The 57,671-nt window shown below is 70.5% G+C and carries 46 protein-coding genes (1 of these 46 running past the window's edge); 25 read left to right on the top strand and 21 right to left on the bottom strand.

What is annotated here, in order from left to right:
• Window positions 1–1,620, top strand: the 3' portion of a protein-coding gene (gene yicI, locus AB0I52_RS28210) for an alpha-xylosidase (RefSeq protein ID WP_363077260.1). It extends 636 nt beyond the left edge of the window; the window shows 1,620 of its 2,256 coding nt (coding positions 637–2,256); the start codon falls outside the window, past its left edge; it ends in the stop codon at window positions 1,618–1,620.
• Window positions 1,621–1,834: 214 nt separating this feature from the next.
• Complete coding sequence (locus tag AB0I52_RS28205) at window positions 1,835–2,479, top strand: histidine phosphatase family protein (RefSeq protein ID WP_363077258.1); 645 nt, start codon at window positions 1,835–1,837, stop codon at window positions 2,477–2,479.
• A gap of 123 nt (window positions 2,480–2,602) precedes the next feature.
• On the opposite strand, the gene AB0I52_RS28200 is transcribed toward AB0I52_RS28205, so the two are convergent.
• Window positions 2,603–2,812, bottom strand: coding sequence for a DUF397 domain-containing protein (locus AB0I52_RS28200; RefSeq protein WP_363077256.1), 210 nt, complete (start codon window positions 2,810–2,812; stop codon window positions 2,603–2,605).
• Window positions 2,809–3,642, bottom strand: coding sequence for a helix-turn-helix transcriptional regulator (locus AB0I52_RS28195; RefSeq protein WP_363077254.1), 834 nt, complete (start codon window positions 3,640–3,642; stop codon window positions 2,809–2,811). Before AB0I52_RS28195 ends, AB0I52_RS28200 begins: the two co-directional genes overlap by 4 nt.
• 172 nt (window positions 3,643–3,814) lie before the next feature.
• On the opposite strand from AB0I52_RS28195, the gene AB0I52_RS28190 reads away from it, so the two are divergent.
• Window positions 3,815–4,879: a lytic polysaccharide monooxygenase gene (locus AB0I52_RS28190; protein WP_363077252.1), complete on the top strand. Its 1,065-nt coding sequence runs from the start codon at window positions 3,815–3,817 to the stop codon at window positions 4,877–4,879.
• A 133-nt stretch (window positions 4,880–5,012) separates the two neighbouring features.
• Here the strand turns inward: AB0I52_RS28190 and AB0I52_RS28185 are convergent, their stop codons facing one another.
• The gene (locus tag AB0I52_RS28185; RefSeq protein ID WP_363077250.1) at window positions 5,013–5,681 is read right to left on the bottom strand and encodes a hypothetical protein; all 669 of its coding nucleotides are present in this window, start codon (window positions 5,679–5,681) and stop codon (window positions 5,013–5,015) included.
• Between the two features lie 215 nt (window positions 5,682–5,896).
• Here AB0I52_RS28185 and AB0I52_RS28180 point away from each other — a divergent pair, with 215 nt between their 5' ends.
• The 3 genes from AB0I52_RS28180 (at window position 5,897) to AB0I52_RS28170 (ending at window position 10,365) form a co-directional block, all read left to right on the top strand.
• Entirely contained in the window at window positions 5,897–7,108 is a 1,212-nt protein-coding gene (locus tag AB0I52_RS28180; protein WP_363077248.1) for a HupE/UreJ family protein, read from the top strand.
• A 138-nt stretch (window positions 7,109–7,246) separates the two neighbouring features.
• Window positions 7,247–9,223: a metallophosphoesterase family protein gene (locus AB0I52_RS28175; protein ID WP_363077246.1), complete on the top strand. Its 1,977-nt coding sequence runs from the start codon at window positions 7,247–7,249 to the stop codon at window positions 9,221–9,223.
• Between the two features lie 74 nt (window positions 9,224–9,297).
• Window positions 9,298–10,365: a DUF916 domain-containing protein gene (locus tag AB0I52_RS28170; RefSeq protein ID WP_363077244.1), complete on the top strand. Its 1,068-nt coding sequence runs from the start codon at window positions 9,298–9,300 to the stop codon at window positions 10,363–10,365.
• Between the two features lie 88 nt (window positions 10,366–10,453).
• On the opposite strand, the gene AB0I52_RS28165 is transcribed toward AB0I52_RS28170, so the two are convergent.
• Complete coding sequence (locus AB0I52_RS28165) at window positions 10,454–14,299, bottom strand: GH92 family glycosyl hydrolase (RefSeq protein WP_363077242.1); 3,846 nt, start codon at window positions 14,297–14,299, stop codon at window positions 10,454–10,456.
• A gap of 504 nt (window positions 14,300–14,803) precedes the next feature.
• Between AB0I52_RS28165 and ngcE the strand changes: the two genes are divergently transcribed.
• The 9 genes from ngcE to AB0I52_RS28120 all read left to right on the top strand — a co-directional run bounded on the left by ngcE (window position 14,804) and on the right by AB0I52_RS28120 (window position 26,982).
• Window positions 14,804–16,246 (top strand): N-acetylglucosamine/diacetylchitobiose ABC transporter substrate-binding protein, encoded by a 1,443-nt coding sequence (gene ngcE / locus AB0I52_RS28160; protein ID WP_363077240.1) that lies wholly within the window; start codon window positions 14,804–14,806, stop codon window positions 16,244–16,246.
• 50 nt (window positions 16,247–16,296) lie between these two features.
• Window positions 16,297–17,220 (top strand): sugar ABC transporter permease, encoded by a 924-nt coding sequence (locus AB0I52_RS28155; protein ID WP_363077238.1) that lies wholly within the window; start codon window positions 16,297–16,299, stop codon window positions 17,218–17,220.
• Between the two features lie 145 nt (window positions 17,221–17,365).
• Window positions 17,366–18,232, top strand: a complete 867-nt coding sequence (locus tag AB0I52_RS28150; protein ID WP_363077274.1) for a carbohydrate ABC transporter permease — start codon at window positions 17,366–17,368, stop codon at window positions 18,230–18,232.
• A 214-nt stretch (window positions 18,233–18,446) separates the two neighbouring features.
• A complete protein-coding gene (locus AB0I52_RS28145; RefSeq protein ID WP_363077272.1) occupies window positions 18,447–19,646 on the top strand; it encodes an ROK family transcriptional regulator in 1,200 nt (399 codons plus the stop codon).
• A 122-nt stretch (window positions 19,647–19,768) separates the two neighbouring features.
• On the top strand, window positions 19,769–20,836 hold the full coding sequence (locus AB0I52_RS28140) for a substrate-binding domain-containing protein (protein WP_363077236.1): 1,068 nt from the start codon (window positions 19,769–19,771) through the stop codon (window positions 20,834–20,836).
• Between the two features lie 232 nt (window positions 20,837–21,068).
• Window positions 21,069–21,857, top strand: coding sequence for an ATP-binding cassette domain-containing protein (locus tag AB0I52_RS28135; protein ID WP_363077234.1), 789 nt, complete (start codon window positions 21,069–21,071; stop codon window positions 21,855–21,857).
• Window positions 21,854–23,152 carry a sugar ABC transporter permease gene (locus tag AB0I52_RS28130; RefSeq protein ID WP_363077232.1) on the top strand — a complete coding sequence of 433 codons (1,299 nt, stop codon included), beginning with the start codon at window positions 21,854–21,856 and terminating at the stop codon, window positions 23,150–23,152. The genes AB0I52_RS28135 and AB0I52_RS28130 overlap by 4 nt, the downstream gene beginning before the upstream one ends.
• Before the next feature lie 253 nt (window positions 23,153–23,405).
• Window positions 23,406–25,328 (top strand): 1-deoxy-D-xylulose-5-phosphate synthase, encoded by a 1,923-nt coding sequence (gene dxs / locus AB0I52_RS28125; RefSeq protein ID WP_363077270.1) that lies wholly within the window; start codon window positions 23,406–23,408, stop codon window positions 25,326–25,328.
• A gap of 148 nt (window positions 25,329–25,476) precedes the next feature.
• Window positions 25,477–26,982: an amino acid permease gene (locus tag AB0I52_RS28120; protein WP_363077230.1), complete on the top strand. Its 1,506-nt coding sequence runs from the start codon at window positions 25,477–25,479 to the stop codon at window positions 26,980–26,982.
• A 44-nt stretch (window positions 26,983–27,026) separates the two neighbouring features.
• Here the strand turns inward: AB0I52_RS28120 and AB0I52_RS28115 are convergent, their stop codons facing one another.
• Window positions 27,027–28,121 carry an LCP family protein gene (locus AB0I52_RS28115; protein ID WP_363077228.1) on the bottom strand — a complete coding sequence of 365 codons (1,095 nt, stop codon included), beginning with the start codon at window positions 28,119–28,121 and terminating at the stop codon, window positions 27,027–27,029.
• A gap of 303 nt (window positions 28,122–28,424) precedes the next feature.
• Here AB0I52_RS28115 and AB0I52_RS28110 point away from each other — a divergent pair, with 303 nt between their 5' ends.
• Complete coding sequence (locus tag AB0I52_RS28110; protein ID WP_363077226.1) at window positions 28,425–29,507, top strand: hypothetical protein; 1,083 nt, start codon at window positions 28,425–28,427, stop codon at window positions 29,505–29,507.
• A 149-nt stretch (window positions 29,508–29,656) separates the two neighbouring features.
• Here AB0I52_RS28110 and AB0I52_RS28105 read toward each other — a convergent pair whose 3' ends face one another.
• From AB0I52_RS28105 to AB0I52_RS28085, 5 genes are all read right to left on the bottom strand, one after another.
• Entirely contained in the window at window positions 29,657–31,786 is a 2,130-nt protein-coding gene (locus AB0I52_RS28105; RefSeq protein WP_363077225.1) for a 3-hydroxyacyl-CoA dehydrogenase NAD-binding domain-containing protein, read from the bottom strand.
• A complete protein-coding gene (locus AB0I52_RS28100) occupies window positions 31,783–33,009 on the bottom strand; it encodes an acetyl-CoA C-acyltransferase (protein ID WP_363077223.1) in 1,227 nt (408 codons plus the stop codon). The genes AB0I52_RS28105 and AB0I52_RS28100 overlap by 4 nt, the downstream gene beginning before the upstream one ends.
• Window positions 33,010–33,248: 239 nt before the next feature.
• On the bottom strand, window positions 33,249–34,523 hold the full coding sequence (locus AB0I52_RS28095; RefSeq protein WP_363077221.1) for a ribonuclease D: 1,275 nt from the start codon (window positions 34,521–34,523) through the stop codon (window positions 33,249–33,251).
• 115 nt (window positions 34,524–34,638) lie between these two features.
• Window positions 34,639–35,301: a response regulator transcription factor gene (locus tag AB0I52_RS28090; protein ID WP_363077219.1), complete on the bottom strand. Its 663-nt coding sequence runs from the start codon at window positions 35,299–35,301 to the stop codon at window positions 34,639–34,641.
• 237 nt (window positions 35,302–35,538) lie between these two features.
• Window positions 35,539–36,198, bottom strand: coding sequence for a DUF3000 domain-containing protein (locus AB0I52_RS28085; RefSeq protein ID WP_363077217.1), 660 nt, complete (start codon window positions 36,196–36,198; stop codon window positions 35,539–35,541).
• A gap of 91 nt (window positions 36,199–36,289) precedes the next feature.
• Here AB0I52_RS28085 and hemE point away from each other — a divergent pair, with 91 nt between their 5' ends.
• A complete protein-coding gene (gene hemE / locus AB0I52_RS28080; RefSeq protein ID WP_363077215.1) occupies window positions 36,290–37,363 on the top strand; it encodes a uroporphyrinogen decarboxylase in 1,074 nt (357 codons plus the stop codon).
• Window positions 37,364–37,385: 22 nt separating this feature from the next.
• On the opposite strand, the gene AB0I52_RS28075 is transcribed toward hemE, so the two are convergent.
• Both AB0I52_RS28075 and AB0I52_RS28070 read right to left on the bottom strand, forming a co-directional pair.
• Window positions 37,386–38,768: an FAD-dependent oxidoreductase gene (locus AB0I52_RS28075; RefSeq protein ID WP_363077213.1), complete on the bottom strand. Its 1,383-nt coding sequence runs from the start codon at window positions 38,766–38,768 to the stop codon at window positions 37,386–37,388.
• 83 nt (window positions 38,769–38,851) lie between these two features.
• Entirely contained in the window at window positions 38,852–39,802 is a 951-nt protein-coding gene (locus tag AB0I52_RS28070) for a DUF4349 domain-containing protein (protein WP_363077211.1), read from the bottom strand.
• A 127-nt stretch (window positions 39,803–39,929) separates the two neighbouring features.
• Here AB0I52_RS28070 and hemG point away from each other — a divergent pair, with 127 nt between their 5' ends.
• Window positions 39,930–41,459: a protoporphyrinogen oxidase gene (gene hemG / locus AB0I52_RS28065; RefSeq protein WP_363077209.1), complete on the top strand. Its 1,530-nt coding sequence runs from the start codon at window positions 39,930–39,932 to the stop codon at window positions 41,457–41,459.
• Window positions 41,460–41,463: 4 nt separating this feature from the next.
• Window positions 41,464–42,198 carry a hydrogen peroxide-dependent heme synthase gene (hemQ, locus tag AB0I52_RS28060; protein ID WP_363077207.1) on the top strand — a complete coding sequence of 245 codons (735 nt, stop codon included), beginning with the start codon at window positions 41,464–41,466 and terminating at the stop codon, window positions 42,196–42,198.
• 154 nt (window positions 42,199–42,352) lie between these two features.
• Here the strand turns inward: hemQ and AB0I52_RS28055 are convergent, their stop codons facing one another.
• The 4 genes from AB0I52_RS28055 to AB0I52_RS28040 all read right to left on the bottom strand — a co-directional run bounded on the left by AB0I52_RS28055 (window position 42,353) and on the right by AB0I52_RS28040 (window position 46,971).
• On the bottom strand, window positions 42,353–43,396 hold the full coding sequence (locus tag AB0I52_RS28055) for a TIGR04222 domain-containing membrane protein (RefSeq protein ID WP_363077205.1): 1,044 nt from the start codon (window positions 43,394–43,396) through the stop codon (window positions 42,353–42,355).
• A 5-nt stretch (window positions 43,397–43,401) separates the two neighbouring features.
• Window positions 43,402–44,721 carry a DUF692 domain-containing protein gene (locus tag AB0I52_RS28050; protein WP_363077203.1) on the bottom strand — a complete coding sequence of 440 codons (1,320 nt, stop codon included), beginning with the start codon at window positions 44,719–44,721 and terminating at the stop codon, window positions 43,402–43,404.
• Window positions 44,722–44,841: 120 nt separating this feature from the next.
• On the bottom strand, window positions 44,842–45,933 hold the full coding sequence (locus tag AB0I52_RS28045) for a serine hydrolase domain-containing protein (RefSeq protein WP_363077268.1): 1,092 nt from the start codon (window positions 45,931–45,933) through the stop codon (window positions 44,842–44,844).
• Between the two features lie 270 nt (window positions 45,934–46,203).
• Window positions 46,204–46,971 (bottom strand): peptidyl-tRNA hydrolase, encoded by a 768-nt coding sequence (locus AB0I52_RS28040; RefSeq protein ID WP_363077202.1) that lies wholly within the window; start codon window positions 46,969–46,971, stop codon window positions 46,204–46,206.
• 71 nt (window positions 46,972–47,042) lie between these two features.
• Here AB0I52_RS28040 and AB0I52_RS28035 point away from each other — a divergent pair, with 71 nt between their 5' ends.
• Window positions 47,043–47,720, top strand: coding sequence for an AIM24 family protein (locus AB0I52_RS28035; RefSeq protein ID WP_363077200.1), 678 nt, complete (start codon window positions 47,043–47,045; stop codon window positions 47,718–47,720).
• Between the two features lie 184 nt (window positions 47,721–47,904).
• Window positions 47,905–48,114, top strand: coding sequence for a hypothetical protein (locus AB0I52_RS28030; RefSeq protein ID WP_363077198.1), 210 nt, complete (start codon window positions 47,905–47,907; stop codon window positions 48,112–48,114).
• Between the two features lie 21 nt (window positions 48,115–48,135).
• On the opposite strand, the gene AB0I52_RS28025 is transcribed toward AB0I52_RS28030, so the two are convergent.
• From AB0I52_RS28025 to zapE, 3 genes are all read right to left on the bottom strand, one after another.
• Window positions 48,136–49,005 (bottom strand): polysaccharide deacetylase family protein, encoded by an 870-nt coding sequence (locus AB0I52_RS28025; RefSeq protein WP_363077266.1) that lies wholly within the window; start codon window positions 49,003–49,005, stop codon window positions 48,136–48,138.
• 136 nt (window positions 49,006–49,141) lie between these two features.
• Window positions 49,142–49,567, bottom strand: coding sequence for an OsmC family protein (locus AB0I52_RS28020; protein WP_124285482.1), 426 nt, complete (start codon window positions 49,565–49,567; stop codon window positions 49,142–49,144).
• 84 nt (window positions 49,568–49,651) lie between these two features.
• Window positions 49,652–50,743, bottom strand: a complete 1,092-nt coding sequence (zapE, locus tag AB0I52_RS28015) for a cell division protein ZapE (RefSeq protein ID WP_363077196.1) — start codon at window positions 50,741–50,743, stop codon at window positions 49,652–49,654.
• Between the two features lie 35 nt (window positions 50,744–50,778).
• Between zapE and AB0I52_RS28010 the strand changes: the two genes are divergently transcribed.
• From AB0I52_RS28010 to msrB, 4 genes are all read left to right on the top strand, one after another.
• On the top strand, window positions 50,779–51,543 hold the full coding sequence (locus tag AB0I52_RS28010) for a pyrimidine reductase family protein (protein WP_363077194.1): 765 nt from the start codon (window positions 50,779–50,781) through the stop codon (window positions 51,541–51,543).
• 147 nt (window positions 51,544–51,690) lie between these two features.
• Entirely contained in the window at window positions 51,691–52,143 is a 453-nt protein-coding gene (locus AB0I52_RS28005) for an indole-3-glycerol phosphate synthase (protein ID WP_363077192.1), read from the top strand.
• A gap of 41 nt (window positions 52,144–52,184) precedes the next feature.
• Entirely contained in the window at window positions 52,185–53,579 is a 1,395-nt protein-coding gene (gene murC / locus AB0I52_RS28000) for a UDP-N-acetylmuramate--L-alanine ligase (RefSeq protein ID WP_363077190.1), read from the top strand.
• 10 nt (window positions 53,580–53,589) lie between these two features.
• Window positions 53,590–53,994, top strand: a complete 405-nt coding sequence (gene msrB / locus AB0I52_RS27995; protein WP_362954854.1) for a peptide-methionine (R)-S-oxide reductase MsrB — start codon at window positions 53,590–53,592, stop codon at window positions 53,992–53,994.
• A 38-nt stretch (window positions 53,995–54,032) separates the two neighbouring features.
• Here msrB and AB0I52_RS27990 read toward each other — a convergent pair whose 3' ends face one another.
• Both AB0I52_RS27990 and AB0I52_RS27985 read right to left on the bottom strand, forming a co-directional pair.
• Window positions 54,033–54,494, bottom strand: coding sequence for a hypothetical protein (locus AB0I52_RS27990; protein WP_363077188.1), 462 nt, complete (start codon window positions 54,492–54,494; stop codon window positions 54,033–54,035).
• Window positions 54,495–54,617: 123 nt separating this feature from the next.
• Entirely contained in the window at window positions 54,618–57,071 is a 2,454-nt protein-coding gene (locus AB0I52_RS27985; RefSeq protein ID WP_363077186.1) for a GTPase-associated protein 1-related protein, read from the bottom strand.
• Between the last annotated feature and the right edge of the window lie 600 nt (window positions 57,072–57,671).

Here is a 57,671-nt window from a genome sequence, read left to right as displayed (position 1 = left end):
CACCCCGGCAAGGTCTCCTTCGAGGTCGGCTCCGAGGCCGTCGGCCAGGTGCAGTTCAGCGTCGAGGACCAGGTCCTGGAGTACTTCGTCGTCGCGGGCCCCACGCCCAAGGACGTCCTCACCCGCTACACCGCGCTCACCGGCCGTCCGGCCCTGCCCCCGGCCTGGTCGTTCGGCCTCTGGCTGACCACCTCGTTCACCACCGACTACGACGAGGCGACCGTCACCTCCTTCGTGGACGGCATGTCCGAGCGCGGCATCCCGCTCTCGGTGTTCCACTTCGACTGCTTCTGGATGCGCGAGTACCAGTGGTGCGACTTCGAATGGGACCCGGACACCTTCCCCGACCCGGTCGGCATGCTCACCCGGCTCAAGGAGAAGGGGCTGAAGATCTGTGTCTGGATCAACCCGTACATCGCGCAGAAGAGCGCCCTGTACGCGGAGGGCGCCGACAAGGGCTACTTCGTCCTCACCCCCGAGGGCGACATCTGGCAGTGGGACAAGTGGCAGGCCGGCATGGCGCTGGTCGACTTCACCGACCCCGAGGCCACCGCCTGGTTCCAGAGCAAGCTGAAGACCCTCCTCGACCAGGGCGTCGACGGCTTCAAGACGGACTTCGGCGAGCGCATCCCCACCGATGTCGTCTGGCACGACGGCTCAGACCCGGAGCGGATGCACAACTACTACACGCACCTGTACAACAAGGCCGTCTTCGAACTCCTGGAGAAGGAGCGCGGCCAGGGCGAGGCGGTCCTGTTCGCCCGCTCCGCCACCGCCGGCGGCCAGCAGTTCCCCGTCCACTGGGGCGGCGACTGCTGGTCCTCGTTCGGCGCGATGGCCGAGTCCCTGCGCGGCGGCCTCTCGCTGAGCCTGTCCGGCTTCGGCTTCTGGAGCCACGACATCGGCGGCTTCGAGGGCACCCCCGACCCGGCGGTCTTCAAGCGCTGGCTCGCCTTCGGCCTGCTCTCCTCGCACAGCCGTCTGCACGGCTCCTCGTCCTACCGGGTGCCGTGGGAGTTCGGCGACGAGGCGGTCGCGGTCGCCAGGCAGTTCACCGAACTGAAGCACCGGCTGATGCCGTACCTGTACGGCGCGGCCGTCGAGGCCCACCGCACCGGCATCCCCACCATGCGGCCGATGCTGCTGGAGTTCCCCGACGACCCGGCCACCCGCACGGTGGACCGCCAGTACCTGCTCGGCCCCGACCTCCTGGTCGCGCCGGTCTTCAGCGAGGACGGGCAGGTCGAGTACTACGTCCCCGAGGGCACCTGGACCCACTTCCTGACCGGCGAGACGGTCACCGGGCCCGGCTGGCACCACGGCACCCACGGCTTCGACAGCCTCCCGCTCCTGGTCCGCCCCGGCGCGGTCCTCCCGCTGGGCGCGGACGTCTCCCGCCCCGACGGCGACTGGACGCAGAACCTGGAGCTGCGCGTGTACGCCCCCGAGGGCCTGGGCGACTTCACCCGCACGGTCATCGTCCCCGGCCTCACCGGCGCCCCCGCCGCCACGTACCACCTGGTCCGCGAGGGCGGCACGCTCCGCGTCACCGCGGACACGGACCGGCCGTACGAGGTCGTGGTCGTCGGCGAGACCGCGTCGGACGTCACCAAGGGCTGAGCGAGCCGGACCGGACCGCCCTGCCCGGTCCGACAGGACCGACCGGGCAGGGCGCGGCGGGATCCGGGTGTCTCCGGGCGCGCCGCCGCCCTCGCCACGGCCGGAATGCGATCGTGGATCAGCGGGTTCGAACCGTTGACAGCGTGTGAAGCCGCCCGGTCCCGCCGGGCGGCTTCGGTGAGCGGAAACGGCACAGAGAGCGGATGGCCTCCACATGGGCGAGTTGATCCTGATCCGGCACGGCGAGACCGAGTGGTCCCGCAACGGACAGCACACGAGCCACACCGACCTGCCCCTGACGCCCCTCGGGGAACGCCAGGCCCGCGCCCTCGCGCAGCTGCTCGCGGACCGCGACATCGCCCTCACCCTGGTCAGCCCCTCCGTACGCGCCCGGCGCACCGCCGAACTCGCCGGACTCGCCGCGCCCCGGATCACCCCCGAGCTGCGCGAGTGGGACTACGGCGGCTACGAGGGCATCACCACCCACGACATCCGGCTCACCCGCCCCGGCTGGAACCTCTGGACCGACGGCGTCACCGCAGGCCCCGAGGCACACCCCGGGGAGACCCCCGCGGAGGTGGGGGAGCGGGCCGACCGGGTGCTGGCGGAGGTCCGGAAGGCGGCCGAACGGGCCGGTGACGAGGACATCGTGCTCGTCGCCCACTCCCACTTCCTGCGCGTCCTGACCGCCCGCTACCTCGGCCTGACCCCGGCCGAGGGCACGCTCTTCCAGCTCGCCACCGGGGCGGTGTCCCGGCTCGGCCGGGAGCACGGCCAGCCGGTCATCACGGCGTGGAACGTGACCCTGCCGGAGAGCCTGTTCCCCACGGCCGTTCCGGAGACACCGGAGCGGGCCTGAGGCCGAACGGGCGGGTCGCTGTCGGTTGCGGCGGGGAGTGGCACGGGCCCGGTCGTTGTGCTCCGGGCCCGTGCCACGTAGCGGAGTCCTGACCGGACCGAGTCGCGTTCAGACGAGGCGCGTTCAGATCGAGCCGTCCCCGAGCGCCGCGACGAACGGTGTCCAACTCGCCGCCGCGAACGTGAGCGCGGGCCCACCGGGGACCGCCTTGCTGTCCCTTACGGGGACGCTGCCGGGGATGTTGTCGGCTATCTCGACGCACTCGCCGCCGTCCCCGTTGCTGTACGACGACTTGCGCCAGGCAGCGATGCGCAGATCAGGTGTGGTGCTCATGGCGTCGCGAACTCCTTCGCCGCCGAGACGATCCGGTCAAGGGATGCCTCCGGCGACAGCGCGGCAGCCCTGGCCAGATCGTATGCGGAGCTGTACTGCTCCACCAGCAGCGGTTCTTCCACGAGTTGGCCGCTGTAGGCACCCTCCGTGTACACGGCGGCGGGAGCTTCGTCGAACTGCATGAGCGTCATCGACCCGTGCAGAAACGGGTGTGCCCCGGCCGAGAACGGAAGCACCTGCGTGATGAGACGTGGACGGGCGGCGGTCTGCTCGGCGAGGTGGTCGAGCTGCTCGGACATCACGGCGTTCCCGCCCACCGGCAGCAGCAGCGCTGCCTCGTGAAGCACCACCCAGAGCACCGGCGCGGTGGGGGAGTCGAGGAGACCCGTGCGTTCCATGCGGGTGCGGACGTGCCCCTCGACGACGTCCGCGGTGGAGAAGGGATGGGCGGCCCGGGTGAGAGCTCGTGCGTAGGACTCGGTCTGCAGAAGCCCCAGGACGAGCATCGACGTGTAGCTGCCGATGAACGAGGCCTGGAGCTGAAGTTCGGCCGCATCCGCGAAATACCCCGCCACCTTCGACGTCTGGGCCAGCCTGCACAGCCGCTGAAGATGCTCGCCGCTCCCCAGTAGCTCGTCCAGCCCCCGCGACAGCTCCAACTGCGGTCGCCGTTCCCCCGCTTCGAACAGCCCGATGTACGTACCGGAGCAGAAGACCCGGGCGCCCAGCTCGCTCTGGGACAGTCCGGCGGACTCGCGCAGCCGGCGCAACTCGGCGCCGTAGAAGGCGCGCGGGTCGGTGTACGGGTCCAGGTCCTTCGGCTGCGGCATGCCACGGAATGTAACGGGAGCCGGCCCCGTCCCACCGGCGAACGACCATGAGCCACCCGCAAGGGTGGCCGCCCGAACCAGGGCCGGGGCCGTTTACAGTCCCGCTCCGCCGCGCTAGCCTCCCCGGGCAGTGGGAGCGCTCCCAAGCCATCGCAGCGAAGGGACGTACATCGTGATCGACCGATTACTGGCCTCCACCCGGCCCAGAGCACTGCTTCTGACCCTGCTCGCCCTCCTCACGGCCCTGCCCGCCCTCGGGCTGGTCGTCGTCACCTCCGGCGGCCGGGCCGAGGCCCACGGCACGCCGATGAAGCCCGCCAGCCGAACCTTCCTGTGCTGGCAGGACGCGCTCACCGACACCGGGGAGATCAAACCCGTCAACCCCGCTTGCCGGGCCGCCGCGCAGGAGAGCGGGACCACGCCGTTCTACAACTGGTTCTCCGTGCTCCGCTCCGACGGCGCGGGCCGCACCCGCGGCTTCGTGCCGGACGGCGAGCTGTGCAGCGGCGGGAACCCCAACTTCACCGGCTTCAACACGCCCAGCGCCGACTGGCCGCTGACCCATCTGACCTCGGGCGCGACCGTCGACTTCGCGTACAACGCCTGGGCGGCGCACCCCGGTTCGTTCCACGTCTACGTCACCAAGGACGGCTACGACCCGACACAGCCGCTGGCCTGGGACGACATGGAGGAGACGCCCTTCCTTGACGTCGATCACCCGCCGCTGAACGGGACTCCGGGGACGGTGGAGGCCAACTACTCCTGGTCCGGGACGCTTCCGGCCGGCAAGGACGGCCGCAACATCATCTACATGGTGTGGGAGCGCTCCGACAGCCAGGAGACGTTCTACTCCTGCTCCGACGTGGTCTTCGACGGGGGCAACGGTGAGGTGACCGGAGTCAAGGACCCGACGATCCCGACCGAACCGCCGCCCGGCCTGTGCGCCGCGACGCTCGCCACCACCGGCAGCTGGAGCGGCGGTTACCAGTCCGAGGTGACCGTCACCAACACCGGTGACGTCCCGATGCTCGGCTGGATGGTCGGCTGGACCCAGCCGGACGGGCAGAGCGTGGACAGCCTCTGGAACGGTGCGATGACGGTCCAGGGCCAGGACGTGATGGTCCACAACGTGGACTGGAACGGATCGCTCGACCCGGGGCAATCCGCGACCTTCGGGTACGTCTCCACCGGCGGTAACCCCGATCCCGCCACCGAACTCGCCTGCACGGTGGGGTGAGGACGCGGACGGCCGGCATCTCGTGGGGAGATACCGGCCGTCCGTGCGCGATCCCTCGGTGAGGAGACCGGCCCCAGGTCGGGTCCGCGAAGTCCCGTCCGGCCCGCGGCAGGCGGCAGTTTGACGACACGACCTAGAACTCGTCCAGCCACACCACGATCCCGGTGTGCCCCGTCAGTACCGCGGCGGCGCCGGCTCGGACGGCGGCCGCGCAGCGGGCGTCGGTGAACGAGGCGGGGTCGTACGTCGAGGACATGCCGAGTCCCTCCCCGCGGAACGAGGCCCCCGACCAGTCGACCGCCGTCACGTTCTCGGTGGGTTCGGCGAGTTCCGCACCCACGACCAGGAACTGCTGGGCGAGATGGCTCGGGCTGACCGTGGTCAGGGGGTCGATGAGGTCGTTGCCCGCGCTGACGACGAGGTCCGGGTGCAGCTCCAGCGCCCGTTCGACGGCGGGCAGGAGGTCGGCGGCGCCGGACGCGGTCACGGTGCGCAGGTCCACGTCCGCGTCCTTCGCCCACGCCTTCACCGCCTTCGCCAGGGTCTTCGCCGGGCGGTCGCCGCCCGCGCTGAGCAGGACGACCCGGGTGCCGGGCGCGGGCCTGACCCCGGACCACGAACCGGGGCCCGGCGTGATCGTCGACTCCGGTGCGGGTGACTTGCCCGGACCGGTGAAGCCCGCGCCCAGTGCCCCGACGGCGGAGGGGCTGGGGCGCTGCTGCGACCAGTCGTCGCCCGGAGCGCATCCGGTGAGCAGTGCGGCGGCCACCGCCAGTACGGCGGCAAGGGGCGGGTGGTGCAAGACGATCGTCCTCCGGGAGGGAGCGTGGCGGCGGCCCGGCGGGGAGCTGGACGGAGCCGGGTGCGGAGCGGCTTTTCCCACATCCTGCGCGTCCGTTCCACACGATCTCCATCGTTCCGACCGCTTTCGAACGTTTGTTTTCTCATGGTTCGCTGACCGGTCGTCGTCGGTTCATCCGCGACCAGCACGGTGCACGGGTAACCCCAAGGAGAATCATGTCGCACCGTGTCCGCCGCCTGCTGCTCGTCCTCGCCGCGGCGGTCTTCCTCTTCCTCGGCCTCGTCAGGCCCGCCGCCGCCCATGGCTTCACCTCCGTCGTGTACGCGCACGTCACCGCCGACGGTGACGGCCCGCTCCGGACCGAACTGAAGCTGGAGTACGACCTGCTGGTCGTCTCGGCCGCCGACGCGGGCTCCGACGACCCCCTCTTCCGCGCCGGAACCGACGCGTTCGAGGACGGGGACGCCCGCGCCCGCGCCGCGGCCCTCGACTCCCACCGCGAGACCGTCGTCGACTACGTCACCCAACGCTTCTCGATCACCACGGGTGGCACCGCTTGCGAGCCCGCCCCGGTCGGCGGGTTCCGGATGGGCACCGAGGAGGGCGTGCCCTACGCGCTGTTCGCGCTCGACTGGACCTGCGCCGGACACGGCACCGGCGACCACGAGATCCGCAGCGCCCTCTTCCCCGACCCGGAGGGCTATGTCAAGGGAACCAAGACGATCGTCACCTACGACGTCGACGGCCGCACCGGCAGCGCCGCCCTCGACGGCGGGCACCCGACCTTCCCGATCAGCCAGTCCTGGACGGAGCGCTTCTGGGAGTTCTTCCGCCTCGGCGCCGAGCACCTGCTGACGGGCACCGACCACATCCTGTTCCTGCTCGCCCTCATCGCCGGATCCCGGCGCCCCCGCGAAGTCGTCCTCGCCGCCACCGCGTTCACCCTCGCCCACTCGGTGACGTTCCTGCTGGCCGCCCTGGGGCTGGTCGACGTCCCCGCGGGGCTGGTGGAGCCCGTCATCGCGCTGTCCATCGCCGTGGTCGCGGGCTGGCACCTGTGGCGCCTGCGAGGGGGCGGCGCCCAGGTCATGGAACTCCGGGCGCCGGGCGAGAGCCGGTTTGCCCTGGACCGGGCCGGGTGGACCCGGCTCGGCGTGGTGTTCTGCTTCGGCCTCGTGCACGGCCTCGGCTTCGCGGGCGCGCTCGGCATCGAGGCCTCGTGGTCCTGGACCCTGCTGTGGTCCCTGCTGGTGTTCAACATCGGCATCGAGGCCGTCCAACTCGGCTTCATCGCCGTGCTGTTCCCGCTTCTCCTGCTGCTCGGGCGCCGCTCGCCGCGGGCCGCCCGGTGGGTCACCGGAGCGCTGTCGGCGGGGGTGGCCGCGATGGGCCTCGCCTGGTTCGTGCAGCGCGTGACCGAATCGTAGGAACCGCAGGTCAGCGCTGATGTTCAGCCTCCGCCCTCATCGCATTCGCAGGCCGTTCACCCGGTGCCGAGAGCTTGGTGTCCTCCTTCGCGTGTGCACTTCATGCCCACCGTTTGTACACAAAAGAATCGATACTTCATGAGAACGCACTCTTCCCAGCAGGCTCGCAGGCCTGTGCGGCACCGTGTGGCCACCGGCACCACCGCCGCCCTCCTCGGCCTGGCCGTGGCCTTCACGGGCGGACAGGCCGCACCCGCGGCCGCGGCCGAATCCTCCACGCTCTCCGGCATCGTCCTGGGCGTCGGCGCCAACGAGACCCAGCGCACCGTCAGCTGGTACTCCTCCGCCGACACCGCCCAGAAGGTCCAGCTCGCGCCCACCGCGCAGCTCACCGGTGGCGAGTTCCCCGCCGACTCCGCCGTCTTCGACGCCCTGGGCGCCAAGAACATCGCGGCCAGCGGCGGTTACAACCGCAGTGCCACGCTCACCGGCCTCAAGGAGAACACCGCTTACTCCTACCGCGTCGGAACCCAGGGCAACTGGTCCAAGGCGTACTCCTTCGCCACCCAGGACTTCGAGGGTGAGTACGACTTCCTGTTCCTCGGCGACCCGCAGATAGGCTCCTCCGGGGACCTGGCACAGGACCAGGCAGGCTGGCAGGACACCCTGGACGTGGCCACCAAGGCCAACCCGAAGGCCGAGATCCTGGTCTCCGGCGGCGACCAGGTCGAGAGCGCCAACAACGAGTCCCAGTGGAACTCCTTCCTGGCGCCCGACCAGCTGCGCCAGTACCCGTGGGCCGCCACCATCGGCAACCACGACGTCGGCGGCAAGGCGTACGAGCAGCACTTCTCGACGCCGAACACCGACAACTCGGGTGCGCTGTACTCCAACGGCGACCCGGCGTCCGACACCTCGGGCGGCAACTACTGGTACATCTACAAGGATGTGCTGTTCATCGACCTCAACAGCAACAGCTACGCCACCTCCCAGGGCGGCGGAGGCGACGAGGCACACACCAAGTACGTCACGGACGTCATCAACGAGCACGGCTCCGAAGCCAAGTGGAAGGTGCTCGTCTACCACCACTCGATCTACTCGCCGGCCTCGCACGCCAAGGACAAGGACAACAAGGCCCGCCGGGTCGACTTCCCGACGACCTTCTCCAAGCTGGGCGTCGACATGGTCCTCCAGGGCCACGACCACAGCTACTCCCGCAGCTACCTCATCAAGAACGGTGAGAAGGCCGATCCCGAGGAGCAGCCCGGCGCGGCCGACGTCTACCCCGGCCCCGGCGGCGTCCTCTACGTCACGGCCAACTCGGCCTCGGGCTCGAAGTACTACGACATCACCCAGCCCGACTCCAGCGCCACCAGCGGCGCGGGCAACGGCGCCGACCCGCTGAACCCGGACAGCTACTGGTACAACTCCGTCCAGAACCAGGAGCACGTCCGCAGCTACGTCAAGGTCCAGGTGCGGGACGAGAAGCTCGTCGTGGAGAACATCCGCAGCGGCAGCTGCGGCGCTCCCAACTCCCAGGTCTCCAAGGGAGACTGGTGCAAGAACACCACCGCCGCCCAGCCGGTCGGCTCGGTCGTCGACAAGGTGAGCGTCCACCCGTACAACGGTGACGCCCAGTCCCTCCAGGTAAACGTGCCGAAGCCCGCTCCGGGCGAGTTCGGCTGGACCATCGACGGCTACAACGGCCTGGTGGACCTCGGCACGGCCAAGGAGGAGAACGGTGACCACTTCACCGCCTCCGGCAAGATCAACCCGATCCTCGTGTCGGACACCCGCCGTTCCCTCTCCCCGTGGGCGGTCTCGGCCGGCGTGAGCCAGTTCAAGGACGCCGAGAAGACCTTCGAGGGCTCCTACCTCGGCTGGTCGCCGTACCTCCTCGACCAGGGCGCCGGAGCCAAGGCGGGTGCGTCGGTCCCCTCCGGCTACGGCGGCAAGGGTGACGGCCTGGCCCTCTCCCGGGGCCTCGGTTCCGCACCCCAGGGGCACGCCCGCGGCACGGCCAAGCTGGGCGCCGACCTCGATCTGAAGATCCCGGACTCCGTCCAGAAGGGCGGCTACCGAGCCACCCTCACGATCACTGCGCTGAGCAGCTGACCCTCCCCGCTCCACCGGCGTGGCAGGCTCCGGTACGCCGCAGCCTGCCACGCCGCCGTTCCGAGAGAGACCCCATGCACGCAGTGGCACCACCTCGCCGCACCGCCGCCGTCCGCACCGCCCTGCTCGTCCTGATCGCGGCACTGGCGTTCGGCACCTCCACCGGCCCGGCACGGGCGGCCGAGGGCGACGTCACCTGGACGGTCCGGACCGCCGCCAACGACTACGGGGAGGACCGGTCGAGCTTCGGCTACGCCGTCAACCCCGGCGGTACGGCCGAGGATGCCCTGGTGGTGGCCAACCACGGCACCGACCCGTTGAACCTCGCCGTCTACGCCGCCGACGGCTTCACGACGGAGAAGGGCCAGCTCGACCTCCTCACCGAGGGGAAGAAGTCCCGCTCCATCGGCTCCTGGGTCCAGGCCGGCCGCAAGAGCGTCCGGATAGCCCCGGGCAAGAGCGCGGAGATCCCCTTCACCGTCAAGGTCCCGGACAACGCGCCCCCCGGCGACTACGTGGGCGGCATCCTGACGTCGCTCAAGCAGCCCGACGACGCCGAGGGAATCGCCGTCGACCGCCGCCTCGGCATCCGGATCAAGCTGCGGGTCAGCGGCGCCCTGCGGCCCGCACTCGCCGTCGAGGACGTGCACGTCGACTACCGGGGCTCCGTGAACCCGTTCGCCTCGGGCGACGCCACGGTGACCTACAGCCTCCACAACACCGGCAACGCGCTGCTCTCCGGCACCCAGAAGGTCACCCTCAACGGTCCCTTCGGGACGCTGGGCACCGAGGCCGGCAAGATCGCCGCGCCGCCGGAGCTGCTGCCGGGCGAGCTCTGGAAGGTCACGGTCCCCGTCCACGACGTCACCCCGGCCCTCCGGCTCACGGCCACCGTCGCCGTCACCCCGCTCGTCACCGACGCCGCCGGCTCCACCACCGCACTCGACCCCGTCCGGACCACGGCCCACGGCTGGGCCGTTCCCTGGACGCTCCTGCTGCTCCTGGTCCTCCTCCTGGGCGCGGCCGCAGCGGTGTTCGTGCTGCGGCGGCGGGCGCGCGCCCGCCGTGCCCGGCGTGAGGAGGAACGGGTGCGTGAGGCTGTGGAGCAAGCCCTGCGGGACAAGACGGACCAGCTCTCCTGAGGGCCCGGAGCAGGCCGGCCGGCCCGCGCACACGGGAACGGGCCGCCCGGTGTGCGGGCGGCCCGTCCTCATGCGGTCGGCGGGTGACTCAGGAGATCAGCTCGATCTCCGCCAGCGTCGCCGCCGCCGTGCTCACCAGCCGGTACTTCGCGTACGCCTTCGGCACCTGCACCGAGAACGCCCGCGTCTGCTTGTCCCAGGCGAAGGTCTGGCCGGACCGCTTGTCGAGGTCCTTCCAGGAGGTGCCGTCCGCCGATCCCTGCAGGACCCAGCCCGTCGGGGCCTTCGCCGCCGTTGCCGAGGTCAGCGTGTACTGGACCGCCTTCGTGCCCGCGGGGGCCGGCAGCTCCACCGACTCGACCTGGGCGGAGGTCGCCGAGGTGTTGTCGAACAGGGCGCCCGCGCCCTTCAGGACGTCCTTCCTCGGCGACGGGACCTTGTCGTCCTTGGTGATGGAGACCGGGGCGGCGTCCTTGCCGGTGCCCCAGGCCGACGGCTTGGAGCCCATGTCGAAGTCCAGCACGCCCCCCTTGGCCAGCAGGTCGTGGGGCAGCGAGGTGGACGTCCACTTCTTGCCGTTGACCTTCAGGCCCTGGACGTAGATGTTCTTCGCGCTGTTCTTCGGTGCCTTGACGACCAGCTCGCGGCCGTTCTCCAGGTGCACCGTGGTCTTGGTGAACAGCGGGGAGCCGATCGCGTACTCGCCGCTGCCCATGACCAGCGGGTAGAAGCCGAGCGAGGAGAAGAGGTACCAGGCCGACTGCTCGCCGTTGTCCTCGTCGCCGTGGTAGCCCTGGCCGATCTCGCTGCCCGTGTACAGGCGGCTCAGGACCTCGCGGACCTTCTCCTGCGTCTTGTAGGGCTGCGACGCCGCGTCGTACATGTACGTGACGTGGTGCGCGACCTGGTTGCTGTGGCCGTACTGCCCCATCCGTACGTCACGGGCCTCCGTCATCTCGTGGATGACGCCGCCGTAACTGCCGACGAACTCAGGGCCCGCCGTCTCGGGGGTGGCGAAGTACGTGTCCAGCTTCTTGGCCAGACCGTCCCGGCCGCCGTACAGGTTGGCGAGGCCCTTGCTGTCCTGCGGGGCGGTGAAGGCGTAGCCCCAGCCGTTGGTCTCGGTGTAGTCGTAGCCCCAGACCCGCGGGTCGTACTGGTCGGACGGCAGCCGCCAGTCGCCCTTGGCGTCCTTGCCCTGGAAGAAGCCGGCCTTGTCGTCGAACAGCTCGACGTAGCTGCGGGCCCGGTTCATGAAGTACTCGGACTCGTCCTTGTAGCGCTGCTTGTGCGTCTTCTTGTAGAGCGCCTCGCCCATCTGCGCGATGCCGTAGTCGTTGACGTAGCCCTCCAGCGACCAGGACAGGCCCTCGTGCGTGCCGGTGTTCGCGTACCCGACGAACGGAGAGGTCTCCATGCCCTTGCGCCCGACGCCCGAGGACGGCGGGACGACCGTGGCGTTCTTCAGGGCCGCGTCGTACGCCGCCTCGGCGTCGAACTTCACGCCCTTGACGTACGCGTCGGCGAACGCGACGTCCGACGAGGTGCCGGTCATCAGGTCCGAGTAGCCGGGCGAGGACCAGCGGGAGATCCAGCCGCCGTCCTTGTACTGCTGGACGAAGCCGTCCACCATCTCGCCGGCCTTCTTCGGCGTGAGGAAGGAGTACGCCGGCCACGTCGTCCGGTAGGTGTCCCAGAAGCCGTTGTTGACGTACACCTTGCCGTCGACGATCTTGGCGCCGGTGTGGGTCGGGGTGTCCGAGCCGACCTGCGGTGAGAACGGCGAGGCGTACTTGTCCTTGCCGCCGACCTTCTCGAAGCCCGAGTTCGGGTAGAGGTAGAGCCGGTACATGCTGGAGTACAGCGTGGTCAGCTGGTCGGCGGTCGCGCCCTCGACCTCCACCTTGCCCAGCAGGTCGTCCCAGGTGCCCCGGGCCTTGTCCTCGACCCGGCCGAAGGAGCGCGAGGCCGGGATCTCCGCGGCCAGGTTCTGCTTCGCCTGGTCGATGCTGATCAGCGAGGTGGCCAGGCGCAGGTTGACGGTACGGTCCTTGCCCGCGTCGAAGCGGAGGTAACCGGTCACGTCGTCGCCACCGCCGCCGGAGAGCTTCCCGCTGCTGGTGACGGGGGCGTCGAAGACGCCGTACACGAAGAGCCGGGTGGCACCGGTCGATCCGCCGCTCTTCACGTCGGAGAACCCGGTGAAGGAGCTGGTCTTCGGGTCGAGGGTGAGCCCGCCGTCGTTGGAGACGTTGTCGAAGACCATGCTCGCGTCCTTGCCCGGATACGTGAACCGCATCCGCGCCGCGTGGTCGGTCGGCGTCATCTCGGCCTTGAGGCCGTTCTCGAACGTGACCCCGTAGTAGTGGGGCGTCGCCGTCTCGTTCTCGTGCTTGAACGGCAGTGCGCGTGCCGTGCGCGAGGCGTCCGGGGTGCCGGACGCGGCCGACGGCATCAGCTGGAAGGTCTGCCGGTCGCCCATCCAGGGACTCGGCTCATGGCTGGCGCTGAAGGCCTGGAGGGTGGGCAGGTTGTCCTCGTTGTTGCCCTTCGCGTAGTCGTACAGCCAACTCGTCGATCCGGCGTTGGTCACCGGGGTCCAGAAGTTGAAACCGTTGGGGACGGCGGTGGCGGGGAAGTTGTTGCCCCGGGAGAAACTGCCGCTGGAGTTGGTGCCGCGGACGGTCGAGGCGTAGTCCGAGAGGTGCGCCTTGCGCTTCTCCGGCGCCTTCGGGGCGATCTTGACGTCGTCGATCCAGCCCTGGAACTTCGACGGGCCCTTGGGGGAGTCGTACGCGACGAGGATCCGGTCGACGGTCTTGCCGGCCGCGACGGTGCCGATCTGCGCGTCGACCTTGTTCCACTGGTTGACGTACAGCCGCTTGGCATCGGCCTGGCCCTGCGGGGTCAGCAGGCCGCCGTTGGAGTCGGTGGCGTGCAGCTCGCTCAGGTACGTGCCGTCGGTGAACGCCAGGTCCACCGCGACGTGCGTGGCCGGGTACGACAGGTCCGTCTCGCCCATCTGGGGGTAGACCAGGTAGGACAGCTCGGTGTCCCGGGTGACGGCCGTGTTGACGTCGAAGACCTTGTTGTACGAGTAGGCCCGGCCGTCCGCCTTGTGCGTACCCGCGTAGCGCAGCGCCTTCTTCCCGGTGAAGCCCGCGCCGGCCTTGGCGGTGGGGGAGCCGGAGGGGCCGCGGTCGATCTGGCTGCGCATGTCGTCGGGGGCCGGGGCCGAGGTGTCCCCGTCGGAGAACTGGACGTCGGCGAGCTGGGTCGCGTCGCCGGCGCCGTTGTTCTTCGTGATGTCCAGGCGGAAGTGCTGGTAGGCCTTGTCCGTCGTGAAGTCGTACGACTTGGTCTGGAAGCGCTCGGAGAAGGTCTGGCCGGTCCTGGAGTCCAGGTCCGTCCAGCTCTTGCCGTCCTCGGAGCCCTGCAGCGTCCAGTCCTTCGGGTCCCGCTCGGCGTGGTCGTCGGCCGAGGTCAGCGCGTACGTGACGACCTTGACCGGCTCGGCGAGATCGAACTCGACCCAGGCGGTGGGCTTGAAGGACAGCCACTTCGTACCGGATTCACCGTCGACGAGGTTTTCCTTCACCTCACCGCCGCCGGTGTTCTCCTCGCTCGCGCGGACATCTGTGACCTTGTCAGTGACATTGCCCGGTATTCCGGCGGAGAAGCCGCCATCGATACCGGATGTCCGCTTCTTTCCGTCAGGGCCTTCTTCGACGGTATTGCGCCAGTCCGGCTGCTTCTCGTCAGCCTCGAAGGATGAACTGAATACCCGGTCGCCCGAAGGCTTATGACCCTTTTCTCCTGACCCGGCCGACTGAGCGGCGGCCGCGGTGGGGGCTGTCACGACCAGGACCAGTGAAGCCGCGATCAGGGCGGCCGTACTGTTTTGTCTCTTGCGAGAACCGTGTCGGGGCTGCATGCCGAGCCATTCCTCCCGAGGAAGTGCGCTTGGACAACGTTGTCAGAAGCGTGCGCAAGAACTAGTAGGAAGTGAAGTGGCGGGTGGTGTCAAGGGTGTTGGATGGAAGCCCACGGTCGAATCGACCGTATTGCGGAAATCGTTACATCCGGAGGAGGCCGCGCGGTGCCGAGGTATCCGCGAGGTCTCAACTCGGGAAAGACTGCCGCTCAAACCTGCATTCGATCTTGCTCAGTTGGCTGCAAGTGGACTATACCTGTCGGCGTCTGCACAGCATTTTTTCAACTGTGCGAACAGGGGGGACAACGGGGGCAGGGCAACTCGACGCGCCACAGGTGCGCCGGCTGGCCGGTCCCCCTACACCCCCCCACTGCAATGGCTAGCCTGAAATCTGCACCACCCAAGCGCAACTGACCGCGGTGGCGGGGCCCTTCGCCTGAGGCGAATATCGATGGGCGACCGGTACAACACCGCCTGAGTCCTGTAGAAGGCGAGGACTTGAGCATGGGATCCACCTCCGCCCACAAGAATGAGGGCCTTGGCCGTCGCGACGTGATCAAGCGGTCTGCCGCACTCGGTCTGATCACCGTTCCGACGATGAGCTTCCTGTCGGCGTGTGCGAGTAGCGACAGCAGCAGTGACGACACGGTCAAGAAGGGCAAGACCAGCGCGAAGAACCCGCTGGGCGTCAATGACACGGCCGGTCTCGACGTGGTCATCTTCAACGGCGGCTTCGGCGAGCAGTACGCGATCGACGCCGAGAAGCAGTACACCAAGGCCTTCCCCAAGGCCAAGGTCAAGCACACCGCGACGCAGAAGATCCAGTCGCAGCTGCAGCCGCGCTTCAACGGCGGCACCCCGCCGGACCTGATCGACAACTCGGGCGCCGAGCAGATGGACATGGGTGTCCTCGTCGGCAAGAAGCAGCTGCTCGACCTGACGCCGCTGATGGACGCCCCGTCCTTCGACGACCCGGCCAAGAAGGTCCGCGACACCCTGCGCCCGGGTGTGCTGGAGATGGGTCAGTTCGACGGCGACCCGGTCTGGATCATGTACTACGCGTACACCGTGTACGGCGTCTGGTACTCGCAGACCGCGCTCGAGGGTCTGGACGCCCAGTACCCCGAGAACTGGGACGACATGCTCGCCCTGTGCGCGAAGGCGAAGAAGAAGGGCATCGCCGGCTGGACGTACGCCGGTAAGTACCCCTACTACCTTCCCTTCTCGCTCTACCCGTTCATCGCCAAGATCGGTGGCCGGGAGGTTCTCGACAAGATCGACAACCTGGAGCCGAACGCCTGGAAGGACCCGGCCGTCAAGGCGGCGTTCGAGGCGTACTACGAGCTGCAGCAGAAGGGGTACATCCTCAAGGGCACCGCCGGCCTGACCCACATCCAGTCGCAGACCGAGTGGACCAAGGGCAAGGCCCTCTTCATCCCGAACGGTTCGTGGGTGGAGAACGAGGCGGCGCCGACCACGCCCAAGGACTTCAAGATGATGGTCGGGGCGCCGTCCGGCCTGGACTCGTCCGACAAGCTGCCCTTCGGCACCATCTGGGCGTCGGGCGGCGAGCCGTTCATCGTCCCGGCCAAGGCGAAGAACCCCGAGGGCGGCATGGAGCAGCTGCGCATCATGCTCTCCGAGGAGTCCTCGAAGAACTTCACCAAGCAGGTCAAGTCGCTGAGCGCCTACAACGGCGGCACCGACGGCCTGACCCTGTCCACGGCCATGCAGGCCGGCGTCGACGTGCTGAAGAAGGCCGGCGACAACGTGGTGAACCCGCGTCTGCAGGACTGGTACGCGAAGCTCCAGAAGGAGCAGATCGGTGCCGGCCTCGGCGAGATGATGGCCGGGCGTCTGACGCCTGCCGAGGCCATCAAGAAGATCCAGGACTACGCGGACGCCGCGGCCAAGGATCAGTCCATCAAGCACTACAAGCACCAGTGAGTAACCGTCACCAGCGGCGGCACCCGCGGAAAGATCGGGGTCGGTAAACGATGCAGCACGGCAGGTACCGCTTCATTGTGGGGTTCTTGGTAGTCCCACTGGTGCTGTACGCGGTCTTCGTCATCTGGCCGTTCATCCAGGCCATCTACTATTCGTTCACGGACTGGACCGGTCTGAGTCCCGACTTCAAGATGGTCGGCTTCGACAACTACACCAGGATGCTGAAGGACGACATCTTCTGGAAGTCCTTGCAGCACAGCCTGCTGCTCGTGCTGCTGCTGCCGCTGGTGACGCTGGGCCTCGCGCTCTTCTTCGCCTTCATGCTCAATGTCGGAGGCCGGCGGCGCAAGAACGCCGCGGTCTCCGGCGTGCGGGGTTCGGGATTCTACAAGATCGCCTACTTCTTCCCGCAGGTGCTTTCGATCGTCATCGTCGCCCTGCTGTTCCAGTTCGCGTTCAACCCGCGCAGTGGAATGCTGAATTCGGCGCTCAAGGGAGTCGGGCTCGGCTCCATTCAGCCGGACTGGCTGGGCGATCCGAGCCTGGCGCTCATCTGCGTCATGTCGGTGCTGATCTGGTCGACCGTCGGATTCTTCGTCGTCCTCTTCTCCGCCGGAATGGCCTCCATCCCGAAGGACTTCTACGAGGCGGCGCTCCTGGACGGGGCCAGCCGCGTCACGACGTTCTTCAGGATCACCCTGCCGCTGCTCTGGGACACCGTGCAGTCGGGCTGGGTCTACATGGGCATCCTGGCGCTCGGGGTCGAGGCGTTCACGGCCGTACAGGTCATGACCGTCGGCCCCGGCGGTCCCGACTACTCGACCACCGTCCTGCCGTTGTACGTCTACCAGACGGCCTTCCGTGACGGCCAGGCCGGCTACGCGACGACGATCGGTGTCGGACTGCTCATCATCACCATGGCGTTCGCCGCCATCGTGATGCGACTGGGCCGGCGCGAGCGGCTGGAGTTCTGATGCCGCGCTCCCCGGGGCGCGGCGCCCGGATCCCCAGCAGGCAGGACAGCCCGGCCCCGGCGGCCGGCTCGACAGCAGTACGAGGTGAGCACACGTGAAGGCCACAGACACCCCTCCCGCGGATGCGGTGAAGGAACCGGCCCCCGTGTCCGAGGAGCCCGCGCAGAGCGTCAAGGAGAAGAGCAGCGAGGGCAAGGTCCTCAACGTCTTCTCGCACGGCGTGCTGGTCATCTGGGCGATCCTGGTGGTCATGCCGCTGCTCTGGGCGATCATGGCCTCGTTCAAGACAGATGACTCGATCCTGTCGACACCTTGGGCGCTGCCGGACAAGCTTCACTTCGAGAACTGGTCGCGTGCCTGGAGTCAGGCACACATGAGCGATTACTTCTTGAACACCATTCTGGTGGTGGGCGGCTCGCTCATCGGCACCCTGCTGCTCGGCTCGATGGCGGCGTACGTGCTGGCGCGGTTCGACTTCCCCGGGAACCGCTTCGTGTACTACCTGTTCATCGGCGGGATGAGCTTCCCGATCATCCTGGCGCTGGTCCCGCTGTTCTTCGTGATGAACAACATGGGCCTGCTGAACACGCGGCACGGACTGATCATGGTCTACATCGCGTACTCGCTGCCGTTCACCGTCTTCTTCCTCACCTCGTTCTTCCGCTCGTTGCCGAGTTCGGTGGCGGAGGCGGCGATGCTCGACGGGGCTTCGCACACCCGGACGTTCTTCCAGGTGATGCTGCCGATGGCGAAGCCCGGCCTGATCAGCGTCGGTATCTTCAACTTCCTCGGACAGTGGAACCAGTATCTGCTGCCAACGGTGCTGAACACCGATCCGAAGTACCGGGTGCTCTCCCAGGGGCTGGTCGAACTGGCCAACGGGCAGGGCTACAAGGGCGACTGGTCCGGTCTCTTCGCCGGCCTGGTGATGGCGATGCTGCCGGTCCTCGCGGCCTACATCATCTTCCAGCGCCAGGTGGTGGCAGGCCTGACAGCGGGAGCGGTGAAGTAACTCCTCGAACGCTCGCACCGAACGACCGAACCCGCCCGCCGGCATCCTCGCCGGCGGGCGGTTCGTCTGTGTACGGGGGTGTTCGCCGACGTCGCCGTGCGAGGGTCCCGTGCTCATCCGAGGCTTCGACTGCTCAAGGTCTTGACGGGGAGTACCCCAAAACGCTCAGCTTAGGGTTCACATGTTGGAGAAAATGGCAGGAGTGAGAGAGTCGATGGAGACTCCGGGGTCGCAGACATCTCTGCATCGCGCCAACCTTGAGCGGGTAGTGCGCGCCGTACGTATGGCGGGTTCACTCACCCAGGCGGAGATCGCCAGGAGCACGGGCCTCTCCGCGGCCACCGTCTCCAATATCGTTCGCGAACTGAAGGAGGGCGGCACGGTCGAGGTGACCCCCACCTCGGCGGGCGGCCGCCGTGCGCGCAGCGTCTCGCTCAGTGGTGACGCGGGCATCGTCATCGGCGTCGATTTCGGACATACGCACCTTCGGGTGGCGGTCGGCAACCTCGCCCACCAGGTGCTCGCCGAGGAGTCCGAGCCGCTGGACGTGGACGCCTCGTCGGCCGAGGGCTTCGGACGGGCGGAACAGCTGGTCAACCGGCTGATCGAGACGACCGGGATCAGTCCGGGCAAGGTGATCGGGGTCGGCCTCGGTGTACCCGGCCCGATCGACGTCGAGTCCGGCACGCTGGGCTCCACGTCGATCCTGCCGGGCTGGACGGGCATCAACCCCAGGGAAGAGCTGGCCGGACGCCTCGGGGTGCCGGTCTACGTCGACAACGACGCCAACCTCGGGGCACTGGGGGAGCTGGTCTGGGGGAGCGGCCGGGGGGTCAGGGACCTCGCGTACATCAAGGTCGCGAGCGGTGTGGGTGCCGGTCTGGTGATCGACGGGCACATCTACCGGGGCCCCGGTGGCACGGCCGGCGAGATCGGCCACATCACCCTCGACGAATCGGGCCCGGTCTGCCGCTGCGGCAACCGGGGGTGCCTGGAGACGTTCACGGCCGCGCGGTACGTGCTGCCGCTGCTCCAGCCCGGCCACGGCGCCGATCTCACCATGGAGCGGGTGGTCCAGCTGGCCCGTGAGGGCGATCCGGGCTGCCGCCGGGTGATCGGCGACGTCGGGCGGCACATCGGCAGCGGGGTGGCCAACCTCTGTAATCTGCTCAACCCCAGCCGGGTGGTGCTCGGCGGCTCGCTCGCGGAGGCGGGCGAGCTGGTCCTCGGGCCGATCCGCGACTCGGTCTCGCGCTACTCCATCCCCAGCGCCGCACGGCAGCTGTCGGTGCTCCCCGGGGCCCTCGGCGGCCGGGCGGAGGTGCTGGGCGCGCTCGCCCTCGTCCTGAGCGAGATGGGGGATTCAACCCTTTTGGAGAGCACCCTCCCCGCTGCGACTCCTGCCTTCACTTAGATAATGAATGACACCGTTGCCATCTTGTTAAGGATTTACTCCTTGACGCCTACGTGGCGGCCGAGTTGACTCACTCCCACCTCGGCCGCGACGCTGCGGCCTCGTCAGGGAGGCTTCTCCACATGAACGCAATGATGCGTCGCGCCGTCATCGGTACCGCTGCGGTCTCGATGGCCCTTTCCATCGCCGCTTGTGGCAAGGCCGGCGACGACAAGAAGGACTCGGCGGACTCGGGCAGCAAGACCAAGATCGGTCTGCTTCTCCCGGAGAACAAGACCGCTCGCTACGAGACGCTGGACAAGCCGCTGTTCATCGAAGCGGTCAAGAAGGACTGCGCGGACTGCGAGGTCGTCTACAACAACGCGGCCGGTGACGTCGGTCAGCAGAAGCAGCAGTTCGAGCAGCAGATCGCCGACGGCATCAAGGTCATCGCGATCTCCTCGGTCGACTCCGAGAAGTCCGCCGCGTGGATCGCCGACGCACACAAGAAGGGCGTCAAGGTCGTCGCGTACGACCGCGCCATCGTTGGTGCCGACGCCTACGTCAGCCACGACAACGAGAAGATCGGCAAGCTCCAGGGCCAGGCCATCCTCGACGCCCTCGGCTCCAAGGCGGCCGACGCCAACCTCGTCATGATCAACGGTGACGAGAAGGACCCGAACGCCGGCCTGTTCAAGAAGGGCGCTCACGAGTCCCTCGACGGCAAGATCAAGGTTGCCTACGAGGCGTCCGGCGAGTGGGACCCGAAGATCGCCGGCGAGAAGATGACCGCCGCCATCTCCTCGGTCGGCAAGGGCAAGATCAACGCGGTCTACTCCGCCAACGACGGCATGGCGGGCGGCATCATCACGTCCCTGGGCAACGCCGGCATCAAGGACATCCCGGTGGGTGGCCAGGACGCCGAGCTCCCCGGTATCCAGCGGATCATCGCGGGTACGCAGACCTTCACGATCTACAAGTCGCCGAAGCAGCTCGCCCCGACGGCCGCCCAGTTCGCTGTCAACCTGCTCCAGGGCAAGGACATCGGCGCCTCGGGCAAGACGGACGGCGTTCCGTCCACGCTGCTCGAGCCGACCGTGGTGAAGAAGGACAACATCGAGTCCACCGTGGTCAAGGACGGCATCTACCAGGCCTCCGCGATCTGCGTCAAGGACATCGCCGCCAAGTGCACCGCGCTGGGCATCAAGTAGTCCCTCCTCGTGCCGGGGCCGGCAGGCCCTGGCACGTACGGGTCTGATCCGCGCCGCACGGCGGAGTCCGCCCGCCCCATGACTGTCCGGCAGCCGGCCGGCCCACACCCCGCTGCCGGCCGGGTGCCGGACGCTCTTCCCCCAGTACTTCCAGTACGTCGACGCTGCCCCTCGTGGCGCGGCGTCTCCGCCGGTCAGGCGGTACATCCCCGCCGGTCAGGCGGCGAAGGAGATGGTTCACGTGTCACAGACGCCCGTGCTGGCGTTGCGTGGGGTCTTCAAGCGATTCGGAGCGGTCCAGGTCCTCTCCGGTGTCGATCTCGAAGTCCACGCCGGAGAAGTGGTCGCCCTGGTCGGCGACAACGGTGCAGGAAAGTCCACGCTGGTCAAGACGATCGCCGGCGTGCACCCCATCGATGAGGGCGTCATCGAGTGGGAGGGCGCGAGAGTGGACATCAACCGTCCGCACGACGCCCAGAACCTCGGCGTCGCCACCGTCTACCAGGACCTCGCGCTCTGCGACAACCTGGATGTCGTCGCCAACCTCTTCCTCGGTCGCGAGATCAAGAAGGGTGGCGTCCTCGACGAGGTCGCCATGGAGAAGCGGGCACAGGACCTCCTGTCCACGCTCTCCATCCGTATCCCCAGCGTCCGTATCCCGGTTGCCGCGCTCTCCGGCGGCCAGCGCCAGGTCGTGGCCATCGCCCGTGCCCTGGTCGGCAACCCCAAGATCGTGATCCTGGACGAGCCCACCGCGGCCCTCGGCGTCGAGCAGACCGCACAGGTCCTCGACCTGGTGGAGCGGCTGCGCGAGCAGAACCTCGGCGTCATCCTCATCAGCCACAACATGGCTGATGTGAAGGCTGTCGCCGACAAGGTCGCCGTGCTGCGACTCGGCCACAACAACGGCATCTTCCCTGTGGCGACGACCAGCCACGAAGAAATCATCGCCGCGATCACGGGCGCCACGGACAACGCCGTGACCCGTCGCAAGTCCCGCAGCGCGGAGGCATCCAAGTGAGCAAGATCAGCAAGACTTCGGCCGAGATCCCGGCCCAGGCAGAGGCCACTGACGCTCCCGTAGCAGCGGCCGGCGCAGTCAAGGCCGTCGACCCCCGTCTGCTCATCCGTGAGCAGGGCTTCAAGGGCTACTGGACCGAGTTCAAGCGCAAGGTGCGCTCGGGCGAGATCGGCTCGCTGCCCGTCGTGGTGGGCCTGATCATCATCGGGATCGTCTTCCAGCTCGAGACCGGCAACTTCCTCACCTCGTACAACCTCGACCAGATCACGCTGTACGCGGCGGGCCCCGGCATCATGGCCGTGGGCATCGTCTTCGTCCTGCTGCTCGGCGAGATCGACCTCGCGGTCGGTTCCGTCGCGGGTCTCGCGGGCGCAGTCTGGGCCGTGGTCGGCACGGACATGCCCGATTCGCTTGCCATCGTGGTCGGCATCCTGTCCGGCACGGTCGTCGGCGCCTTCCACGGCATCGTCTTCGCCAAGATCGGCGTGCCCGCGTTCGTCGTGACGCTGGCAGGCTTCCTGGGCTGGGCCGGTCTGCAGACCTGGGTGATGGGCGACAAGTCCACCATCACCACCCCGCTCGGCAGCTTCGTCCGCGAACTGACCAGCTACTACTTCGCCGATGTCGCCGCCGCCTACGGTCTCGCCGTGTTCGTGATCGTTGCCTTCTACCTCGCGCAGCTGCGCGACTCGAGCCGCCGCAAGGCCGCAGCGCTGCCGCACCGCCCGCAGAGCGAGATCATCCTGCGCACCGTGCTGCTCGCCGTCCTGTGCCTCCTCGCCGCGTACGCGTTCAACCAGGAGCAGGGCCTCCCGCTCTCCCTGGTGATCTTCCTCGCGATCCTGGTCATCACCGACTTCGTTCTGCGCCGCACCACCTACGGCCGTCAGATCTTCGCGGTCGGCGGTGGCATCGAGGCAGCGCGTCGTGCCGGTATCAACGTGTCCTGGATCCGCATCTCGGTGTTCATGATCTCCGGCACGCTCGGTGCGGTCGGCGGTCTCTTCCTGGCCTCCGCGACCGGCGGCGCCGACCGTTCGCTCGGTGGCGGCAACCAGCTCATGATGTGCATCGCCGCAGCCGTCATCGGTGGTACGTCCCTGTTCGGCGGACGCGGCAAGGTCTGGTCCGCGCTGCTGGGCATCCTGGTCATCCAGTCGATCGTCCAGGGCCTCAACCAGATGAACCTGTCGTCGAACGCGATCCAGTACATGATCACCGGTGGAGTGCTCCTCATCGCCGTGATCATCGACTCGGTCTCGCGCAAGACCCAGAAGACCGCGGGCCGAGCCTGACCGCACCGGGCCCGACGGGGCCCGGCGACAGCAACGCCGGACAGTGCCCGGCGCCCTGCCCAGGGCGCCGGGCACCGTCGCGTACCGGTGCGGGGCGGGACAGCGCACCGGGCCGGGCGCCCGCTCGCCGTCGCGGGGGAGGCCGTTAGACTCACCGGATCGGCATGCTCGACCAGCTCAATCGCAAGGAGGCACGGTGACACAGCCGCGCGAAGCGCGTCATGCACGGGCGGTGGTGGGCGACGGATGGGATCTGCTGACCCGCATCGGCGGACCGCGTGACCTGGACCGGCTCACCCCCGAGCAGCTGGAGCAGCTCGCCGAAGAGATCCGGACCTTCCTCGTCGACGCCGTCTCCAAGACCGGCGGACACCTCGGACCCAACCTGGGCGTGGTCGAACTGACCATCGCCCTGCACCGGGTCTTCGACTCGCCGAAGGACAAGGTCCTCTTCGACACCGGCCATCAGAGCTATGTGCACAAGCTCCTCACCGGCCGCCAGGACTTCACGAAGCTCAAGAGCAAGGGCGGCCTCTCCGGCTACCCCTCGCGTGCCGAGTCCGAGCACGACGTCATCGAGAACTCGCACGCCTCCACGGTGCTCGGCTGGGCCGACGGCCTCGCCAAGGCCAACGAGGTGCTGGGCCGCCCCGACCACGTCGTCGCGGTCATCGGTGACGGAGCCCTCACCGGCGGCATGGCCTGGGAGGCGCTGAACAACATCGCCGCCGCCAAGGACCGCCCCCTCGTCATCGTCGTCAACGACAACGAGCGCTCCTACGCGCCGACGATCGGCGGTCTCGCCAACCACCTCGCCACGCTCCGCACCACCGACGGCTACGAGCGCTTCCTGGCCCGCGGCAAGGACCTCCTGGAGCGCACCCCCGTCGTGGGGAAGCCGCTGTACGAGACGCTGCACGGCGCGAAGAAGGGCCTCAAGGACTTCATCGCCCCGCAGGGCATGTTCGAGGACCTCGGCCTGAAGTACGTCGGACCCATCGACGGACACGACCTGGAGGCACTGGAGTCCGCACTCCAGCGTGCCAAGCGCTTCGGCGGACCGGTCATCGTCCACTGCATCACCGAGAAGGGCCGCGGCTACACCCCGGCCCTGCTGGACGAGGCGGACCGCTTCCACGCCGTCGGCAAGATCCACCCCGACACCGGCCTGCCCGTCGCCACCTCCGGCCTGGACTGGACCTCCGTCTTCGGCGAGGAGATGGTCAAGCTCGGCAGGGAGCGCGAGGACATCGTCGCGATCACCGCGGCCATGCTCCAGCCGGTCGGCCTGACCAAGTTCGAGAAGGCCTTCCCGGACCGGATCTACGACGTCGGCATCGCCGAGCAGCACGGCGCGGTCTCCGCGGCGGGCCTCGCCACCGGCGGGCTGCACCCCGTCTTCGCGGTGTACGCCACCTTCCTCAACCGCGCCTTCGACCAGGTCCTGATGGACGTCGCCCTGCACAAGTGCGGTGTGACCTTCGTCCTGGACCGGGCCGGGGTCACCGGTACGGACGGCGCCTCGCACAACGGCATGTGGGACATGTCGATCCTGCAGTGCGTGCCGACGCTCCGGATCGCCGCCCCGCGCGACGCCGACCAGGTCCGCGCCCAGCTGCGCGAGGCCGTCGCGGTCGACGACGCCCCGACGGTCGTCCGCTTCTCGAAGGGCGCGGTCGGCCCGTCGGTCAAGGCCGTCGGCACGGTCGGCGGCATGGACGTGCTCCGTGAGCCGGGCACGTCCCGGCCCGATGTCCTGCTCGTCTCCATCGGCGCGCTCGCCCCGATGTGCCTGGAGATCGCGGATCTGCTCGACGCCCAGGGCATCTCGACCACGGTCGTCGACCCGCGCTGGGTCAAGCCCGTGGACGAGGCCATGGCCCCGCTCGCCGCGCGGCACCGCGTCGTCGTCACCGTCGAGGACAACAGCCGGGCCGGCGGCGTCGGCTCCGCCGTCGCCCAGGCGCTGCGCGACGCCGACGTCGACGTACCGCTGCGCGACTTCGGCATCCCGCCGGTCTTCCTCGACCACGCCTCCCGCAAGGAGGTCATGGCCGAGATCGGGCTGACCGCACCGGACATCGCCCGGCAGGTCACCGGCCTGGTCGCCAAGTTCGACGGCCGCTACGAGACGGAGGCGGAGAGCCGCCCCGTGGTGGAGCCCGTCCGGGACTGATCCGTCACGACGCACCACGATTGGGCCGGTCGCCCACCTGTACGGGTGGTCCGACCGGCCCATTCGCGTGAGGTCCCGCCCTGCGGGCGTGCCGCGGGCAACCCGGTCCGAATCATGGCGTGCACGACGAGTGCGTGGAGGTACGCCGGTGAGCACGCAGCAGGACCTGCCCCCCAGTCGGGACGGGCTGTTCCGCACCAAGACGATCGAACAGTCCATCCGCGACACCGAGGAGCCGGAGCACGCCCTCAAGAAGTCGCTCTCCGCCCTGGACCTCACGGTCTTCGGGGTGGGTGTCATCATCGGCACCGGGATCTTCGTCCTCACCGGCAAGGTGGCCAAGGAGACCGCGGGACCCGCCACCGCCATCGCCTTCGTGGTCGCGGGCGTCGTCTGCGCGCTGGCCGCGCTCTGCTACGCGGAATTCGCCTCCACCGTCCCGGTGGCCGGCTCCGCCTACACCTTCTCGTACGCCTCGCTCGGCGAACTGGTCGCCTGGATCATCGGCTGGGACCTGGTGCTGGAGTTCGCGCTGGGCACGGCGGTGGTGGCGGTCGGCTGGTCCGGCTACGTCCGCTCACTGCTGGACAACATCGGCTGGTCCCTGCCGGACGCGCTCTCCGGAACCGATGCGGCGAAAGGTTTCGGCTTCGACATTCTCGCCTTCGTCCTGGTCCTGGTGCTCACCGTCATTTTGGTGCTCGGCATGAAGCTCTCCGCCCGGGTCACGACGGTGGTGGTGGCCATCAAGGTGGCCGTCGTGCTGATCGTGATCATCGCGGGTCTCTTCTTCATCGACACCGCGAACTACTCGCCCTTCATCCCGGAGGCGCAGCCGCAGTCCGCCGGATCGGGTCTGCAGGCCCCGCTCGTCCAGCTGATCTTCGGGTACGCCCCCACCAACTTCGGCGTCATGGGCATCTTCACCGCCGCCTCCGTCGTCTTCTTCGCCTTCATCGGCTTCGACGTGGTGGCCACGGCCGCCGAGGAGACCAGGCTCCCGCAGCGCGACATGCCGCGCGGCATCATGGCCTCGCTCCTCATCTGCACCACGCTCTACGTCGCCGTATCGATCGTGGTCACCGGAATGGAGCACTACACCAAGCTCTCGGTGGACGCCCCGCTCGCAGACGCCTTCAAGGCCGTCGGGCACCCCGTCTACGCCGGGATCATCAGCTTCGGCGCCGCCGTCGGCCTCACCGTGGTCTGCATGATCCTGCTGCTCGGCCAGACCCGGGTGTTCTTCGCGATGAGCCGTGACGGCCTGCTCCCGCGGTTCTTCTCGAAGACGCACCCGCGCTTCCACACCCCGTACCGCCCGACCATCCTGCTCGGCGTGATCATCGCGATCGTCGCCGGATTCACCAGCATCGACGAGCTCGCGACGCTGGTGAACATCGGCACGCTCTTCGCCTTCGTGGTCGTCGCCCTGGGCGTCATCGTCCTGCGCCGCACCCGCCCCGGCCTGCACCGCGCCTTCCGCACCCCGTGGGTCCCGGTGCTCCCGATCGTCTCGGTGGCCGCGTCGGTCTGGCTGATGCTCAACCTGCCGGCCGAGACCTGGCTGCGGTTCGGCATCTGGATGGTCGTCGGAGTGGTCATCTACTTCACCTACGGCCGCAAGCACAGCCGGGTGCACCGCACCACCGGCTGAGAGGCTGCCGGATGTGACCTCGGACCGGCACGCCCGGCGCCCGGTCAGCCGCCGGTGGCGGGTGACCTCTTGGCGGTCTCCGGGATGGCGGCGTCCTCGCGGAGCGCCTTCCAGAGCGTCCTGGCCTGCGGCTGGGCCGCCACCACACGGTTGGGGTCGGTCTTGTCGTACGCGACCGGCAGCATGATGGTCTCCATCGAGCCCGGGTCCACGCCGTTCATCGAACGGGCGAATTCCGTCAGCGACTTGAGCGAGGCCAGACCCTCGTCGGTCGTGAGGGACTTGGTCGCCGAGTTGGCGATCCGGTAGGTGTTGGCCGGACTGCCCAGCAGGTTCTGCGACTTGACCTCGCTGAGCAGGGCGAGCAGGAACTGCTGCTGGAGTCCGATGCGGCCGAGGTCGCTGCCGTCGCCGATGCCGTGGCGGGTGCGGACGTAGGAGAGGGACTCGGTGCCGTTGAGCTTGTGGGGCCCGGCGGTGAGGTCGAGTCCGGAGGACGTGTCGTGGATATCCTGGGGGACGTCGACGGTGACGCCGCCGATGGCATCGACGAGGTCCTTGAACCCGGCGAAGTTGATCTCCAGATAGTGGTCGATGCGGACCCCGGACATCTTCTCCACGGTCTTGACCACGCAGGCCGGACCGACCTGGGAGTAGACGGAGTTGAACATCACGCGGTTCGCGGAGTCCACGGAGGAGCCGTCGGCCCCGGCGCACTCGGGCCGGGTCACCAGGGTGTCACGGGGTATGGACACGGCGACGGCCCTGCTGCGGCCCTCGGGGATGTGCACCACCATCGCGGTGTCGGAGCGCGCCCCGCTGACGGCGCCCCCGCCGCCCAGGGCCTTGTTCTCCGCCCCGGCGCGCGAGTCGGAGCCGAGGACGAGCAGATTCTGCCCGCTGGTGGGGAGCTTCTCGGGGCGGTCTTCCCCGAGTGCCTTGTCGATGTCGACGCCCTTGATGTTCCCGTCGAGCCGGCTGTAGAGCCAGTACGCAGTCCCGCCCGCGGCGATGAGGATGACCAGGACCGACAGCAGGACCGCCCGCCGTATCCGGCTCCCGCGCGTCCGTACGCGCTTGCGTCGGCGGGGGTTCTCCGGGGAGCCCGGGTGGTCGGGGGCTATGGCGTCCTGGCTCATCCTGGGGGAGTCCTCGCAACTCATGGCCCGGTCGGGGCGTGGGCGATGGGGTGGGACCCGGGTGGGGGCGGAGCCGGTCCACGTCTTCCTGGGACTGAGCACTATAGACAGTCGGTCCGGTGCGCGTACGGGATCCGACGGCTGGATCGTGACAGTTCGGATACGCACCGGAGCCGGGAGCGGTCGCGAATCGTACGCTGGTGAGTCCCGGAATACCCCTCCGTACCGGGGCTTAGGATGTAACGGATTCGAAATATTGCGCGAGTTGTCGAATGTCAGTTCTGGAAAGGTAATCGCAGACTCATGCTCGGACAGGATGCCCGCGCGACCTCGAAGGTTGCCCCTGAGGCCCAAGCGCTACGCGGCATCTGGCTCACCCGGGGCAAGGACGGCAGGCTCACCGCGTACGTCGCCGGCGACGGCGGCCTGCGCCGCTGGTCGGAGACGCGTCCGGGCGGTCCCGAATGGGACGCCCCGGATGTGGTACCGCTGCCGGAGCTGACACATCTGTCCGTGACTCAGAACACCGAGGGCTACGTCCACTTCGCCGGCCGCCGCGAACGGCCCGCGGCGGAGGGCGGCGTCACCGTCGACATCGTGCACGCGATCCAGTACCAGACCGGGCGCCCGGTCTCGGCCTGGAACTCGCTGGGCAATCCGCACAAGGAAGCCGATGTGGGTGCCAGGTTCGGCGCGCCCGTCGTCGTGGTGAACGGCTCCGGCGAGGTGCACGTCGCCGCCCGCAACGGACGCGGCGGCATGATGGTGCGCCGTGAGCGGGCCGACGGCAAGTGGCGCCGCTGGGAGGACCTGCGCTGCACGCGCATCAAGGAGGTCCCCGCGGTGATCGCGCTCAGCTCCGGACGCATCGAGATCCTCGCGGCGACGAACAAGGACGTGCTGCACTGGGAGCAGGAGAAGCCCGGCGGCGGCTGGGGCGAGGTCCGGCGCTCGCAGTTCGCGGTGCGCCCCGGGTCCCTGGCCGTGCTGGAGACGTCCCCCAGCCGTGCCACGTACCACTGGACCGACCCGGAGGGCGCCGTGGTCGCCTACCGGCCGGGCGACGACGGGCCGGTGTCCCTCGGCGGCGCCGCGGGCGACGGCGCACACGCCGCGCTCCGCACGGATCTGGACGGCCTCGACTGCACGGTGCTGGCCCACCGAGGGGTCAACGGCACGGCGGTCGTCGGCGCGGGGGTGACCGAGAACGAGGCCAACGGGCTGTGGTGGTCCGACACCGGCGTGCGCTGTCAGGGCCCGCCGGCCCTGACGCACGACGCCCTCGGGCGGGTCGTGATGGCCGTCGTCGGCGAGGACGGGGCGCCGCGCGTGGCACGCCAGATGGAGGCACCGGGCCTGAGCTTCGACCCATGGCACCTGCTCTGACCCCCTGGGCGGTGTCCGCGGAGTCCCGTCCGGCGCGCGACGCGACCTGGCACGGGTGACCGGGGATCAGCCGACTCGGGTCCCGCCGGAGCCTGTTGCACGACAACGGCCCGGCACACCGATGGTGTGCCGGGCCGTCGACTGTCCGCCTACGCCGGAACGCTCGCCACGCCCCGCGCCAGGAATTTCTTCCCGTTGACCCGCTCGGAGACGCCCTCGCGGTCCAGGTACGGCGTGATGCCGCCCAGGTGGAAGGGCCAGCCCGCGCCGGTGATCAGGCAGAGGTCGATGTCCTGGGCCTCGGCGACGACGCCCTCGTCCAGCATCAGGCCGATCTCCTGTGCCACCGCGTCCAGGACGCGGTCGCGGACCTGCTCCTCGGACAGGACGGAGTCGCCCTGCTTCAGGAGGGCTGCGACCTCCGGGTCCAGCTCCGGCTTGCCGGAGTCATGGACGTAGAAGCCGCGCTTGCCGGCCTTCACGACCGCCGCGAGGTTCTCGGACACCTTGAAGCGCTCCGGGAAGGCGCGGTTCAGGGTCTCGGAGACGTGCAGCCCGATCGCCGGGCCGACCAGCTCCAGGAGCACCAGCGGGGACATCGGCAGGCCGAGCGGCTCGATGGCCTTCTCCGCGACCTCGACCGGGGTGCCCTCGTCGATGACGTTCTGGATCTCGCCCATGAAGCGGGTGAGGATGCGGTTGACGACGAACGCCGGGGCGTCCTTCACCAGGACCGCGGTCTTCTTCAGCTTGCGGGCGACCCCGAACGCCGTGGCCAGCGAGGCGTCGTCGGTCTGCTCGCCGCGGACGATCTCCAGGAGCGGCAGGATCGCGACCGGGTTGAAGAAGTGGAAACCGACGACCCGCTCGGGGTTCTTCAGCTTCGACGCCATCTCGGTGACCGAGAGGGAGGAGGTGTTGGTGGCGAGGATCGCGTGTGCCGGGGCGACCGCCTCGACCTCCGCGAACACCTGCTGCTTGACGCCGATCTCCTCGAAGACGGCCTCGATGATGAAGTCGGCGTCGGAGAAGCCCTCCGCCTTGTCCAGCACACCGGAGACCAGGGCCTTCAGACGGTTGGCCTTGTCCTGGTTGATGCGGCCCTTGCCGAGCAGCTTCTCGATCTCGGCGTGGACGTAGCCCACACCCTTGTCGACGCGGGCCTGGTCGATGTCGGTCAGGACGACCGGCACCTCCAGACGGCGCAGGAACAGCAGGGCGAGCTGCGAGGCCATCAGGCCCGCGCCCACCACGCCGACCTTGGTGACCGGACGGGCCAGGGCCTTGTCCGGGGCACCGGCCGGGCGCTTGGCGCGCTTCTGGACCAGGTTGAACGAGTAGATGCCCGAGCGCAGTTCGCCGCCCATGATCAGGTCCGCCAGGGCCTGGTCCTCGGCGTCGAAGCCGGCGCCCAGGTCGCCGTCCTTGGCCGCGGCGATGATGTCCAGCGCGCGGTACGCGGCCGGGGCGGCGCCGTGCACCTTGGAGTCGGCGATGGCCTTGCCGCGGGCCACGGCCTGGTCCCAGGCGTCCCCGCGGTCGACCTCGGGACGCTCCACCGCGACCGTGCCGTTCAGCACGTCCGCGGTCCAGATCAGTGACTGCTCCAGGAAGTCCGCGCCCTCGAAGAGTGCGTCGGCGATGCCGAGCTCGAAGACCTGCTTGCCCTTGAGCTGGCGGTTCTGGTTCAGCGAGTTCTCGATGATCACCGTGACCGCGCGGTCGGCGCCGATCAGGTTGGGGAGCAGCGCGCAGCCGCCCCAGCCGGGGACCAGACCGAGGAAGACCTCGGGCAGCGAGAACGCCGGCAGCGCCTTGGAGACGGTGCGGTACGAGCAGTGCAGGCCGACCTCGACACCGCCGCCCATGGCCGCGCCGTTGTAGTACGCGAACGTCGGGACCGCGAGACCGGAGAGCCGGCGGAAGACGTCGTGGCCGCCCTTGCCGATGGCCAGCGCGTCCTTGTGCTCCTTGAGCAGCTCGACGCCCTTGAGGTCGGCGCCGACCGCGAAGATGAACGGCTTGCCGGTGATGCCGACACCGGTGACCGTGCCCTCGGCGGCCTCCTTCTCGACCTGGTCGATCGCGGCGTTCAGGTTCGCCAGCGACTGGGGTCCGAAGGTGGTCGGCTTGGTGTGGTCCAGGCCGTTGTCCAGGGTGATGAGGGCGAAGTTGCCCGCACCTGACGGGAGGTCGAGGTGGCGTACGTGCGCCTGGGTGACGACCTCACCGGGGAACAGCTCGGCCGCACCCTTCAGAAGCTCGGTGGTGGAACTCACTTGCTGCCTCCGGCTGCGTCGAAGTGCGGGTTCTCCCAGACGACCGTGGCGCCCATGCCGAAGCCGACGCACATGGTGGTCAGGCCGTAGCGGACCTCGGGCTGCTCCTCGAACTGGCGGGCCAGCTGAGTCATCAGCCGGACGCCGGAGGAGGCCAGCGGGTGGCCGTAGGCGATCGCGCCGCCGTACTGGTTGACGCGGGCGTCGTCGTCGGCGATGCCGTAGTGCTCCAGGAAGGCGAGCACCTGTACGGCGAACGCCTCGTTGATCTCGAAGAGACCGATGTCCGAGATGGACAGGCCCGCCTTGGCGAGGGCTTTCTCCGTCGCCGGGATCGGGCCGTAGCCCATGACCTCCGGCTCGACGCCCACGAAGGCGTAGGAGACGAGGCGCATCCTCACCGGGAGGCCCAGCTCGCGGGCGACGTCCTCGGCCGCGAGCAGCGAGGCGGTGGCGCCGTCGTTGAGCCCCGCGGCGTTGCCGGCCGTCACGCGGCCGTGGGCGCGGAACGGGGTCTTCAGACCGGCCAGGGACTCCATCGTGGTGCCCGGACGCATCGGCTCGTCGGCGGTGACCAGGCCCCAGCCCGTCTCACCGGCCTCCGGGTTCGTGCGGCGCACGGAGACCGGCACCAGGTCCTGCTGGATGCTGCCGTTGGCGTACGCCTTGGCGGCCTTCTCCTGCGAACGCACCGCGTACTCGTCGGCACGCTGCTTGGTGATCGTGGGGTACCGGTCGTGCAGGTTCTCCGCGGTCATGCCCATGAACAGGGCGGACTCGTCGACCAGCTTCTCCGACACGAAGCGCGGGTTGGGGTCCACGCCCTCGCCCATCGGGTGCCGGCCCATGTGCTCGACGCCACCGGCGACGACGACGTCGTACGCGCCGAAGGCGATGGAGCCGGCCGTCGAGGTGACGGCGGTCAGGGCGCCCGCACACATGCGGTCGATGGAGTAACCGGGGACGGACTGCGGCAGACCGGCCAGGATTCCGGCGGTGCGGCCGAGCGTGAGGCCCTGGTCGCCGATCTGGGTGGTCGCGGCGATGGCGACCTCGTCGATCTTGGCGGGGTCCAGGTCCGGGTTGCGGCGCAGCAGCTCCCGGATGGCCTTCACGACGAGATCGTCGGCGCGGGTCTCGTGGTAGATGCCCTTCGGGCCCGCTTTGCCGAACGGGGTGCGGACGCCGTCGACGAAGACGACGTCCCGGATGGTACGAGGCACGGTGGCTCTCCTCCAGGGTGCGGGATGGCACTGCTGCGGGGCACGCCCGGAAGCGCGCCGCCACCCCTCATGCTACTTGCGGGTAACCAGACTGCCCAGTCCTTGCGCCGGGAGCGGCGAAGGTCACATACGCGAAATGGCCCGGACGGCCTTGGAATCAGCCCGTCCGAGCCGTGGAACACAGAGTGAGCGCCCGCGGGCCGCGCAACCTGGCCTGAATACGCCCCTGGCTGATGCCCTCAGGTCTCCGGAGTCAGCGCGTCGACCAGGAGAGGCGTCACCTGTTCGATCTGCCAGTGCCGCGCGCCGTACCCGGCGAGGGCGTGCTCGACCGCGTCCGGCGTCGGGTCCTTCGGCGGTTCCCAGCACACCCGGCGCACGGTGTCCGGCGTGATCAGGTTCTCCTGGGGCATGTGCAGCCGCTCCGCGAGCTCGGACACCGCGGCGCGGGCGGCCGACAGGCGTGCTGCCGCGACCGGGTCCTTGTCCGCCCAAGCGCGCGGCGGCGGGGGGCCCGTCAGCGGCTGGCCGGGCTGCGGGAGCTCCGTGTCGGGCAGTTCCTTCGCCCGCTCGACGGCGGCCTGCCACTGCTCCAGCTGCCGCCGGCCCATGCGGTGGCCGAAGCCGGGCAGCGCGGTCAGCGCCTGGAGACTGGCCGGGAGCGCCAGTGCGGCCTCGACGATCGCGGCGTCGCCGAGCACCTTGCCGGGCGAGATGTCGCGGCGCCGGGCGACCTGGTCGCGGGTGTTCCACAGCTCCCGTACCACCGCCATCTGGCGGCGGCGGCGGACCTTGTGCATCCCGGAGGTGCGGCGCCACGGGTCCTGGCGCGGGGGAGCGGGCGGCGCCGCGGCGATGGCGGCGAACTCCTCCTGCGCCCACTCCAGCTTGCCCTGCCGGTCGAGCTCCTCCTCCAGCGCGTCGCGCAGATCGATCAGCAGCTCGACGTCGAGCGCCGCGTAGCGCAGCCAGGGATCGGGCAGCGGCCGGGTGGACCAGTCGACGGCGGAGTGCCCCTTCTCCAGCGAGTAGCCGAGCACGCTCTCGACCATGGCGCCGAGGCCGACCCGCGGGAAGCCCGCGAGGCGGCCGGCCAGCTCGGTGTCGAAGAGCCCGGTCGGCGTCATCCCTATCTCGCGCAGACAGGGCAGGTCCTGGGTCGCGGCGTGCAGGATCCACTCCGCTCCGTGCAGCGCCTCGCCCAGCCCGGACAGGTCGGGACAGCCGACCGGATCGATGAGCGCACTGCCCGCGCCGTCGCGGCGCAGCTGCACGAGATAGGCGCGCTGCCCGTAGCGGTAGCCGGAGGCGCGCTCTGCGTCGACGGCCACCGGGCCGGAGCCCGCGGCGAAGGCCGCGATCACCCCCGCCAGGGCATCGTCGGAGGCCACCACCGGTGGAATGCCCTCGCGAGGTTCGAGCAAGGGGATCGGCGCCGGGGCGACGTCGTCCGGGGGGGCGCCCCCGGTGGTTCGCAGTGAAGTGTCTGCTGCGGTCTCTTGGGCGTCGGTCACGTGTCAAGGGTATCTGTGTATGTGCGGCGCCCGTCGACGGAACGTTCCGTCGACGGGCGCCGATGCACGTAAACCAGCCGGATCCGCATTTCTGCACACCGGCGGGGGTGTGGAATCAGTGGATGATGCCCGTTCGCAGGGCCACGGCGACCATTCCGGCGCGGTCTCCGGTGCCGAGCTTGCGGGCGATTCGGGCGAGGTGGCTCTTGACGGTCAGGGCGGAGAGCCCCATGGAGACGCCGATGGCCTTGTTGGACTGTCCTTCGGCGACGAGCCGGAGAACCTCCACCTCGCGGCCGGACAGTTCGCGGTAGCCGCCCGGGTGGCTCGGGGTGCCGGGGGGACGGCGGTGCATACGGGCGGCATTGGCGCCGATGGGAGCGACGCCGGGACGGGTGGGGTGGCCGATGTTGGTACGGGTGCCGGTGACGACATAGCCCTTGACGCCGCCCGCGAGGGCGTTGCGTACAGCGCCGATGTCATCGGCGGCGGAGAGGGCGAGGCCGTTCGGCCAGCCGGCGGCTCGGGTTTCGGACAGCAGGGTCAGCCCGGAACCGTCGGGCAGGTGGACGTCGGCTACGCAGATGTCGCGCGGGTTGCCGACGCGGGGGCGGGCCTCCGCGATGGACGACGCCTCGATGACGTCACGTACTCCGAGTGCCCACAGATGGCGGGTGACGGTGGAACGGACGCGCGGGTCGGCCACGACGACCATGGCCGTCGGCTTGTTCGGGCGGTAGGCGACCGGGCTTGCGGGCTGCTCTAGGAGAACGGACACCAGGCCTCCTGGGGAGTGGCGGGACGGGCCGGCTCGGGGATGAAGCCGGGGCGAACCGTGCTTGAAGGGTCATTGACCTCTTCGGCACCGGACGCCCGCTCCTTTAGAGAAAGATCACGATTTGGTGAGTAACAATTCGGGCAAATAGGACATGCGCTCGATTGTACGAAAAGAGAGCCGGTGTCTGTGCGAGGTTTATGACGCAGTGTCATGGAATGCGGAGGCGGGGTCCCGCCCCTACTGAACCTGCGGCCCGCGCCGCTGCGGCAGCGTCACCACCGCCGCGTCGGCCGCGCCCGAGGGCGGCAGCCCGGCGATCTGGCAGAGCAGGTCGCCCCACGCCATCAGATGCGCCGCCGTGTCCGGCACCCCGCCGCGCCCCTCGCGGGGCGTCCAGGACGCCCGGATCTCGATCTGGGTCGCCGGACGCCGCGCCCCCAGCGCACCGAAGTAGTGCGAACCGGCCCGGGTGACCGTGCCGCCCGCCTCCCCGTAACTGAGGCCGCGCGCCTCCAGCGCCCCGGTCAGCCACGACCAGCACACCTCGGGCAGCAGCGGGTCGGAGGCCATCTCCGGCTCCAGTTCGGCGCGGACGAGGGTCACCAGCCGGAACGCGCCCTGCCAGGCCTCGTGCCCGGCCGGGTCGTGGAGCAGGACGAGCCTGCCGTCGGCGAGATCGTCCTCGCCGTCGACGACCGCCGCCTCCAGCGCGTACGCGTGCGGAGCCAGACGCTTCGGCGGCCGCGTCGGCTCCACCTCCAGCTCGGGGCGGAGCCGCGCCGAGCGCAGCGCGTCCACCGCCGAACGGAACGCGGGCGGGACGGAACCCCCCTCCGCACTGTCCGTGCTGTCAGTGCCATCGGATTGATCGGAGAAGTGTCCCTGCGCCGGAGCCATGCGGGGAAGAGTAGGCGGAACCGGAGCCTCGCGCAGGGAGAGACACCCGTCGGTGCCGGGCTCCTTACGCGTGCGTGCGAAGATTCTGTGCGTGAGTGCCAACGATCGCCCCTCGGGCCACCAGACGAAGACCTCAGCCGCCCACGACTCGGTGTTCCTCAAGGCGTGCCGACGCGAGCCCGTGCCGCACACGCCGGTCTGGTTCATGCGCCAGGCGGGGCGTTCGCTGCCCGAGTACCTGAAGGTGCGCGAGGGCATCCCGATGCTCGACTCCTGCACGATGCCGGAGCTCGTCGCCGAGATCACGATGCAGCCCGTCCGCCGCCACAAGGTCGACGCCGCGGTCTACTACAGCGACATCGTCGTCCCCCTCAAGGCGATCGGCATCGACCTCGACATCAAGCCCGGCATCGGACCGGTGATCGCCGAGCCGATCCGTACCCGCGCCGACCTGGCCCGGCTGCGCGACCTCACCCCCGAGGACGTCTGGTACGTCACCGAGGCCATCGGCCTGCTCACCGCCGAGCTGGGGTCCACCCCGCTGATCGGCTTCGCGGGCGCCCCCTTCACGCTCGCCAGCTACCTCGTGGAGGGCGGCCCGTCCCGCAACCACGAGCACACCAAGGCCCTGATGTACGGCGACCCCGAGCTCTGGGCCGACCTGCTCGACCGCCTCGCCGAGATCACCGGCGCCTTCCTCAAGGTCCAGATCGAGGCCGGCGCCAGTGCCGTGCAGCTCTTCGACTCCTGGGTGGGCGCGCTGGCCCCCGCCGACTACCGCCGCTCGGTGCTGTCCGCCTCGGCGAAGGTCTTCGACGCCGTCGCGTCGTACGGAGTCCCGCGCATCCACTTCGGCGTGGGCACCGGCGAGCTGCTCGGCCTCATGGGCGAGGCCGGCGCGGACGTCGTCGGCGTCGACTGGCGGGTCCCGATGGACGAGGCCGCGCGCCGCGTCGGCCCCGGCAAGGCGCTCCAGGGCAACCTCGACCCCGCCGTGCTGTTCGCCCCGGCCGAGGTGGTGGAGGCCAAGACCCAGGAGGTGCTGGACGCGGCCGCCGGTCTTGAGGGCCACATCTTCAACCTGGGCCACGGCGTGATGCCGACGATGGCCGCGGACGCGCTGACGCGCCTCGTCGAGTACGTGCACACGAGCACCGCCCGCTGACCTGCCGGGAGCCGGGCACCGCTCAGGCGGTGCCCGCCTTCCGCAGGGCCGTCACCGTCTTGCGGGCCGCCACCAGGACCGGGTCCCAGACCGGTGAGAACGGCGGGGCGTAACCGAGGTCCAGGGACGTCATCTGCTCGACCGTCATCCCGGCGGTGAGCGCCACCGCCGCGACGTCCACCCGCTTCGCGGCCCCGTCCCGGCCCACGATCTGCACGCCCAGCAGCCGCCCCGTGCGGTACTCCGCGATCATCTTCACCGTCATCGGCCGCGCCCCCGGGTAGTAGCCCGCCCGGCCCGTCGACTCGATCGTCGTCGTGACGAACCGCAGCCCCACCGCGCGGGCGTCCTTCTCGCGCAGCCCGGTGCGGGCGATCTCCAGATCGCACACCTTGCTCACCGCCGTCCCCACCACCCCGGGGAACGTCCCGTAGCCGCCGCCGACATTGGACCCGATGATCTGGCCGTGCTTGTTGGCGTGGGTGCCCAGCGCGATGTGGCGGGTGCGGCCCGCCACCAGGTCGAGCACCTCGACACAGTCGCCGCCCGCCCAGATGTTGTCGTGGCCGACGACCCGCATCGACAGATCGGTGAGCAGCCCGCCGTGCGGACCGACCGGCAGGCCCACCGCGCGGGCCAGCGCCGTCTCCGGCTCGACGCCGATGCCGAGCACCACCACATCCGCCGGGTACGACGCGTCGGCCGTCTCCACCGCGCGCACCCGGCCGTCCGGCCCGGTGCGGATCGCGGTGACCGCCGCCCGGTTCACCGTGGTGATGCCGAGACCGTCCATCGCGTCGTGGACCAGGCGCCCCATGTCGGGGTCGAGCGTCGCCATCGGCTGCTCGCCGCGGTTGAGCACGGTCACCTCGAAGCCGCGCTTCAGCATCGCCTCCGCCATCTCGACGCCGATGTACCCGGCGCCGACGACGACCGCGCGCCGGCCCGCCGCCCGGTCCAGCGAGTCCAGCAGCGCCTGTCCGTCGTCCAGGGTCTGCACACCGTGCACCCCGGCCGCGTCCATGCCGGGCAGCGCCGGACGCACCGGCCTGGCCCCCGTCGCGATCACCAGCTTGTCGAAACCGGTCCAGGACGTCTCGCCGGAGTCCCGGTCCAGGGCGCGCACCCGCTGCCCCGCGACATCGATCTCCGTCACCTCGGTGCGCATCCGCAGATCGATGGCGCGGGCCCGGTGCTCCTCGGGGCCGCGCGCGATCAGGTCGTCCCGCCGCTCGACGTCACCGCCGACCCAGTACGGGATGCCGCAGGCGGAGTACGAGGTGAAGTGGCCCCGCTCGAAGGCGGTGATGCTCAGCTCGTCCGGGCCCCTGAGCCGGCGCGCCTGGGACGCGGCGGACATGCCCGCCGCGTCACCGCCGATGACCACCAGTCGTTCCGCCGTCATGCCAGTCCCTTCGATACCCCGTCCGAAGGCCCACGCTACGGCGCCACGGCTCCCGGCGGCGCCGTGGCGCCCCCGGGACGTACTCACCCGCCGTCCGGCCCCGCCTTCCCGCCCCGGCGCCGCAGCAGCCGCCACAGGACCAGCGCGACGGCGGCCACGGCCAGGAACGGGGCCGCGGCGCCCAGCGCCATCGCGAGCCACTTGACCACCGTCACGAACACGTGCCAGCCACCGCTCAGGGCGTCCAGGAACCCCGGACCGTCCTTGTCGTCCGCGGCATCCGCCTTCCCGTGCGCCCTCGGCTCCGAGAGGTTGAGAGTGATCGTGGCCAGCGCGGTGCGGTCCTTCAGCGAGGCCTGCTCGGCCAGCATCGTTTCGAGCGCCGCCTGACGGCTGCTCAGCTCGCCCTCCAGCGCCACCACATCGGACAGCTCGTCGGCCCGGTCCATCAGCTTGCGTACCCGCGCCACACTCGTGCGCTGGCTCGCGATCCGGCTCTCCACGTCGACGACCTGGTCGGTGACGTCCTTGGCGGTCGACGTGCGGGAGAGCAGTTTGCCCGTACCCGAGAGCTCCCGCAGCACATTGTCGTACTCGCCCTGCGGAACCCGCAGCACCACGTGCGAGGAGGCCCGTGCGGCGTCGACCTGCTGGGTCTTCTCGTCAGCGATCAGACCACCGGCGGCTTCCGCCGTCACCCGTGCGGCTGCCGCGGCCTCCGGCGCGCTCTTCACCTCCACCGACAGCGAGGCGGTACGGATGACATGAGCGGCGGCCGACGGATTCGGCTTCCTCGCCGCCGCCGCCGAACCACCCGCGTCCTGCTTCGCGCCCCCGGCGGTGGAGCCCGCCTCGTTCTGCTGGGCCGGGGCTGCGGCCCGCTTGTCGGTGCTCGCCCCGGAGTCGTCGGCCGCGCCGCAGCCGCTCAACGCCAGCACCGCGGTGAGCAGTCCGGCGGCGAGAGCGGTGTGCGTGCGGCGGGCCGCCGGACGGCCCGGACGTCTGCCGGTACGAGTGGTTGGTGCTGCTTGCATAACTGTCCCCCCAGGACGGGTGATTGGTGGTGTCGGTTCGACGTACGGGGGGCCGCTCCGGGTTGCGCGATACCGGTTTCGAAGCGGTCACGGTCAGGACTCGGAAGAGGTTTGAGAGAGTGGGGGCATGCAGCGTTCAGCAAACCGCTCGGACAGGGCCACGGGACACGTCGTCGTCATCGGTGGCGGCATCGCCGGACTCGCGGCCGCCCACCGGCTTCTCGGCTCCGGGCTGCGGGTCACCCTCCTGGAGGCGACCGACCGGCTCGGCGGCAAACTCAGGACGGGCGAGGTCGCCGGCGCACAGGTCGACCTCGGCGCCGAATCGATGCTGGCCCGCCGCCCGGAGGCGGTCGGCCTGGCACGGGCCGTCGGCCTCGGCGACCGGCTCCAACCGCCCGCCACGGCCACCGCGTCCCTGTGGACGCGCGACGCACTGCGCCCCATGCCCAAGGGCCACGTGATGGGCGTACCTGGCGACCCGGCGGCGCTCGGTGAGGTGCTCTCGCCCGAGGGACTCGCCCGGATCGCCCAGGAGCGCGACCTCACCCCGACCGCGGTCGGTGACGACGTCGCGGTCGGCGCGTACGTGGCCGACCGGCTCGGCCGCGAGGTCGTCGACCGGCTGGTGGAGCCGCTGCTCGGCGGGGTGTACGCGGGCGACGCCTACCGGATCTCGATGCGCGCCGCCGTACCGCAGCTCTTCGAGGTCGCCCGGCAGGGCGGCTCACTCCTCGACGGCGTGACCCGCATCCAGGAACAGGCCGCGGCCCGGCAGCAGGACGGCCCGGTCTTCCAGGGCATCGAGGGCGGCATCGGCACCCTCCCGGACGCGGTCGCCGCCGCCGTACGCGCCGGAGGCGGCGAGATCCTCACCGAGACCCCGGTGCTCGGGCTGACCCGTACCGCCTCCGGCTGGGACGTGCGCACCGACACCCGGGTGATCGCCGCCGACGGCGTCGTCCTCGCCGCCCCGGCCTGGTCCGCCTCCACCCTGCTCGCCGCCGAGTCCCCGGCCGCCTCCGCCGAGCTCGCGGGCGTCGAGTACGCGTCGATGGCCCTGATCACCATGGCCTTCCGGCGCTCCGAGGTGACCGCCGCCGGAACGCTCGACGGACGCTCCGGCTTCCTGGTGCCCCCGGTCGACGGCCGCACCATCAAGGCCGCCACCTTCTCCAGCCAGAAGTGGCAGTGGGTCGCCGACGAGGCCCCCGGCCTGTTCCTCCTGCGGACCTCGGTCGGCCGGTACGGCGAGGAGGACCACCTGCACCGCGAGGACGGGGAACTCGTCGACGTCTCGCTGCGCGATCTCGCGGCGGCGACCGGACTGGCCGCCGAGCCCGTCGCCACCGAGGTCACCCGGTGGATCGGCGGGCTGCCCCAGTACCCCGTCGGACACCTCGGCCGGGTCGCCCGGATCCGCGAGGAGGTCGCCAAGCTGCCCGCGCTGCGGGTCTGCGGCGCGGTCTACGACGGGGTCGGCATCCCCGCCTGCATCGCGAGCGCCCACCGGGCCGCGGACGAGATCGTCCGCGACGTCGCCGGGGAGAGCGGTGCGGACACGGGGGACGGCGGCGCGGACACGGGGAAGATCGCGGGGGAGATCATCGCCACCCCCACCCTGGTTCAGGGCACAGGGAGCGAGGCGGGACAATAGCCGTATGAGCGCTCCTGAGACTGTGACATCAAGCAAGGGTCCCAACGCCGGCAAGAAGGCGAAGGACCTCAACGACGTCGTCCGCTACACGCTGTGGTCCGTCTTCAAGCTTCGCGACGTGCTGCCCGCCGACACGGACCGTGTCCTGTACTCCGACGAGGTCCAGGAGCTGTTCGACCAGCTCGCGGTCAAGGACGTCACCGTCCGCGGCACCTACGACGTCTCCGGGCTGCGCGCCGACGCCGACGTCATGATCTGGTGGCACGCCGAGACGGCGGAGGCCCTCCAGGAGGCGTACAACCTCTTCCGGCGCACCCGGCTGGGCAGGGGCCTCGACCCGGTGTGGTCGAACATGGCGCTGCACCGCCCCGCCGAGTTCAACAAGTCGCACGTCCCGGCGTTCCTCGCCGACGAGACGCCGCGCGACTTCATCAGCGTGTACCCCTTCGTGCGCTCCTACGACTGGTACCTGCTGCCCGACGAGGACCGTCGCCGGATGCTCGCGGACCACGGCAAGATGGCCCGCGGCTACCCCGACGTGCGCGCCAACACCGTCGCCTCCTTCTCCCTCGGCGACTACGAATGGGTGCTGGCCTTCGAGGCCGACGAACTGCACCGCATCGTCGACCTGATGCGTCATCTGCGGGCCTCCGAGGCGCGGATGCACGTCCGCGAGGAGGTCCCCTTCTTCACCGGCCGCCGCAAGTCGGTCGCAGACCTGGTGGCCGGGCTCGCGTAGCGAGCGGGTTCAGACCACCCCAACCCGGAAGATCAGACGGCGGGCACCGCGGCACTGTGTGCCGGCCGCCGTTCCAGCGACACCGGGTTCGGCTCCTGGTGCGGCGCGCAGCCTGCGCGCCGCACCGTTGTCGTTCTACGGGCCGGGGCACCGCTCATGAGCTGCTGCCGCAGCTCGACCCGGATGATCCGCAGCTGGACCCCGAGCCGCAGCTCGATCCGGAGCCGCAGCTCGATCCGGATGATCCGCAGCTGGACCCCGATCCGGAACCGCAGCCGGATCCGGATCCCGAACCGCACCCGTTCCCGCCACCTCCGCCGCTGTGCCCGGACGAACTGCCGCACCCGCCACCGCCCGGGGCCGTGCCGGCACACCACACCGTCGCCATGAGCAGCGCGTCGGAGGAGCCCGAGGAGTGGTGCGACGGCGTGGACGGCACGGACGGCACGGCCGGCCTCGTCCGGGACGCCGTGAGCAGATGCCTGCGCAGCTCGGGATCGGGCAGGGCCCGCGGCCCGAAGGCCGCCACCAGATGGGCCGGATCGGTCCGCGACGCGTTGGCGGTGCGGTATTCCGCGGCGGCTCTGCGGCCCGCCCTGGTGATCCGGGACCGGGCGCCGGCCGCGCAGACGAAGCCGATGACGGCCCCGGCGAGCAGCGCCGGGAACACCTTCGGGAAGAACGGGAAGGCCGATGCGGTGCCGTAGTCGTCCGCGAGGAACTGATGGATGGTCACGGCGACGGCGGCCGGGACTCCGAGCAGGCAGAGCAGCCCCTGCGCCATGCCCCAGCGGACTCGGGTCCGGTTCGCCCCGGGCGCGGCCAGCAGACCGCGCGACGCCAGCCCGTCGCCGATCTCCTGCACCGCGGCATGGCGCATCGTCGCGGCCCGCAGGGTGTGCAGCGCACCGCTCGGGGCCGCGGCCTGCTCCTGGAGCACGGCCCGCTCCACCGGGTCGTGGGCGACCGGCTGTTGGACCGCGACGATGCCGGGCCCGCCGACGACCAGCCGGCCGTCCGCCTGCATCGCGGCGAGTGCCGTGTCCACGACCCGGCCCGGCCCGCCGTTCAGGAAGGCCACCTCGGAGAGGTCGTGGACGGGGCCGCCCGGTCCGCGCCGGGCACGGCGGGCTGCCGTGATCAGCAGCGTCGAGGAGAGCGCGACGGCGATGGTCAGCGCCAGGGCCAGAGTGTTCATCCCGGTCACCTTCCCGCGAGTACGGACCGGGCCGCACGCGCCAGCCGGGTGGTGCGGCGCGGCGGACGCGGGGCGGCCCGGTCCTGCCACCAGTGGGTCAGCCGGCGGCGGGCCGCGCTGTCCTCGGGCCGGCCCGCGACGAGCAGCTGCTCGGCGAAGTCCAGTGCGTCGCGCCGGTAACCGGCGGACATCGGGCGGGCCTTGGCATAGGCGAGGAACGCTCCCCGGTAGGCCTGCCCCAGGATCTCCGGGAGCTCGGGTGCCACCTTGGCGACGACATCGGCGCGCTTGGCGGCCAGCGCCCGGCTCTGGACGCCGAGCCGGCGGTGGTCGAAGCCCTCCGGGACGGGGGTGCCGGCGACCAGGGCGGAGAGCAGCGAGGTCTGCGCCACCGAGACATGGTCCCGGACGGTGTCGGTGGCCACCGGTCCTCCGGGGCGCCCGGCGCCCGCCGGCGAGCCGGTGCGCGGGGACGCTTCCCGGGGCACCGGCCGCACCCTGCCCCGGCCCGCGTCGAGCGTGGCGCGGATCGCGTCCAGTTCGCCCGCGAGCTCGGCGGCCGGCGGGAAGTCGTCGTCACGCTCCAGCAGGACCCCGGGCGGGCTGACCCGGGAGCGCAGCTCGGCCAGGACGGCGAGGACCGGCTCGGTGACCGGGTGGGCGTGTGTGTCGTGCCAGACGCCGTCCTTCTCGACGCCGCCCGCCACATGCACGTACGCGATGGCCTCCACCGGCAGCTCGTCGAGGGCCCCGGCCGGGTCCTCGTCCCGGTTGACGTGGTTGGTGTGCAGGTTGGCCACGTCGATGAGCAGCCGGACCCCGGTGCGCTCGACCAGCTCGGCCAGGAACTGCCCCTCGGTCAGCTCCTCGTCCGGCCAGGAGATCAGCGCCGCGATGTTCTCCAGGGCCAGCGGCACCGGGAGCGAGTCCTGCGCGATCCGCACGTTCTCGCACAGCACGTCCAGCGCGGCCCAGGTGCGCGGTACGGGCAGCAGGTGCCCCGCCTCCAGCGCGGGCGACGCGGTGCGCGTCCCTCCCGCCCGTACGAACGCGATGTGCTCGCTCACCAGTGGCGTGCCCAGCAGCTCGGCCCGTGCCGCGAGGCCGGCGAGCCGGTCCGGGTCGGGGCGGTCGGCTCCGCCGAGCCCGAGCGAGACGCCGTGCGGCACCACGGTGACGCCTCGCTCCCTCAGCCGCGTGAGCGAGGCGGGCAGGTGGTCGGCGCACAGGTTCTCCGCGACCGCCTCCACCCAGTCGATCCCCGGCAGTGCCTCCACCGCGTCGGCGATCTCCGGCCGCCAGCCGATACCGATACCCAGCTTCATCGAGTCCCCCTCGTCCACTCCGTGCAGGGGTCATGGCCCCGGCACACGGCGGTGAATCCGAAGAGGGGGACGTTCAGAGGTTGATTTGAGGTTCCCGACAGGGGCAGGGGCAGGGGCAGGTCACCGGGCGCCGTGCGAGGCGGTGCGGTCAGCGCACAAGGCTCTGTCCACGACACTCTCGACACGCTTCATGGCTGTCGGATCGGCCGGCTGGATGGTCACCGCGACATTGGCGGCCCGGCCGTCGGCGGTGACCCCGCCCCGGGTCTCGTACCCCGGGAAGCTGCCGCCGTGACCCCAGGAGACCCCGCCGCACGACAGCGGCATGCGCACGAGCCCGAGTCCGTAGCGGGCGCCGGAGCCGAAGTATTCGGCGGGGACGGTGGTGCGCATCCGGGTGAGCTGGGCCGCCGGGAGGAGGCGGCCGGCCAGGAGCGCGGTGAAGAACCGGTTGAGGTCGGAGTCGGTGGAGATCATCTGACCTGCCGCCCAGGCCCAGGAGGGGTCCATCTCCGTGACGTCGCTCAGGGGCGCGGCTGCCGATTCCCTGTCGTAGCCCTTTGGGTGGGGTTCCCGGATGGTTGTGTCACCGCGGGCGGGGAAGTAGGTGTGGCGCAGCCCGATGCGTGTGATGACGCGCCGGTCCAGCTCCTCGGCGAGGGGCCGGCCGGTGACCTTCTGGACGATCAGGCCGGCCAGCACGTAGTTCGTGTTGCTGTACTCCCACTTCGTCCCGGGCGCGAAGTGCGCCTCGTGCCGGAGCGCGATGTCGACGAGCTCGCGGGGTTCGAAGTCCCGTGGCTGGAGGTCGTATTCGGTGTAGTTGGGAAGTCCGCTGGTGTGCTGCAGGAGTTGACGGACGGTGATGCGGCGTCCGTCGATCCCCTCCCCGCGCACCAGGCCGGGCAGATACGTGTCGACCGGGGCGTCGAGGCGGATCCTCCCCTCACCGACCAGTTGCAGCACGACCACGGAGGTGAACACCTTGGTGTTGCTGCCGATCCGCACCTGCCCGTCGTCGGGCACCTTCGAGCCGGTGGCCAGGTCGCCGACTCCCGCTGTGTAGGTACGGGTGCGGCCCTGGCGGTCCTTGACGCTCGCCATGGCGGCGGGTATGCCGTCCGCGCGCACCAGCGCGTCCAGCCCCTGCTGGACGGTGACCGGCCGGGCGGTGGCGGAGGCCGCGGGCGGCACCAGGAGACCCATCGTCATGACGCCCACGGTCAGCGCGGCGGCGGCGGCCGGCACGGCTCTGCTCCGACCGCCCCGCTGCCGCCGGGAGGAACGAGACCTTTTCCATGCCTGCGTACGCACGAGCCGACTCCTACGGAATCTTGGGGAAACCAGCGCTATTTGCCGGGCCCAGCATTTCCGTTCGAGGTCGCACGGCGCGATCCTGCTGGCCGCCCGCTCCGGATGGGGCTAACCCCCGGTGCCGCTCAGCCGATGGAGAACGGGACGGGGACGGGGGCGGAACACGCCCTACGGCCGTCGCAGGGGCGGAAGGGAGCCGACACGGTGGGCGCCCTCGGCCACCACGGTCTTCCCCGGGGCGATCTCGGTGAATCCGGCATCCTCCACCACCGGCAGTCCGCTCACCGTGAGTTCCCGCCAGCGGTCCGCCCCCGCGGTGGCGACGGAGAGCGGGAAACCCGCCTCGCGCCATGCCGCGCGCTCCGGCTCCGACAGCTCCCACCAGGCGAGCTGTGCCCCGTGCCCGACCTGTGCCATCTCCTTGCCCGCGGACATGCCGAGCTCCGGGTTCAGCCAGAGGACGGGGCCGGCGGGGTCGGGCGCGGCAGGCGGCTCGGGGTCGTCCAGCTCGGTCCCCGAGACCTGGAGCTTGGCCAGCTCCTTGGGCCAGCCGTCCAGAGGCACCGGCGGGAAGACCCGCACCTCGGCGCTCTCGCCCGTGACCGTGATCCCGGGCAGTGCGCAGGCCTTGCGCCACTCCGCGCCGCGCGCCCGCCGCACCACCTTGCGGATCCGGGCGTCCTGCCAGTCCCGCATCGCCTGCGCCCACTCGCCCTCGCCGAGCGACCGCTCGTCGGAGAGGATCACCAGCACCGCGCGGGCGGCCGTGCGCAGCGCGTCGGTGCGGGCCGGGGGCGCCGCCTTCTCGATGTGGACCACCAGCGGGAGTACGTACTGCTGCGCTTCGTCCCGGTTCGTCCGCTCGGGACGGAAGGGGCTGTCCGCAGGCAGGCCGGCGGTCTCGGACGGGGGCGCGGGGGTGTCGTTGCTGCTCACCCGTCCAGTCTGCCAGCCGCCGGGAAACCGGCTCTTGGCGGAATGAGTCCCTCCGGGTGAGGATGCACCGCATGAAGAGCGATCTATTCTCCAGTGAGCACATGGCGGAGCAGGCAACCGCCCCCGGGATGACCCTGCAGAACGCCAAATCGATCAAGTACGCGGTCAGCGGCGAGATGCACGCACGCCAGGGCTCGATGATCGCCTTCCGGGGCGATCTCCAGTTCGAGCGCAAGGGCCAGGGGCTCGGCGGACTGCTCAAGCGCGCCGTCACCGGGGAGGGCCTGCCGCTGATGGCGGTGCGCGGCCAGGGCGAGGCGTGGTTCGCGCACGAGGCGGCCAACTGCTTCATCGTGGAGATGGAGCAGGGTGACGTCCTCACCATCAACGGCCGTAACGTCCTGTGCTTCGACCCCACGCTCGCCTACGAGATCAAGACCGTGAAGGGCGCCGGGATGACCGGCGGCGGCCTCTTCAACAGCGTTTTCACCGGGTACGGGAAGCTCGGCCTGATGTGCGAGGGGAATCCCATCGTGATCCCCGTCACGCCGCAGCAGCCGGTGTGCGTCGACACGGACGCGGTCGTCGGCTGGAGCGCCCACCTCACCACGTCGCTGCACCGCTCGCAGAGTGTCGGCTCGATGCTCCGCGGCGGTTCGGGCGAGGCCGTCCAACTGCGGCTGGACGGCGAGGGGTTCGTGATCGTACGTCCCAGCGAGGTCAAGCCCGAGAAGGCGTCCGCCAACTGAGTACGGACGTCCTGCGACTGCGGGGAGCGGGCCGGCGGTACGGCCTCGCGGCCTCCCCCGTGGGGAGGCCGTTTGGTTCGCTCACCGGGACGGTCCAGGTGCCGGTCCTCCCGTTCGTCGGCGCCGCGGCCGTCGCGGTCGCCCGCAAGCTCACTTCCGTACGCGGCTGAGTAGGCTCGTACCCATGGATCAGGGTGCGCACGAAGGTGTGAACGAGAGCGCGGACGCCTCGTACTGCGAGGCGCCGGCCGTGTACGCGGCGGCCGGCGGGCCCCCGTTCGCGGAGTGCGTGCTGTGCCGGAAGCCGACCGAGTACCCCGAGTCGGTCAAGGGGGTCACGCTCTGCCCGGTCTGCGAGTGGCAGGAGGCCCAGCGCTCGGCCTGCTCGGGCTGACGCGGCGGGCCCGAGCGATGCTCAACCGGGCATCAGGTCGGACACCTTCACGAAGCGGTAGCCGCGCTTCCGTAGCTCCGGCACCACCTGGCCGACGGCCTGGCCGGTGACCGGCGCAGCGCTGCGGGTGCAGTGCATGACGACCAGCGAACCGGGCTTCACCCCGTCGAGCGTCTGCTCCGCCACCGCGTCCGCGTCCGTCGCGAAGGCGTCGCCGCTGACGACGTCCCACTGCACCGCCGTCACCTTCTCCGCCCCGAGCGCGCGCAGCGAGGCGTCGTCGTAGCAGCCGCCGGGGAAGCGGAAGTAGGGCACCACGTTGCGGGCGCCGGTCTTCCGGATCGCGCCGAAGGCCCGCTTCACCTCGCCGCCGATCGCTTCCTTCCCCAGGGTCGGCAGCCCGTAGCAGGGCGAGGTGAAGGCGTAGTGGCTGTACGAGTGGTTGGCGATCTCGAAGAGCGGGTCGGTGCCGATGGAGCGGGCCTGCGACGGGTACTCCTCGGCCCACCTGCCGGTCATGAAGACCGTCGCGGGCACCTTCAGCCGGCGCAGCAGGGCGATCAGCTCCGGGTTGTCGAAGTGCTCGCCCTGGGCCGCGCGCGGCCCCTCGTCGGCCGTCATGTCGGCGTCGAAGGTGAGCGCGACGACCTTGTCGGGGCTCTTCGGACCGCGTGTGAGGACGCGTGCCAGGCCGTCGGGGCCCGGGGCCATGTTGGGCGGCCTGCTCGCGGCGGGGGATGCGCTCGACGCGGCTCGGGAGGGAGTCGCCGAGGCGGCCGCCGGTCTGTCACCGGGGGAGCGCTCGGAGCCATCCGTGCCACCGGAGGCCCCGGAGCTTCCGCAGGCGGCGAGGGCTCCTCCGATTACCGCGCCCAGAACGGTCAGGGTCATCGTTTTCCGCACAGAAGTTGTCATTGGCGGAAAGTAACTGATCAATCGTCACCGGTTGCCCTGCGGCGCTCCTGCGCCGTGCAGCGGCCCCCCGGACGGCGGGTGGACGCGTCCACCCGCCGTCCGGGGCAGCGGCTCAGGCGAGCGACGCGGTGAGCGTGATCGTCGTGCCCGTCAGAGCCTGGCTGACCGGGCAGTTCGCCTTCGCGTCCTCGGCCGCCTTGACGAAGCCCGCCTCGTCGAGACCGGGCACCTCGCCCTCGACGGTGAGGTGGATGCCGGTGATACCGGTACCCGGCTGGAAGGTGACCTCGGCCTGGGTGTTCAGCCGGGTGGGCGGGGTGCCGGCCGTGGCCAGACCGTTGGACAGTGCCATCGAGAAGCAGCTGGAGTGGGCCGCGGCGATGAGCTCCTCCGGGCTGGTCTTGCCGTTCGCCTTCTCCGCACGGGACGGCCAGGAGACCGGGTACTCCCCGATCCCCGAGGAATCGAGGGTGACGACGCCCTTGCCCTCGATCAGGTTGCCTTCCCAGACCGTGTGCGCCTGACGCGTGGTAGCCATGCTGGATCCCTTCAAACGGAATGCGCGGTTGTACGGGAGCGGCGGGGCACTCCGTCGTGCCTCGCCGGTGTCACGCCCCCGAACCTACTGCGCCACCAGTCCCTTTGCGTCGCGCGCCAGTGCCGTCAGCCGGGAGATTGCCCGGAAGTACTTCTTCCGGTACCCGCCGTTCAGCATCTCCTCGCTGAACAGCCGGTCGAACGGCAGCCCGGAGGCGAGTACCGGGACCTCGCGGTCGTACAGCCGGTCCGCGAGCACCACGAGCCGCAGCGCGGTCGACTGGTCGGGCACGGGCCGCACCTCGGTGAGGCACACGGCCCGCAGACCGTCCGTCAGCGCGCCGTACCGGCTCGGATGGACGCGGGCCAGATGGTCGAGCAGCGCGGGGAAGTCGTCCAGGCTGGCGCCCTCGGTCGTGTACGCGGCCCTGGTGACCTGCTCCTCGGAGAACGGCGGCGGAGCCTCGGGCAGACCGCGGTGCCGGTAGTCCTCGCCGTCGATGCGCAACGGGCGGAAGTGCGAGGAAAGCCCCTGGATCTCCCGCAGGAAGTCGGCCGAGGCGAACCGGCCCTCGCCGAGCTTGCCCGGCAGCGTGTTGGAGGTCGCGGCGAGCGCCACCCCCGCCTCGACCAGCCGGCTCAGCAGCGAGGAGACCAGCACCGTGTCGCCCGGGTCGTCGAGCTCGAACTCGTCGATGCACAGCAGCCGGTGCCCGCTCAGCGTCTGCACGGTCTGCTGGAAGCCGAGCGCACCCACCAGGTTTGTCAGCTCGACGAAGGTCCCGAAGGCCTTCAGGGAGGGCGCGGCGGGCGTGGCGTGCCAGAGCGAGGCGAGCAGATGGGTCTTGCCGACCCCGTAGCCGCCGTCGAGGTAGACCCCGCGCGGCGCGCGGGGCGGCTCGGCCTTCTTGCCGAACCACTTGCGCTTCCGCTCTCCGCTGGCGTGCGCCCCGCCGAGCCCGGCGGCGAAGTCCGCGAGGACCTTGACCGCCTCGATCTGGCTCGGCTGGTTCGGGTCGGGGACGTACGTATCGAAGCGCACCGAGTCGAAGCGCGGCGGCGGCACCATCTCGGCGACCAGCCGGTCGGCGGGGACGCGCGGTTCGAGGGCGCACAGGGACAGCGGGGCCGTTTCGGCTATGGGGCCGGGCCCCGGCACGGCGGTGAAGGACGACACAACTCCCCAGCTTAGGCCGTGCCAGACTGCGGAACATGCGACGCCTGTTCCCTGTGACCGACCTGACAGCGGCCGACGACCGAGGTGAGTGGAGCCTCGACGCTCTCGCCGACGCCTACGCCTACCCCGACACGGACGGCTCCTGGCTGCGCGCCAACATGGTGTCGACGCTCGACGGGGCCGCCCAGCACGACGGCCGCTCGCAGCCGATCTCCTGCGCGAGCGACATGCGGATCTTCGGCACCCTGCGGGGGCTCGCGGACGTGGTGATCGCGGGCGCGCAGACGGTACGGCTGGAGGGGTACCGGCCCGCCCGCGCCCGGGAGGCCTTCGCGGACCGGCGGGCGGCGGCCGGCCAGGGGCCCGCCCCGGCGGTCGCCGTGGTGAGCGGCAGCCTGGACCTGGACTTCTCGCTGCCGCTCTTCGTCTCGCCGCTGGTCCCGACGCTCGTGCTGACCGGCGCCGGCGCGCCCCCGGACCGCCTCGCGGCGGCCCGCGCGGCGGGTGCGGAGGTGGTGATCGCGGGGGAGGGGTCCCGCGTGGACCCCGCCAGAGTTGTACGGGAGCTGGCCGACCGGGGTCTCAAGCGGCTGCTGACGGAGGGCGGGCCCAGACTGCTCGGTCAGTTCGTGGCGGCGGGGGTGCTGGACGAGATGTGTCTGACGCTGGCGCCGATGCTGACCGCCGGGGACGCGCAGCGGATCGCGGGCGGCCCGTCGGTGGCGGTGCCGGAACGATTCGCCCTGGCGGCGGTGCTGGAAGAGGCCGGGTTTCTCTTCTCTCGATACCGTCGAATCTGACAATCAGCGGAATATACCGTTCCGGTTAGCGTTCGGTGGGCAGAATGGGACGCGGACCCCGTGCGAGCACGGGGAAGGATGGTTTCAGCAGTGGCCGGCGACGGTCACTGAAGCAGAAGGGCGCCTGTGGTGTTCACCAGCGTTTTGATGATCGAGAAGCCCCTCACTTCCGAGGACGTCGAGTTCGTCACCACCCTGCACGGGGAGGAGCAGATCTCCTTCGTCGTGCTGATGCAGCCACGTGGCGACCAGGCGGATGTGCTGTTGCGGGCCATCGACGACCTGGCGATGGGCGAACTGAAGGAAGCGGCCCGCGAGAGCGAGGAACCGGAGGGCAAGAACGCCAGAGCCTCCGCCGAACTCGCGCTCGAAGTGTCCCTGGAGGCCCTGCGGCAGTCGGGCTCCGAGGCCATCGGGCAGGTGATCGAGACCCACCCCCTGGACAAGCTCACGTCCGTGGTCCAGGAGTCGGACGCGGACGAGGTCATCGTGCTGACCGCGCCGCACTACGTCGAGGAGTTCTTCCACCGCGACTGGGCGTCCCGGGCCCGGCACAAGGTCGGCGTACCGGTGCTCAAGCTCTTCGCGCACAGCGAATAGGCTGGGAGGCCTCACCCGTACCGACCCTGGGAGACACACGCATGGCACCCGGTATTCCTGCCGCCATGGAACGGCCGCACTTCATCGGCATCGGCGGCGCCGGAATGTCGGGCATCGCGAAGATCCTCACCAGGCGCGGCGCGAAGGTCGCGGGCAGCGACTCCAAGGAGTCCGCGACCGCCGAGGCCCTGCGCACGCTGGGGGCAACCGTCCGCATCGGGCACGCCGCCGGGCATCTGGCGGACGACGCCACCTGTGTCGTCGTCTCCAGTGCCATCCGCGCCGACAACCCGGAGCTGGTGCGCGCCGGTGATCTCTCGATCCCCGTCGTGCACCGCTCCGACGCGCTCGCCTCGCTGATGGAGGGGCTGCGGGCCATCGCCGTCGCGGGCACCCACGGCAAGACGACCACCACGTCGATGCTGGCCGTCGCCCTGACCGAGCTGGGCCTCGACCCCTCGTACGCGATCGGCGGCGACCTGGCCGGGCCCGGTACCAACGCCGCGCACGGCGAGGGCGCGATCTTCGTCGCCGAGGCGGACGAGAGCGACCGCAGCTTCCAGAAGTACGACCCCGAGGTCGCGATCGTCCTCAACGTCGAGCTGGACCACCACGCGAACTACGCCTCGATGGACGAGATCTACGAATCCTTCGAGACCTTCGTCGGCAAGGTCGTCCCCGACGGCACCCTGGTCGTCTCCGCCGACCAGGCCGGCGCCGTCGAGCTGACCCGCCGGGTGCGCGACCGGTCCGCGCTGAAGGTCGTCACCTACGGCGAGGCCCTGAGCGCCGACGTACGCGTCCACAAGATCACCCAGCGCGGCCTGACCAGCGAGGTCACGGTCGTCCTCAACGGGAAGTACCTCACCTTCACCGTCTCCGTCCCCGGCCGCCACTACGCGCTCAACGCGGTCGCCGCCCTCGCCGCCGGCGTCGCCCTCGGCATCCCGGCGCACAACCTGGCCTCGGCCCTCGGCAAGTACACCGGGGTCAAGCGCCGCCTCCAGCTCAAGGGCGAGGCGGCCGGCGTCCAGGTCATCGACAGCTACGCGCACCACCCCACCGAGATGACGGCCGACCTCGAAGCGATGCGCGGCGCCGCCTCCGACGCCCGCCTCCTGGTCGTCTTCCAGCCCCACCTCTTCTCCCGCACCCAGGAACTCGGCACCGAGATGGGCCAGGCCCTCGCGCTGGCCGACGCCTCCGTGGTGCTGGACATCTACCCGGCCCGCGAGGACCCGATCCCCGGCATCACCAGCACCCTGATCATCGACGCCGCGCGGGCCGCCGGCGCCGATGTCACCGCCGTCCACGACAAGGCGGCGGTGCCCGAGGTCATCGCGGGAATGGCGAAGCCCGGCGATCTCGTTCTCACCATGGGAGCGGGCGACGTCACGGACCTCGGCCCGCAGATCCTGGACCACCTGTCGAGCTGAGGGAGCCACCGTGCCGTACGACATCGACAAGCCGGACGAGGAGTGGCGGGCGGAACTGTCCCCCGCCGAGTACGCGGTGCTGCGCCAGGCCGGCACCGAGCCCGCCTTCGTCGGCGAGTACACCGACACCAGGACGACGGGCGTCTACTCCTGCCGCGCCTGCGACGCGGAGCTGTTCCGCTCCGACACCAAATTCGAGTCCCACTGCGGCTGGCCGTCCTTCTACGACCCGAAGGACACCGACGCGGTCGAACTCGTCCAGGACCGCGCCCACGGCATGGTCCGCACCGAGGTCCGCTGCGCCCGCTGCGGATCGCACCTGGGCCACGTCTTCGAGGGCGAGGGCTACCCGACCCCGACGGACCAGCGGTACTGCATCAACTCGATCTCACTGCGGCTGACCCCCGACGCCTGACGCCGGGGCCCCGCCACGAGGAGGACTGACGCGACGCGTCAGTCCTCCTCCGGCGTCTCGGGCTTCAGCAGCGGGTGCACCACACCGGGGAAGACCCGGGCCCGCACGACCTCCTCGGCCGAACCGCCCTGGATCACCGTCTCCGCCACGCCCCAGGGGCGCCCCGGCAGCTCGACGAGCAGCGTGTACGAGGCCGGGCAGCCGGTGCACTCGTACCGGTCGACCCAGGTCTCCACCTCCGTGGCGCTTCCCGGGTACCGCGCCACGTGCCGGTGCCGGGCGTGACATCGCTCACACGTCTCGCCGGGCTCGCACGTACCGCCGCACGGGCACGGCAGGTCGAAGGACTCGGCGGGGCGCCAGCGCTGGACGAGGACGGCCTCACGCGTGGCGCCCATGTCCTTCATCGCCTTGAGATTGCGGGCGGCCACGTTGTACGACTCACCGGTCGCGGCCATCCGGTCCCGGATCACGTCCTTGCGCCCGCGGTTCGTCGTCATCTTGTTCCTCCTGGGGTTCACGCAGCCCGCCAGGAGGCCCACGAGATCGGTAAGCACCAAGGTACCCGGCGGCGCGCACGACCCGCGACACACGCGGGCGCGGAACGGGGCGCGGGTGCCGGTTCAGCCCCGCCGGACGCGGCCCGCGAGCCGCCTGCCCAGCCGGCCCAGGGTGCCCTGGCTCCGGCGGTTCCAGTCCCGGAAGGCCTCCGCCCGGCCGCTGCTGCCGGAGCGCCCGACGGCCTCCTCGACGGCCGCCACCCCCTCGGCGGACAGCGCGCGCACCGCGGGGCGCAGCACCTCCTCCAGCAGGGCGGCGGTGGTCCGGCTCCACTCCGCCCCCGCGTGCGGGTGGGCCGTCCACACGGCGAAGCAGCCGGCCGCGTAGCCGGGGTCGGCCGCCAGCCCGGCCCCCACGTCGGCGCCGTGCGCGGCCCGGTCGTACGCGGCGATGAGATCCGCGTCGCCGCTGTGCGCGAGGGCGTACAGCTCGGCCTCCGGCCCGTCCGGGGCGAGCAGCCGGGCGGCCAGGGCGCCGTACGCGTGGCCGAGCACCCCCGGCTCCACCGGCTCCGCGCCCGGCCGCAGCGCGCGGACCCGCTCCGCCCAGTCCGGCTCCGCGGACCCGGACCGCAGCTCGCGGGCGAACTCCAGAAGGAGCAGGGCCCCGCGCGCCCGGCCCACGATCTCCTGCGGGAAGCCGCGCAGCAGGTCGTGGGCGAGCTCGGGCGCCTCCTCGTCGTCGGCGGGGGCGTTCAGCGCCGCGGCGACCAGGTGCGACCAGGTCCCGGCCGTCCGGTGCGTGTCCGATGTCGCGGTGTCCAGCAGCAGCCGGGCCTCACTCACCGTGGGAGCGCTCTCCTCCCACACCAGTCCCACCGCCGTCCGCAGCACCAGCGGCTCCGCGAACGGCGACATCCCGGCGGCCCGCAGCACCCGCTGCACCGCGCCCACCCGGTCGGCGCCGCAGCCCGCCTTGGCCTCGGGCGCCTCCGCGCACATCCGCAGGTGCGGCAGCAGCTGCGTGCCGGTGAACGGCAGCGCCACCCGGCCGAGCAGCCGTTCCGCCCCGGCGGGGTCCTCCGGCGCGATCCGGTCCAGTGCGCCGAGCAGCGCCGTACGGACGTCGAACTGCTCGTCCATCAGCTCCAGCAGCGCGGGCGCCCAGCCCGGTGTGTCCTGCGGGTCCGCGAGGAGGGCGGGCGCCAGCCGGTGTACGACGCCGGGCAGCAGTTCCGAGCAGTCCATGCCGAGCAGCCGGGCCACTCGCAGCAACTGCACGGTCCGGGCCACGTCCAGCCCGACCCCCGCGCCGCTCAGCTCGGTCAGGATCTCCGGGCCCAGCACGGTGGCGACGGCCGCGCCCTCCGGACCGCTGAAGGCCGTGCGGCCGGGCAGCTCCACGGAGCCGTTCCCGCCGCGAACCGCCTCCGTCACCAGCATCGCTGCCAGCGGGGCGGTGGTCGCCGCGGGGGAGCGGCCGTCCAGTGCGGCGAACAGCCGCCCCGCGGCGTCGAATTCGGCCCCGGTGCGGTCGTCGACCCCCGCCGCGGTCAGCGCGTCGACCAGTTGCCGGGTGCGCTTCGCGGTCAGTGCGTAGGGCCGCTCGGCGGCCCAGCCGGCGGCGGCGGCCCGCTCGTTCGGCCCCAGCGCGATGCCCGCGCACAGGGCGGTCACCGCCACCGGGCCTGCGGCGAACGGCTCGCCGGGCAGCTCGGCCGCCTCCCGGAACAGCTCCGGCGTACGGCTCCGCCAGATCCGGGCCGCGGTCACGGCCCAGGCGTCGTCCACCGTCCCTTCCGGGCGCGGACCGGTGCAGGTGTGCACCCGGAACCCGGGACCGGACAGCTCGTGCGTGTCCTGCGGCAGCACACCGACGACGGCCTGCGGGGCCCGGTGCGGGTGGCGGGCGTACGTGGTGAAGGTCAGCCGCTCCGCGCTCTCCTGGGGCAGTACGGCCGCGGCCAGCGCGAGCCACCGGGCCACATCCGCGCTCTGCCGCTCGACGAGCACGACCTTCAGCGGCTCGGCGGTCTCGCTCAGCCGGCGCAGATCGGCCAGGACGCCCGCGAGCCAGGGACCGCGGGAGACCGCGAAGTCGTTGAGCCCCTCGCGTTCACCGGTGCGTCCCGTGGCGACGGAGAGCATGGTGACCGGATCGACCGCCGGCACCCGGTCCGGTGTCGCGGCGGACCAGCGGGCCGACCGGCACGCGGTGATCGGGAGCATTCCACCCGGCAGCCGGGTGCCGGCGGGGAGGTGGACCGCATGGGCGTGGAAGCGCAGCGAGGACAGCTGCGCGGTGCGGACCGGCACGGTACGGGCCAGCAGATGGCTTCCGTCGGACAGGACACTGAAGCTGAACGATTCGGGGAGTGCGCGCAGCGCGTTGTCCGTGACCTGCCGAGGGGTGCCGGCCGGTGGCTCGTACGCCAGGAGCGGGCCGGCCTCGGTCAGCGCCGACGCGGGTATCGCCGCGTCAACCGCACTGAAACGGGCGGGTATCTCCGCGTCCTCGCCGCTCTCCGGTCCGTCCCCGGCCGTTGCGGAGGTGTAGTGCAACTGCGCGAGGCTCATGCGTTGGCTCTCTTCGTCCCTGCCATGAATGTCCCCTGCCACCCGCACCCGCCGTCCCGTGGTGGCAGAGCCGACCCGGCAGAGCGACGACCCCGGCGGGGAGAGTTCCGCAGTCGCTGGGGCGACGCTATCAAGGACCCGCGTGCCCTTGCCGGGAACGCGGCGGGCGGCTCCGTCCGCGGGTACGGAAAGTGATCCCCGTATGCCCGGACCGGTCGAGCCAGGCGCGTACCAGGGGCGCACAGGGGGCGTACAGAGACGAGCTGGCGGCGCCGGCGAAAGGCACAGCCCTCGTGTGTCCTGAACGGAAAGGGCTGCTGGTGTAGGTCGGTAGCAACTGGATGATGCTGCACAGATGATGAGGGTTTTGGCCTCTCGGAGTCGCCCCCGCGGAGGGAGACTCCAAACCGCCTCCTGCTGCGTTGGCTGAAGACCGTCGTGGTGAGCGTCGGAGGAAAAAGGCGTTCTTGAAAGGACGTCAGGTGGGGATCGGGAAGGCGAGCGAGAGCGAACCACTGCTGATGCGTCGAAATGCTTGGACGACATCGAAACCGGGGCTTGAAGGCTCCCCGGGATGAGTCTGGCGGGTGTCCGCTTCCT

Source organism: Streptomyces sp. NPDC050423 (assembly GCF_040655445.1).
In the GTDB taxonomy this organism is placed as follows: Bacteria; Actinomycetota; Actinomycetes; order Streptomycetales; family Streptomycetaceae; genus Streptomyces.
This window is presented reverse-complemented; position numbering and strand designations above follow the sequence as displayed.

Coding starts and splice junctions, on each gene's coding strand:
- AB0I52_RS28205 (WP_363077258.1), top strand. CDS start 1,835: ATGGGCGAGTTGATCCTGATCCGGCACGGCGAGACCGAGTGGTCCCGC.
- AB0I52_RS28200 (WP_363077256.1), bottom strand. CDS start 2,812: ATGAGCACCACACCTGATCTGCGCATCGCTGCCTGGCGCAAGTCGTCG.
- AB0I52_RS28195 (WP_363077254.1), bottom strand. CDS start 3,642: ATGCCGCAGCCGAAGGACCTGGACCCGTACACCGACCCGCGCGCCTTC.
- AB0I52_RS28180 (WP_363077248.1), top strand. CDS start 5,897: ATGTCGCACCGTGTCCGCCGCCTGCTGCTCGTCCTCGCCGCGGCGGTC.
- AB0I52_RS28175 (WP_363077246.1), top strand. CDS start 7,247: ATGAGAACGCACTCTTCCCAGCAGGCTCGCAGGCCTGTGCGGCACCGT.
- AB0I52_RS28170 (WP_363077244.1), top strand. CDS start 9,298: ATGCACGCAGTGGCACCACCTCGCCGCACCGCCGCCGTCCGCACCGCC.
- AB0I52_RS28165 (WP_363077242.1), bottom strand. CDS start 14,299: ATGCAGCCCCGACACGGTTCTCGCAAGAGACAAAACAGTACGGCCGCC.
- ngcE (WP_363077240.1), top strand. CDS start 14,804: ATGGGATCCACCTCCGCCCACAAGAATGAGGGCCTTGGCCGTCGCGAC.
- AB0I52_RS28155 (WP_363077238.1), top strand. CDS start 16,297: ATGCAGCACGGCAGGTACCGCTTCATTGTGGGGTTCTTGGTAGTCCCA.
- AB0I52_RS28145 (WP_363077272.1), top strand. CDS start 18,447: ATGGAGACTCCGGGGTCGCAGACATCTCTGCATCGCGCCAACCTTGAG.
- AB0I52_RS28140 (WP_363077236.1), top strand. CDS start 19,769: ATGAACGCAATGATGCGTCGCGCCGTCATCGGTACCGCTGCGGTCTCG.
- AB0I52_RS28135 (WP_363077234.1), top strand. CDS start 21,069: ATGGTTCACGTGTCACAGACGCCCGTGCTGGCGTTGCGTGGGGTCTTC.
- AB0I52_RS28115 (WP_363077228.1), bottom strand. CDS start 28,121: ATGAGCCAGGACGCCATAGCCCCCGACCACCCGGGCTCCCCGGAGAAC.
- AB0I52_RS28110 (WP_363077226.1), top strand. CDS start 28,425: ATGCTCGGACAGGATGCCCGCGCGACCTCGAAGGTTGCCCCTGAGGCC.
- AB0I52_RS28085 (WP_363077217.1), bottom strand. CDS start 36,198: ATGGCTCCGGCGCAGGGACACTTCTCCGATCAATCCGATGGCACTGAC.
- AB0I52_RS28075 (WP_363077213.1), bottom strand. CDS start 38,768: ATGACGGCGGAACGACTGGTGGTCATCGGCGGTGACGCGGCGGGCATG.
- AB0I52_RS28070 (WP_363077211.1), bottom strand. CDS start 39,802: ATGCAAGCAGCACCAACCACTCGTACCGGCAGACGTCCGGGCCGTCCG.
- hemG (WP_363077209.1), top strand. CDS start 39,930: ATGCAGCGTTCAGCAAACCGCTCGGACAGGGCCACGGGACACGTCGTC.
- hemQ (WP_363077207.1), top strand. CDS start 41,464: ATGAGCGCTCCTGAGACTGTGACATCAAGCAAGGGTCCCAACGCCGGC.
- AB0I52_RS28055 (WP_363077205.1), bottom strand. CDS start 43,396: ATGAACACTCTGGCCCTGGCGCTGACCATCGCCGTCGCGCTCTCCTCG.
- AB0I52_RS28050 (WP_363077203.1), bottom strand. CDS start 44,721: ATGAAGCTGGGTATCGGTATCGGCTGGCGGCCGGAGATCGCCGACGCG.
- AB0I52_RS28045 (WP_363077268.1), bottom strand. CDS start 45,933: ATGACGATGGGTCTCCTGGTGCCGCCCGCGGCCTCCGCCACCGCCCGG.
- AB0I52_RS28035 (WP_363077200.1), top strand. CDS start 47,043: ATGAAGAGCGATCTATTCTCCAGTGAGCACATGGCGGAGCAGGCAACC.
- AB0I52_RS28030 (WP_363077198.1), top strand. CDS start 47,905: ATGGATCAGGGTGCGCACGAAGGTGTGAACGAGAGCGCGGACGCCTCG.
- AB0I52_RS28025 (WP_363077266.1), bottom strand. CDS start 49,005: ATGACCCTGACCGTTCTGGGCGCGGTAATCGGAGGAGCCCTCGCCGCC.
- AB0I52_RS28020 (WP_124285482.1), bottom strand. CDS start 49,567: ATGGCTACCACGCGTCAGGCGCACACGGTCTGGGAAGGCAACCTGATC.
- AB0I52_RS28010 (WP_363077194.1), top strand. CDS start 50,779: ATGCGACGCCTGTTCCCTGTGACCGACCTGACAGCGGCCGACGACCGA.
- AB0I52_RS28005 (WP_363077192.1), top strand. CDS start 51,691: ATGATCGAGAAGCCCCTCACTTCCGAGGACGTCGAGTTCGTCACCACC.
- murC (WP_363077190.1), top strand. CDS start 52,185: ATGGCACCCGGTATTCCTGCCGCCATGGAACGGCCGCACTTCATCGGC.
- AB0I52_RS27990 (WP_363077188.1), bottom strand. CDS start 54,494: ATGACGACGAACCGCGGGCGCAAGGACGTGATCCGGGACCGGATGGCC.
- AB0I52_RS27985 (WP_363077186.1), bottom strand. CDS start 57,071: ATGAGCCTCGCGCAGTTGCACTACACCTCCGCAACGGCCGGGGACGGA.